Origin of the sequence: Collinsella aerofaciens (genome assembly GCF_015561195.1) — a bacterium.
GTDB lineage: Bacteria > Actinomycetota > Coriobacteriia > Coriobacteriales > Coriobacteriaceae > Collinsella > Collinsella aerofaciens_AC.
In genome coordinates this window covers 115,343-173,013 of record NZ_JADMSU010000006.1, presented here as the reverse complement: position 1 = coordinate 173,013, position 57,671 = coordinate 115,343, and the positions used below count along the sequence as shown (strand labels likewise).

Below are 57,671 nucleotides of genomic sequence, written 5' to 3'. Positions count from 1 at the left end.
GACGTGGAGAACATCCTGCTTAAGCTCATCAATGCTGCCGATGGCGACATTGAGCGCGCGCAGGTCGGCATTATCTACGTGGACGAGATCGACAAGATTGCCCGCAAGGCCGAGAACCTCTCCATTACCCGCGATGTCTCGGGCGAGGGCGTTCAGCAGGCGCTGCTTAAGATTCTTGAGGGCACGGTGGCAAGCGTTCCGCCCACCGGCGGCCGCAAGCATCCCCAGCAGGAGCTGCTGCAGATCGACACGACGAACATCCTGTTCATCTGCGGCGGTGCCTTTGTGGGCTTGGACAAGATCATCGCTGACCGCGTGGGCAACAAGGGCGTGGGCTTTAACTCCGAGATCGCCGGCCCCACCTCGGTGGACGAGAACGACCTGCTGCGTCAGGTGCTCCCGCAGGACCTCAACGCCTTTGGCATGATTCCCGAGTTCGTGGGCCGTACGCCCGTCGTCACCCAGACGCAGGCGCTCGACGAGGACGACCTGGTGTCGATTCTGACCGAGCCCAAGAACGCCGTGGTGCGCCAGTATCGCAAGATGTTCCAGCTCGAGGACGTTGAGCTTGTGTTTGAGGACGCTGCTCTGCACGAGATCGCCCGTATGGCGCTTGCCCGCAAGACCGGCGCCCGCGGCCTGCGCTCCATCTGCGAGGACGTGCTGCAGCAGACGATGTTCGACCTCCCCAGCGAGGAGGGCGTTTCCAAGGTCGTTGTGACCGAAGCCTCCGTAAAGGGCGAAGAGCAGCCCCAACGCATCTACGGGTAAAACCTGTCAAAACGTCTTTGTCGATAGCCTCCGACCATCCGCGGTCGGAGGCTATTTTATATATACGCAATAACCCCAACTACCTGTGTTATTCTGTGTGTTTGTTTAAGCCTCAGCGAAGTCATATCAGACTGAAGTAATCGATACCTAAGGCGTGTCCGCCTGCTTGGTTTTCGTAGATTCCGCACGAGCCGAAGAGCACTAAATGTGCTCTTCGTGCGAGCCAGGACCTGACCGAGCGAAAACCAAGCAGGCGGACACGCCGACGGGCAAGGGAGAGATATATGGAAGAAATGCCCAAGAACTATGATCCGTCGACCAATGAGCCGGCGATCCTGCAGAAGTGGCTTGACGGCGGCTACTACAAGCGCCGCGAGGGCGTGGGCGATTGCACCGTCACCATTCCGCCTCCCAACGTGACCGGCAAGCTCCACATGGGCCACGCCACCGACGACTCCATCCAGGACGCCATCGTCCGTATGGCCCGCATGCGCGGCAAGTCCACGCGCTGGGTGCTGGGCACCGACCACGCCGGTATCGCCACGCAGACCAAGGTCGACAAGAAGCTCAAGAGCGAGGGCATTAGCCGCCTGGAGATTGGTCGCGACAAGTTTGTCGACGCCTGCTGGGACTGGACCCACGAGTACGGCGGCATCATCGTCGAGCAGATTAAGCGTATGGGCTGCTCCGTCGACTTCGACAACGAGCGCTTCACCATGGACGAGGACTACGCCCAGGCCGTGCGCAAGGTCTTCTGCGACTGGTACCACGACGGCCTGATCTATCGCGGCAAGCGCATCGTCAACTGGTGCCCCAACTGCACTACCGCTATCTCGGACGACGAGGCCGAGTACAAGGACGAGAAGGGCCACCTGTGGCACCTGCGCTATCCGCTGACCGAGCCGGTCAACGGCCAGGACTACATCGTCGTCGCCACCACGCGCCCCGAGACCATGCTCGGCGACACGGGCGTTGCCGTCTCCCCGAAGGACCCCGAGAAGGCCGCCTTCGTGGGCAAGACCGTCAAGCTCCCCATTGTCGACCGCGAGATTCCCATCTTTGAGGATTGGCATGTCGACGCCAACTTTGGCTCCGGCTTCGTTAAGGTCACCCCGGCCCACGACCCCAACGACTACGCCATGGGTCAGGCCCACGACCTGCCGCAGATCAACATCTTCGACGAGCACGCGGTGGTCGTCGAGGGCTATGGCGAGTTTACCGGCATGAACCGCGACGAGTGCCGCGAGGCCGTCATCAAGTGGTTCGACGAGCACGGCCTGCTCGACCACGTCGAGGAGCATGATCACTCCGTCATGCACTGCTACCGTTGCGACTCCGCCCTGGAGCCGTGGCTGTCCGAGCAGTGGTTTGTGGCCGTCGACAAGCTCAAGGGGCCGGCGCTCGACGCCGTCAACTCCGGCAAGGTCACCTTCCACCCCGCGCGCTGGACGCAGACCTACACCACCTGGATGGAGAACCTCAAGGACTGGTGCATCTCGCGCCAGCTGTGGTGGGGCCACCGCATCCCCGTGTTCTACTGCGAGGACTGCGGCTGGGAGGACGCCCTTACCGAGGACACCGACGTGTGCCCCAAGTGCGGCGGTCATCACGTGCATCAGGACGAGAACGTGCTAGACACCTGGTTCAGCTCGCAGCTGTGGACCTTCGCCACGCAGGGCTGGCCGCAAAAGCCGGAGCTGCTCGAGGGCCATCATCCCACGACGGCGCTTGTCACCGCGCGCGACATCATCGCGCTGTGGGTCGCCCGCATGGTCATGAGCTCGCTGTACTTCCTGGACGAGGTGCCGTTTAAGGACGTCGTTATCTATCCGACGATCCTTGCCAAGGACGGCAGCCGCATGTCCAAGTCCAAGGGAAACGGTGTTGACCCCATGGACCTCATTGGCATGTACGGTGCCGATGCCATGCGTTATAACCTGCTCACGCTGTGCACCAACAACCAGGACGTCAAGTTCGATGCGAACATCGACAAGAAGACCAAGAAGCTCATCGACAGCCCGCGTACCGACCAGGCCAAGTCGTTTGTGACCAAGATCTGGAACGCCAGCCGCTTCCTGCTTATGAATATGGAGGGCTACACGCCCGGCGAGCCCGTCGTTGAGACGCCGGCCGACGCCTGGATGTTTAGCCGCCTGGCCAAGGCCGTCAAGATGGTCACCGAGGGTATCGAGAACTACACCTTTGGCGACATGGCCCGCGGCGTGCAGCAGTTCTTCTGGAACGAGGTCTGCGACTGGTACGTCGAGGTCACCAAGGCCCGCCTGAAGGGCGAGGGCCGTCTGCAGGCCCAGCGCAACCTGATCTTTGTGCTTGACACCTCCATTCGCCTGATGCACCCGCTTATGCCGTTTGTCACTGAGGAGATCTGGGACAACATGCCGGCGAGCGTGCTCGACCTGGACGCCGAGGGCAACGTTGACCGCGCCGAGGCGCTCATGATCGCCAAGTGGCCCGAGCCCGCCGACTACGCCAAGTACGTCGACGAGGATGCCGAGCGCGCGTTTGAGCTGTGCCGTACCGTGGTGTCTGCTGCCCGAGCCACCCGTTCGCGTTATCGCTTGAGCCCCAAGGCCGAGCTCGACGTGGTCGTGCGCGCCGGTGCCGAGGATATTGAGAAGCTCGAGAGTCTGCGCTCGACCATCGAGCCGCTGGCCAACACCGCTTCGCTGATTATGGGTACCGACGTTGAGAAGCCGGCTGCGAGCATTGCCGTGGTCGATAGCGGCGTCGAGGTCTTTGTGGTGCTCGAGGGCAAGGTTGATCTTTCGGCCGAGAAGGCGCGCCTGGAGAAGGAGATCGCCGCGGCGCAGAAGGAGCTCGCCGGCTGCGAGAAGACGCTTGCCAACGAGGGCTTTGTGGCCAAGGCCGCGCCCGCGGTGGTCCAGAAGAAGAGGGACCGTGCAGCTGAGCTCAAGGAGATCCTGGCGGCGCTGACTGCTCAGGTTGCTGACTTCTCGTAAGGTTTACTCGGGGGCGCGTCCCGACGCTTTGCTCGCTACTGCGGACACCTATTCCGCCGTTCTAACGAACGGCGGCTGGCTCGACGCTGCAAACGCCTCTGATGGCCAATCTGCCGTTCAACTTCGGGCGCATGGGCATAAGCCCTATGCGCCCTTGTTTCACGGCACCTTGGCTCATCAGAGGCGTTTTCGCTGACTATCCTCAACCTATACTGTTTTATTTTTCTATGAATGGCGGTTCTAAAAATGCCTAAGCGTTCCGGCTTGTATACCGTTCCTTTTGAGTTTGAGTTGCTTTCGTTTGATGAGGCTGTTGGGCTGGCTGCTGATACGGGGCGGATTTCTGGGGATGCTGGGCCTCTGCTTGAGACGGTTGTCGATATGCTCGATGAGCTCGGGCGTCCGGATGAGTATTTCGATTGCATCCAGGTTGCCGGTACCAATGGCAAGACTTCGACTACGCGTTTTTCGGCTGCCATCCTTCGTGGTGAGGGGTTAAAGACCGCGCTGTATACGTCGCCGCAGCTGGTGCGCTATCCCGAGCGCATGGAGATTGACGGGCGTATTGTGAGCGACGAGGCCTTTACCCGTGGTGTTTCGGCGGCTGTCGAGGCAGGGCGTCGCGTGAATGCGCACCGTGTGGCGGCGGGGGAGCGCGCCTATTCCATCACGCCGTTTGACCTGCTGACGGCTGCCGCACTTGTCGTGTTTGCCGAGGCCGCGGTGGATGTTGCCGTGCTCGAGGTTGGCATGGGCGGGCGTTGGGACGCCACGAGCGCGACCGATCCCGTCGCCGTTGCCATTACGGGCATTGGGCTCGACCACACACGCATTTTGGGCGATACGCTCGAGGCCATTGCGGGGGAGAAGGCTGCGGTTATTAAGCCTGGGCGCCTGGTTGTTTTGGGCGAGGGTACGCACGAGGCGAGCGTTCAGCGCGTGATGGATGCCCGCTGCCGCGAGTGCGGCATTGTGCCGCTGGTGGTTAGCCACGCTACGACCAAGGTGCCGGCGCATGTGGGCGACACGGTTGAGTTTAGCTGCACCACGCCGCGTGCGATCTATACGTCGAGCATGGTCAAGCCGGCGTACCAGCCGCAGAATGCCGCGTGCGCGATTATGCTGTGCGAGGGGTATCTGGGTCGCGAGCTCGATCATGACAAGCTCGATGCGTCGCTTATGGGCTGCCCCACGCCGGGTCGCTTTGATGTGCTGGGAACCGATCCGCTCAAGCTGATCGACGCCTGCCATAACCCTCAGAGCTGCGAGAACTTTGTAAGCGCGCTGGACGAGATCGATCCGTGCGTGGAGAATCGCCCCACGCTGCTGTGTGCCGCGCTGGCCGATAAGGACGTGGCGGGTATCGTTGACGTTTTGGTTCCGGCGTTCCCCCGCGTGGTCGTGACCCAGACCGATTCCGATCGCGCTCTGCCGGCAGAGGAGCTCGCCGGCCTCGTTGATGCCGATAAGCTCGCGGGTGTATACCCGAGCGTGCCCGAGGCCCTCGCTGCCTTCGATGCCGCGGGCGAGTCCTTCGTAGCAGCCGGCACCATCACCCTAGCCGGCGAAGTGGCCGGTCTGCTGCGCTAACCCATCCCCTCATCAGTTGCGGTGAAATACGGACTGTTTTATAAGCCAGAAGCCTCAAACAGTCCGTATATCACCGCAACTCAAAAGCAGTCAATTTGGGACAGGGCTATTTTGGCTGCCCTGCGCCCCGAGTTGACTCGCTTGCCACGAAATGGGCCTATCTACTACGTTTTAGCGAATACCCCCGACCACACCGAGAATCGCAAAATGAAAACCGCAGGTAGATGGCTTGCGGGTTTTGCGAAAACCCAGTTATGGTCGACCTATGCGGGTTAAACGTAGTAGATGGCCCGTTTTCGTGGCGCGGCGTTAGCGGAAGGTGTCAAAGGGACTGTCCCTTTGACGAATTGCCTAGTCTAGACGGACCGGATCGTGGGGGTAGGCGTTGAGGATCTCGACGCCGTTCTCGGTCACCAGGGCCAGGTCCTCGATGCGGACGCCGGTGTGGCCGGGGAGGTAGATACCCGGCTCGATGGAGAACGTCATGCCCGGCTCTACGACCTGCTCGTTGACGAGCGAGACGTCGCCCGGCTCGTGGTCCTGCAGGCCGATCGAGTGACCCAGGCGATGCGTAAAGTATTCGCCGTAGCCCGCGTCCTCAATCACGTCGCGCGCGGCACGGTCCAGGTCGCACATGCGCACGCCCGGTGCGATGAGCGCCTCGGCGGCCTCGTTGGCGCGGCGCACGATATCGTAGATGCGCGCCGTCTCCTCGTCCGGCTCGCCCCAAAAGAACGTGCGCGTCATGTCCGAGCAGTAGTTGCGATGGCGTCCGCCAATGTCGAACAGCACCACGTTGCCACGCTTGAGTACGGTATCGTCGGGCTCGTGGTGCGGGTCGCCGGCGTTGGTGCCAAAGCTCACGATGGGCGGAAAGCTAAAGCCCTCGCAGCCGTGCTTGCGATACAGACTGAGCATCTGGTCGGCAATTTCGCGCTCCGTCACGCCCTCGTGGACGAGCGTGATGGCGTCGGCCATCACAGCGTCGTTAGCGGCCGAGGACGCGCGCATGAGCTCTTGCTCGACTTCGTCCTTGTGGGCGCGTGCTGCGGTGACGGCAAAGTCACCCAGGAAGAACTCGCTCGCGGCGTGGCGCTCCATGAGCGGCATCAAAAAGCCGGAGCGCATGACGGTATCGATGCCAAGCGGCTTGATCGGATCAACCTCGCGCGCGATGGCATCGGTCACGATATCGGTATCGGTGTGGTAGGCAACGCGGGCATTGTCGTATTCCGGCAGCTGGTGCAGGGCGTTGACTAGGATTACCGGCTCGGCATTGCGTGCGAGCAGCACGCCGCAAAAACGTTCGAACATATCGGCATAAAAGCCGGTCAGGTAATAGATCGACCACGGGTCGTTTACGAGCAGCTGTACGCCGGGGTGCTGAGCCTCGAGCGCATCGAGCACGCGCGCCACACGCTGGTCATCGACATGTGCCATACATCGTCCTTTCGCTAGGTTGCCACCATGGTATCCCATGCCCGGCACATAGGGACGTTCCTTTTATGCTGGCACCTTGGGACACTCCTCGGCCTTGACATGGTTTATCTGGGATGATTGGGCAAGTAAGGTAGCCAAAAGAGCCCCGTCCTAAATTAGCTGCTTAGGCGGGGTCGATGTCCATGCTGGCGATGAGGTCGATGTTGGTGTCTAGGAGGTTCTCCAGCACGACGTCGCCCATGCGTATGGGGGCCTCGACGACCACGCCGCGGATGACGTCCATGGCTTGGGCGTGGAGTGCCAGCGGGATGGCTTCGTCCGTGCGCACGGGCAGCAGCGCCTCGTCGCCGCCGGATACGGCCACGGTGGTGGTAAGCACGCGCATGGGGCAGGTGAGCTCCTGATGCGCGAACTTATCGCCACGCGGACAGCTGTTGCCGGTTACGGAGCGCACCTCTACCACGGCGCCGTCTGCGCCGCGCTCCACCTCCACGGTTAGGAGGCACTCGGATGGGCAGGTGGTGCAGTTGAACTGCAGCGTCTCAGTCACATTCGTGCTCATGGCCTTATGCCTCCTCAACGGGGTCGACGGACAGGACAATCTCGCTGACACCCAGGTCGAGTGCGCGTTGAATCACCTTTGCCGGTAGCGGGAAGCTTTCCATCACGCTCGGTTTAAACGGGCGGATCTTGCCTGCAAACAGCTCCTCGTCGCCTGCTAGAATGCGTACGCGGGCGGCGTCGACAGGTCGGCGTACGCGGAAGTTGAGTTTGGTGAGTGCCACCGCCGTAATGCGTCCCGGCAGCGCGTATCCCGCGATACCGGCAGGGAAGACCGTGAGCTCGCAGCCCGTGCCCGCAGCGCTCGCCCCGGCGTCGCCGTCCAACGCCCACGCCGCCGCAGCCGCACCGGCGCGCTCGGACTCGGTCGTCACGTTGTCGGCCAGGTCGTGTACGTGCAGCACGTTGCCGCAGGCAAAGATGCCCGGCACGCCCGTCTGCAGGCCCTGGTCCACCACGGCGCCGCGCGTGCGCGGGTCAAGTTCCACGCCTGCGGCTACCGAAAGCTCGTTCTCGGGAATCAATCCCACCGAAAGCAGCAGTGTGTCGCACGGAACAATGCGCTCGGTCCCCGGAATGGGCGTCAGGTGCTCGTCGACCTGACTCACCTCGACAGCCTCCACGCGGTCGTGGCCGATCACGCGCGTGACGGTGGTGGACAGGTGCAGCGGAATTCCAAAGTCGTCCAGGCAGTTCTTAACGTTGCGGCGCAGGCCGTTGGCGTACGGCATGAGCTCGTACACGCCCTCGACCGAAATCCCCTCGAGCGTGCAACGGCGTGCCATGATGAGCCCGATGTCGCCAGAGCCCAAAATGACGGCGCGCGAGCCGGGTTTGAGGTTTTCGATATTGATGTATCGCTGCGCCAGGCCGGCCGTAAACACGCCGGCGGGACGACTGCCGGGGATCTTGATCTCGTTGCGGGTGCGCTCACGGCAGCCCATGGCAAGGACGACCGCGCGCCCGGTGAGCTGCAGCATGCCGGCAGGGCTCATGAGTGTGACGGCATGGACCGCGGTGTCTTCCGTAGGCTCGCCTGAATCAATCCCAATCACCATGCTGTTCAGGAACAGCGCAATGTCGGTTGCGCGCACCTGGTCGATAAAGCGCTGCGCATACTCGGGGCCGGTGAGCTCCTTCCTAAAGTGTGACAGCCCAAAGCCGGGGTGGATGCACTGGCGCAGGATGCCGCCCAGGTGCTGCTCGCGCTCCACGATGGCCACGCGCGTTCCGGCCTTATGCGCGGCCAACGCGGCAGCCATGCCGGCAGGTCCGCCGCCGATAACGACCACGTCGAAGGCTTGCGTTTGTACGGCTTCCACGACGCCGCAATCAATCGCGCTCGATTTGAATTCCGCCATCCTAGCGCACCCCCTTCAAAGGTCCCTCGACCAGCCAGGAGCCGGTGTCCTCCAGCAGCACCTCGCTGAGGTCGCAGCCCAGCTCGCGGGCAAGAATCGTCACCACACGGCTCTGGCAAAACCCGCTCTGGCACCGACCCATGCCGGCGCGGCAGCGGCGCTTGACGCCCTCGACCGAAACCGCACCCGGGCGGCGTCGAATCGCGGCCACAATCTCGGCCTCGGGCACCGTCTCGCAGCGGCAGACAATCTGTCCCCACGCAGGATCGGACCCGATCAGCTCCTCCTTGCGCGCCAGCGGTGCGCGGTCAAAGTCGTTCGGTGCGTGGCGAATTGGGTTCCAGTCCGCCCGCTCGTGCAGCTCCACGCCCGCCTCACGCATCACGTGCTCCATGCGCTCGGCAATGGCCGGCGCGCTCGCCACGCCCGGCGACTGAATGCCCGCCGCCTGGAAAAGCCCTGGCACCACGGCCGACTGTCCAATAAAGAAGTCGTTCGTACCCTGAATAACCGGACGCCCGCCGGCAAATGCGCGCACCACGCGGCGCGTATCCAGATCGGGCACCAGCTTGCGCGCGCCGCTCAGCAGCGCGTTCACATCGCTCGCATAGGTCTGCGTGTCGCCCGGCTCGCGCACGGCGGCCGTCGCGGTGATCACGGTGTTGCCGTGCACGGTGCCCGTCACGATAACGCCCTTCGACACCGGCGTCGGCACGGGGTAGAGCGGCATGAGCGTGCGCGGTTCCTTGTCCAGCACTACGATGTTGCCCTGACGCCAGACCATCTGAAACTCCTCGGCGCCCGCCATATGCGAGATGTCGGCGGCGCCGTTGCCCGCGGCGTTGATCAGGTAGCGGCAGCGCACGTCTCCGGCGGGCGTCGCCAGCGTAAAGCGTGCGCGGTCCTTGCCATCGGCAGCAACGCCCTCGTCAGCGCCGCCGGCAACCTCAATCGCTTCCACCGGCGCGGATCGCATAAATGTCACGCCGTTGGCCACGGCGTTCTCCAGTGCGGCGATGGCAACCTCAAACGGGTCGACAAACCCAGTCGAGGGGCACCACAATGCGCACGTTGCATCGGCACTGGCACGCGGCTCTAATTCGTGGATGCGGTCGGGTCCGATGATCGACAGCTCGGGCACACCGTTGGCCAGGCCGTTGCACCGCAGCTGCTCAAGATGCGCGCGGTCCTCGTCGTTAAAGCCCAACACCATCGACCCGGTGCGGCGGAACAGAAAGCCCAGCTCCTGCGCCCACGTACCGTACAACTCGCAGCCACGGGCGTTGACCTGCGCCTTTACGGTGCCCGGCGCCGGATCGTAGCCAGCGTGCACCAGGCCGCCGTTGGCCTTCGACGCGCCCAGCGCAATATCGTTAGCCGCCTCGACCACGCAAATGGACAGGTCATAGCGCGCGAGCTGCCGCGCGATGGCGCATCCGGTGATGCCCGCGCCGACAATCGCGATATCAAACGTTTCTGTCACAGTGCCTCCCAGACGAGTTGACAGGCTGTCAATAAGACTATCCTACGGTCTGCACGCCCCCAGCGCGGCGGCAATGCGGCGAACAGCCCCGCAACACCCGCCAACGGCAGGCGAGGGGAGACTCAGTAACGTCGACAATCTTGCCTGCCAGCTCTGGTCTCGGAGATTTGTCTCGATCAGTAACATCTGGGACCGTTTTTGCCGAGTGGTTGTTACAGATTGAGACATTCGGTTTGGACGTTTTCCTTTGTCTCGATCTGTAACAGCTAGCTGATGATTTGGGTTCCAGATGTTACAGATCAAGACAAACCTTCAGGCGGATTTTGAATGTCTCGATCTGTAACAGTAAGAGGGGTTTTGGGGCCCAAGATGTTACAGATCGAGATTGAAGTCGGGGAGGGACCCCTGTGTCTCGATCTGTAACATCTGGACCCGGATTCCGCCTCCACCTGTTACAGATTGAGATGTTTGTGTCCGCGCCAGCCCCGCCCCTAGCCGTGGTCCCATATAAACAAACCCCGTGGTAAACTTGACCGGACTGTTAATATTCCGAAAGGTACCCGTAATGTCCAAGTACATCTCCGAGCTCATGTCGCCGCAGCTTATGGGCGTCGTCTATGCCTTCGTTGGCTTTATCATCGCCCTGTACGTGCTGTCGGTCGTCTATGTGTTCATCGACGCTCGCCGCCGCGGCGCCAGCGCCTACGTGGCATGGGGCATCATCGCCCTCATCCCGTTTGTTGGCCTCATTGCCTACCTGGTCCTGCGCCCGCACTCCTACGCGTCCGACCGCGAGGAGCAGGAGCTGGACATGGCCCTGCGCGAGCGCCAGCTTGCCCAGTACGGCACCTGCCCGCAGTGCGGCGCGCCCATCGAGAAGGACTTCGTCGTCTGCCCCGTGTGCGACACCCAGGTTCGCAACGTGTGCCCCAGCTGCCATCGCCCGCTCGATGCGCACTGGAAGGTCTGCCCCTACTGCCGAACTCGCATCCAGTAACGCATCCATCGCCGGGCCGGCCGCAAGCCACGGGCACGCCGCAAGCCACGCGCGCCCCACACCCCGCCCCACACGATGAAGCATGCGTAGAAAATCGCCCGCCGTGCCATTAAGGTGCGGCGGGCGCTTGTATACCAAGGCAACCTGCCTATAATGATGCAAGTTAAAACGCCGAGCGCATCGCACGCACTTGCATTAGGCATCCGAGAGGAGAAAACATACCCATGAAGGCACTCTACAATGACGGTTCGGTGGCCGAGCTCCCGCAGGACGAGGTCACGCACGTCATCCGCCACTCTGCCGCGCACATCATGGCGCAGGCCATCAAGCGCCTGTACCCCGAGGCCGACTTTGCCTACGGCCCCGCGACCGACAACGGCTTCTACTACGACGTCGACCTGCCCGAGGGCGTCAAGATCAGCGAGGACGACTTCCCCGCGATCGAGGCCGAGATGAAAAAGATCGTCAAGGAGAACCTCAAGTTTTCCGTGTACGAGAAGCCCCGCGCCGAGGCCATCGCCCTTATGGAGGAGCGCGGCGAGAAGTACAAGGTCGAGCACATCGGTGACCTGGAAGACGACGCCCGCATCACCTTCTACCAGCAGGGCGACTACATCGACATGTGCGTCGGCCCCCACATCTGCTACACCAAGGCGCTCAAGGCCTTTAAGCTCACCGGCGTCTCGGGCGCCTACTGGAAGGGCGACAAGGACAACAAGATGCTTACCCGCATCAACGGCGTCGCCTTTGCCACCAAGGAAGAGCTCGACGAGCACATGCACATGCTGGAGGAGGCCAAGAAGCGCGACCACCGCAAGATCGGCCGCGAGATGGACCTCTTTATGATGCGCGACGAGGCTCCCGGTTTTCCGTTCTTCCTGCCCAACGGCATGATCCTTAAGAACACGCTGCTGGACTACTGGCGCGAGATTCACCACAAGGCCGGCTACGTGGAGATCTCCACGCCGCTCATCATGAACAAGCAGCTGTGGAAGACCTCGGGCCACTGGGACCACTACAAGGACAACATGTACTCCACCGTCATCGACGACGAAGAGTACTGCATTAAGCCCATGAACTGCCCGGGCGGCGTGCTGGTGTACGCCTCCAAGCCGCACTCCTACCGCGAGCTGCCCATTCGCGCCGGCGAGATTGGCCTGGTGCACCGCCACGAGCTGCGCGGCGCCCTGCACGGCTTGTTCCGCGTGCGCTGCTTTAACCAGGACGACGCCCACCTGTTTGTGCGTCCCGACCAGCTGACCGACGAGATCGTGGGTGTGGTCAACCTCATCGATTCCGTGTACCAGAAGTTTGGCTTTAAGTATCACGTTGAGCTTTCCACCCGCCCCGAGGACTCCATGGGTTCGGACGAGGACTGGGCGCGCGCCGAGGAGGGCCTGCGCACCGCTCTGGAGCAGCTGGGCATGGACTACGAGGTCAACGAGGGCGACGGCGCCTTCTACGGCCCCAAGATCGACTTCCACCTGGAGGACTCGCTCGGCCGTACCTGGCAGTGCGGTACCGTGCAGCTCGACTTCCAGATGCCGCTCAACTTTGATCTGGAGTACGTGGACGCCGACGGCACCAAGAAGCGCCCCATCATGCTGCACCGCGTGTGCTTTGGCTCCATCGAGCGCTTCATCGGTATTCTGATTGAGCACTTTGCGGGCAAGTTCCCCACCTGGCTGGCCCCCGTGCAGGTCAAGGCCCTTCCGGTTTCCGAGAAGAGCCGCGACTACGCTCACGAGGTGTGCGCCAAGCTGGAGGAGGCCGGCATTCGCGTGGTCTGCGACGATCGCGACGAGAAGATCGGCTACAAGATCCGCGAGGCCCGCAGCATCGACCGCGTGCCCTACATGCTCATCCTGGGCGAGAAGGAGGTCGAGGCCGGCAACATCTCCGTCCGCGATCGCTCTAACGAGACCGTTCAGATGAGCGTCGACGAGTTTGTTGCCAAGGTTCTCGAGGAGATCAAGACCCGCGCCTAAGGCAAGCTGTATAACAATTTACAAAGGCGATCGTCCATAAAGGGCGGTCGCCTTTTTTCATGCCCAAATAAGAAAAGCCGCTGGTTGAGCGGCTTTTTTTGTTGCACAAAAAGGTACAGGTTTTTGTAGAGGGGTAAGGAGATGTACCTACTAGCAGTACATTTTGCGTAATCTGGGCAAACGCTGATTAATTGCTTGTATAATGTCATCTGTCGAAAGATACAAAAACCTGTACTTTTGCGACTGCGCCTTGCTGCGAGCGAGAAGCCTGTTCTAAACGCCCCTGCATTTGCGTGCACCGCAAAGCCAAAAGAGGGGGCGAGAACATAGAACGGGCGGCACGGCGCCAAGAGCAGCTGCCGGGCGCATTTAACGGCGCCATCACCAACAGCCAGCACGGCCGCGTCCGCTGGTATCTGGTCCACACCCCCAACGGTAAAGAGCGCGAGACCTGCGAAAAGGTTCGCCGCATTATCCCACACGAGCTGATGCAGGACGCTTTTGTGATGCAAAAGGAGTTCTGGTTTAAGCGGGACGGCGCCTGGTCGCTCCAAACCAAACCCATGTACAAGGAATATTTCTTCGTCGCCACGCACGATGCTGCCGCACTCGACAGGGCTTTAGCCCAGCTGAGCTTTGGCTGCCGCATCGCCGGTAGTAGGGAGCGGGCGTACATGCCCATGCCGGACGATGCGCAGGACTGGTATTGCAGCGTGCTCGACGACGACGGCGTGGTGCGCAACAGCGTCGCCCGCATAGAAGACGGCGTGTTGCACATAGAGCAGGGTCCCTTGGTGGGGCAAGAGGCCCGCGTTAAAAAGATCGACCGCCATAAACGCTGGTGTCTGGTAGACGTGGGCGAGGGCAACTCCGCATTTAGAGAGCTGCTACCGCTCGACGTTCCCAGCAAAACGTAAGGGAGACGTTGTACTAGCTGTTCGTTCGCGTTTTTGAATTTACCGATTGGGGGATCCCTGGGGAACGGGGATGTATTTTTGACTGTGGCTGCTAAAGAAGTAACAAAGAGCTGTGCGCCCGCGGGGGCGGCGCTGATTGCTCAGGCCATGGACCGGCGTGAGGGCGCCGGTCGCTACAGGGCCATGCAATCCATCATGGACTGGGACCGCACGCGTCTAGCCTACCGGGCCGTCAAGCGTACGTTCGACATTGTGTTTAGCGGTGTCGCGCTCGTCCTTATCGCTATCCCCAGCTTGGTGCTGGCCGCCGCCATCCGCCTAGAGAGCGAGGGCAATCCATTCTACAGCCAGATCCGTGTGGGCCAGACCCGCCTCGACGGCAGCCTGTCCACCTTCCGCATGTGGAAGTTCCGCTCCATGTACAAGGACGCCGACGAGCGTCTCGCCGAGCTCAAGGGGCAAAACGAGATCGCCGGCGCCATGTTCAAGATGAGGGACGACCCCCGCGTCACCAGGATCGGTAGGTTCATCCGTAAGCACTCCATCGACGAGTTCCCGCAGTTCCTCAACGTGTTTTTGGGGCAGATGTCCGTCGTCGGCCCGCGCCCGCCGCTGCCCAACGAGGTCGCGGAGTATACCGAGTACGACCTGCAGCGCTTGGCTGTGAAGCCGGGCATTACCGGCTGGTGGCAGGTGACTGACCGCAACGATACCGACTTCGACGGCATGGTCCGCCGTGATTTGGAGTACATCGCCAAGCGCGGCCCCATCACGGACTTGAAGATTGTTCTCCTCACGGTCGTTGAGGTCTTTACCGGTGGAGGTGCTTGCTAAATGACTGAACCGGTTAGGGTGGCTCAGGTTGTTGGCAAGATGGTTGGTGGCGGCGTCGAAGCTGTCGTTATGAATTACTATCGTCACATCGATCGCGGTAAAGTGCAGTTTGACTTTCTTGTTGATTCCGATTCGACGCTTGTTCCCCGTGACGAGATCGAATCGCTCGGTGGCAGGGTCTTTGAGATACCGCCCTATCAGCATGTAGCTGAATACCAGCGAGAGCTTCAGCGTCTCTTTAAGCAAGAGGGCTGGAAGATTGTCCATAGTCACATCAACGCGCTTTCGGTCTTTCCTCTTCGTGCTGCGAAGAAGGCGGGTGTCCCCGTGCGTATCGCCCATAGCCACTCTACGAGTGGTAGGGGTGAGTATGCCAAGAATGCCCTGAAGGCCGTGCTGAAAACGCAATCAAACCGGTATCCGACTCACCGTTTTGCATGTAGTAAATTCGCTGGTGAATGGTTATTTGGATCGAGTTCTCAATTTGTAGTCATGCGTAATGCTGTCGACTTGTCTGTTTTCGCGCCAGATGATGAGGATCGCCTAAGGACGCGGCGATCGCTTGGTGTTGCTGATGGACAGCTTCTAATTGGGCACATTGGTCGTTTTACAGAGCAGAAGAATCACTCATATTTGCTTAATATATTCGATCAGGTTTTAAAGATTCGTAATGATGCAGTTTTAGTTTTGGTTGGTTCTGGTCCGTTGGTTGAACAGATAAAGGACCAAGCTGATTGTCTGGGGATTAGCCATTCTGTTCGGTTTTTGGGCACTAGAAGCGACGCAGCATCTTTATATCGAGCATTTGATGTTTTCTGCCTGCCGAGCCTGTATGAAGGCCTCCCAATGGTCGGAGTTGAATGCCAGGCATCGCATACACCCATTCTTGCGTCTGATACCGTTACCTCTGAGACCGCTGTTACATCCATGATGCAATTTGAATCACTTTCTAGCTCCTGTATAAAGTGGGCCGAAAGACTTATTGAGTTGAGCACAGAGGTCTTCGCGCCTGGCGACGATGCCGGTTTGCAGGTATTTGAAATTAATGCTGCGGCCAGAGTGTTATTGGATTGTTATATGACCTATTTAGGTTCTGTTGATTAAGGGGATAGCTTGACTATTACATGTTCTAAGCGAGTCGCAGTCGCGTCGTGTCATGACAAAATCAACTTTGGCAGCGTTCTTCAGGCGTACGCGACCCAGCGTGCCCTTGAGGAGCTGGGAGTTGAAGTCAATACTATTGATAAACGTGGCCTGGGTCATGCTATTTCTGAAGGACGCAATGATTACTATCTTGAGCATCTATTTGATGTAGATCTTTATCGTGCAAAGCTGGGTTTTGTAAAGCATCGCATCAAGCAGAAGCTTGATGCTGACTTTGGAAAGAAAATGGCAAAGAGGAAAAGTGCATTTTCATCTTTCGAGTCAACACATTTTAGTTTTACTCCTCAAGCCGCTTCGTTTGAAGAACTTGGGGCGCTTGTGGCTGATTATGACAGCGTTGTTGTTGGCAGCGATCAGCTTTGGCTGCCTGTTAACATTGCTGGTAGGTACTTTACACTATCTTTCGTGCAGCCTCCTGTCCGCAAGGTGTCTTATTCCACTAGTTTTGGAGTATCTTCCCTTTCTGAAAAATATCTTCGTAAAACAAAAGATTTTCTTTCCGATTTTTCGGCCATTTCTGTTCGCGAGGATACGGGAGCGGATTTGGTAGAGAAAGCTACGGGCGTCCGATGCTCTGTTGTATGCGACCCTACGATGCTGCTGGCTAGAGATCAGTGGGCAAGCCTTGCTTGTTCCTCTTCGATTGACGTTCCTGACGAGCCCTATGTTTTCTGCTATTTCATGGGTAAGAATGCATGGAATCGTGAATGTGCCCAAGAGCTTGCCAAGCAGCATAATTTGAAGATCGTCGCCATTGCTCATCCCGATGAGTATGTTAAGGCTGATGATGATTACGCGGATTATTATCCTTGGGAAGCCGGTCCGGCTGAGTGGGTCAACTTGATTGCCCATGCTTCGTATGTCTGTACTGACTCTTTCCACGGAAGCGTTTTCTCAAATATTTTTGAGGTGCCCTTCTTCTCGTTCCGTCGCCACGAGAATATGGGTGCTCAGTCTACGAACTCACGTATTGATACATTGTTGCGTGTCCTTGGAAACTCCGATCGTATTTGCGAATCGAAGGATGCTTTCCGTGCCGCAATGGCAAATGAAATCGACTTTGTGTCAGTACGTCAACGACTTAATGTGTATAGGAATGAATCGGCCAATTGGCTTAAATCAGCTCTTGAGTTGTAGGGAACAGTATGATCTCCATCACGGACAAAAGTAAATGCTGCGGTTGCGCTGCCTGTGCTCAAAAATGTCCCAAGCAGTGCATATCAATGGAATATGACGCCGAGGGCTGCGAGTACCCCGTAGTCAATGCTGACCAGTGTATTGATTGCGGATTATGCGAAAAGGCTTGCCCAGTGCTTAATGTTGATAAGGACGAGCCTAAGTCCCAACGAGCCTTTCTAGTCCAGCATAATGATCAAAAGGTGCTTGCTGAAAGCACTTCTGGTGGAGCCTTCACTGCCCTTGCTCAGGCCGTGATTGCCAACGGCGGTATTGTGTTTGGTGCAGGTTATTTGCGCGGTGAACAGCTTGTGCGAGCCGAAGGAGCCCCTGGGCGACTTAAGGTCGGACATTTTTCTGTGGAAAGCGTTGATGAACTTTGGCGCTTCCGCAACAGTAAATATGTTCAGAGCGTTGTTGGCCCTGCGTATCCCGAGGTCAAACAACAACTAAAAACTGGACGTGAAGTTCTCTTTATTGGTACCCCTTGTCAATGCGAAGGCCTGCTTCGATTTTTGGGCGGCAAGCCGGCAAATTTACGCGTGGCAGACTTCGTCTGCCGCGCGAACCCCGCTCGCGCTGTGTTCGCGCGGCAGGTCGAATGGCTTGACGCAAAGGTTGGCATAAAAGGTGAGACCGTTCTTTTTAGAGATAAATCACGGTTTGGCTATCGCTATTCAAATATGTGCGAGCTCGAAGGCGAGACTCTGTATGGTGAACGGCTGTACAGTGAAGGTGTCGAAACAGATCCTTACCTAAGGGCCTTTTTTGCTGATCTTTCAGATCGACCCATTTGTTACGAATGCCCGTTTAAAAAGCGTTATCGCGTTACTGATTTGACTTGCTGGGATTTCTTCGATGTTTATCGACTCTCGAAAGAGTTCGACGACAATCGGGGCGTCACTCGAGTTCTCATCCAAAGCGATGAGGGACAAGAATTGCTTGATCGAGCCTCAAGCTATGCCCGTATGAAGGAGATTGATGTTGAGGCTGCAGTAGAAGGTGTTCGTGAACTTACTAAGTCCGTGAAGCTGAATCCGCGTCGCGATGAATTCATGGCTGATGTGGCGAATCTGGATGGTGAGGAGCTTATGAATAAGTGGTTCCCCGATTCCGGAAAAGTAAAAGCCGAGCGCTTTGCTAGGCATACATGCGAAAAGCTTGGAATTTATGACCCGATGAAGCATCTGGTTAAAAAAATCATCAAGAAGTAGCCTATTGTTCGAAAGGGAATTGATGATTCCTAAAGTTCTGCACTACATCTGGTTCGGTGGAAGTGAGCTTCCTGAACTTGAAAGAAAATGCATTGAGTCTTGGTCGAAGATCATGCCTGATTGGGAAATTCGTAGATGGGACGAAAGCAATTTCGATATAAATCAATGTGAATTTTGTCGTGAGGCATATGCCTCAAAAAAATGGGCGTTTGTCAGCGATTATGCGCGCTACAGAATACTGTATTCAGAGGGTGGAATCCTTCTCGATACAGATGTCGAAGTCCTGAAGCCTCTGGACGAGCTTTTAGATAATGAGGCTTTTGCGGGATTCATGAAGAATAATTTCTTCTTGAATCCCGGCCTCATCATGGGTTCTGAGGCCGGAAGCTATGTCATGAGCGATGTCGCAAAATTATATGAATCTATGAGATTTGAGATGCGAAAAGGCCGCAACTCTATGGATACCTCTCCGAGGGTGCTAACTGATTACCTGGAAGTGAGTTGTGCTCTTAAGAGAGATGGTTCATTTCAGCAGTTAAATGGTTTCACTGCATACCCTGCTACTTATTTTGATCCCCTAGACAGTCATAGTGGCAAGTTTGAAATTACTGATGATACATATTCTATTCACCATTATTCAGGCACCTGGTTGTCACCCGCTAAGAAGTTCCGTGTTGAAATGCGGAAAAAGCTTGCGCCAGTAATTGGACCCAAGCTGTCTTGGTTCATCTCCTCTGTTCTATCGGTACTTAGATTTGGAAGGAAGGCTTTTTAATGGTTTCGTCTGCCTTAGACCACAATAAGCCTAGGGTTTTAGTATCTGGCCTTTCAAATGGGCTGGGTGGAACCGAAATCGTTGTTGGTAGGTATATAAAGGCCCTCAGCTCATATGCTACGTTTGAATTTCTTGCAACGTCTGATTTATCAGATGTTGCATTCGTTCATGAGATGAACTCCGAAATCCACATTTGCCCGGATATTGATAGGCCTATTAAGCGCTTTGAGTATCTAGACCATCTATTTCAAGATGAACCAAATTGTTACCAGGCGGTTTGGTGTAACTTTAATCATCTTTTATATGCGGATGTCTTGCGAGCAGCTCAACGGGCGAATGTCTCTGTCCGCATTGCTCATTCTCACAATTCTCGTTTTTTGGGCGGTTTGCCGACTCAAGTTATAAGCCGTTTTAATCGCCGTGCGGCGTTACGTAATTCTAATGTTAGGCTTGCGTGTTCAAAAGAAGCGGGTTCATTCTTCTGGGGCGATAATTTTCAGGTGCTTCCAAATGCCTTAAATTTTAATGACATGGAGTACGATCCTGTCAGCAGGGTAGTAATTAGGGAAGAGTTCGGCCTTTCGTCAAAAGATTTTCTTATTGGTACTGTTGGACGTTTGACTAGTCAAAAGAATCATATTTTTCTTTTAAAGATAATGAAGGAACTGCTAACAGTTAAATCCAACTGTAAATTAATGATTGTTGGCGATGGCCCCCTACACAAGAGTCTTCAGGAATCTGCGGCTAAGCTGGGTATCTCATCTAGTGTCTTGTTTGCAGGCGAAAGAAAAGATATTAAAGACATTCTGTCTTCATTTGACTGTTTTGTATTTCCATCTACGTTTGAGGGCCTTGGTGTTGCCGCAATTGAAGCCCAGCTTAACGGATTACCTTGTGTCTGTTCATTTGGCGTTCCAGATGCGGCTGATATTTCTGATAAATTTTTAAAGTGTTCCTTTAATGTTGCCGAATGGATTGACGCAATTATTTCTATGGGTCGTCCAAATAAGCTTGCGGGGGGGGGCGTCTGTTTATGACGTCAACAAGCAAGCAAGTAAATTGCTGTCAATCTTCCTTGGTCGACAATCCTCTCGTGAGCGTGATTGTGCCGATGTATAACGCTGAAAAAACGATTCAAAAGACATTAAATAGTCTTCAGCGTCAGAGTGTGAGCAACATTGAAATAATTATTGTTGATGATGGGTCGACAGATCGTGGCGCTGAGCTAGTTATGGCTATTGCAGAGGGCGACAACCGGATTAAGCTGATTAGTCAAAACAATAGTGGTGTATGCGTGGCGCGTAATAGGGGTATCGATGAGGCCTCCGGTGATTGGGTGGCATTTGTTGATGCTGACGATATGCTGCCTATAAATGCAGTTAGGCTGTTGCTTGAATCCTCAGATGGCTGTAGCTTGGTTATCGGGGCTCTACTGAATGAGCATGGCGATTATTCGGGCAAGGCTATAAGCATCGACTGGAAAACAGCATGCTCTCTTAGCCTTGCATTTTGGGATAATGTTAATAAAGTTCCGTTTTCGAGCTTTACTAAAGGTGTTGTATTCCGAAGCGTTTGTGGAAAGATATTTAAGAAATCATTATTCCGGAATGGTTTTCTTAAATTTGAAGATGGCATTCGTTTCGGTGAAGACGCGTTGTTTATGGTAGATGCTTATCGTCTGGCTGAAAGTGTAAAAGTAGTGGACTCGGCGGTCTATTGCTATGTCAACAATAGTGATTCAGTAACGAGAAATACTGATATCTCGGCTATCGAGAGTGTTGATAATTTACTGGTAAAACTATATGAGCTATGTCACGTGAATCCGGATTTAAGCGAACTATATAAGCAATCTGCAGTCAGGGAAGTCTTATCTTTGATTCGTAATTGTGCACGTTTGGAATCGAATCAGCTTTTTAAGCCTGTCTCTAATATGGTCTGCCAGTCGTATTTCAGCTATTTAATGGAAGGCTTTGCTTCTCACCGCTATTCACGTCGATTTATCTCTGAAGTGAAAAATCGCATTACGATCCGTCTTCTTCTTGCGAGGCGTGTTATGGCTGCAATTGGCTTTACTAAGTTTGTTTATGGGGTACGTTAATTGAATTTGACTAATGTGGAAAGATCATGGACTGAGATTATACGAGCAAATGCCGGGGCTGTACTGTTCAGCTTTGCTTTGGCTTTATTTTCAGTTTCCTATTATATTGGATCAGTAAATGCTACCAATGTGTTTGGGATTTCTCTTGCGGTGCTTTCGCTGGTCCTTGAGTTGTTTGCCTTAGCGTTTCTACTGCTGAAGCTTTTACTACAAAAGACTTCTCATGTGAAAGTGCTAGTTGGCTTGCTGCTGATTTTAATTTGCGTCGGGTCGCTGAAATCAAATAAAGCCCCTCAGATTATTTGGTTGGCGCTGTTTTGCCTTTGCGCTGAAGACGTCCCTGAATACTACATCTCAAGGTCTATTCTTGTATCGTCCGTCTTTATGCTATTGATGGTTGTTGGTCTCAATAGTGTCGGTGCCATTCCTTCTGTATTAATGTCGCGCGGTAGCAATTTTGTACGAAATTCGATGGGTTTTGCCCATCCTAATAATTTTGGACAGCTTTTGTTTATTGCTTATTCTGCTTCTATTTTTGAGCTGAAAGGCAGAAGCGGTCTTGCGGGCATCTTCTGTTTCGCAATTGCTTTTTTCGTAGCTGATTCAAAAACTTCTGCAGCAGGCATTTTCGTAATGGCCTTGTATTCGGTTATTTCATTCAGAAGCCCCCGTTCAAAACCATATGGGTCCCTATTTACTTTTTTACCGCTTTTTCTGGCGATTGTTAGTATAGCCCTGCCCTTTATGTGGTCCCATGGTGCCAATAAATGTCTTGTTCAGCTTGATAATTTAATGACCAACCGGATTTTTTATTCCGCCTATTATTTTGAAAACTACCCTCTGACTGTTTTTGGTAATGACTTAACGGCCATAGTTTCGCTGCCGTCTGCAACGGGTGGTTATTTAATACAAACAAGAGTCATGCTTGACAATGCATATTGTCGACTACTTATTCAATACGGTTTGATCCCATTTACCGCGTTTGTTGCTTTCTATTGCGTAGCGATAAATAAAGCGCGTATTTCGGCCCACGTGACATTCATGGGCTTGGTCTTGTATTCCCTAATGGGGTTTGTTGAATGCGGAATGTTATATCCAGCATGTAATTTCTTTATGCTTATGGCGCTGCCCGCCTTTTCAGATAAGGGGCCCTGTCAATCCAGGGTGCCATCAAAGGATGTTGTGGAGATGGCTAAATAATGGCTAAAATTAATACTACCAAGTCAGACATTATATGGAACTATGTAAGCACTGTTCTTTCAATGGGGAGCAGCTTCCTTCTTCTTCCGTTTCTGCTTGCTTACTTATCTAACGCCGAACTTGGTCTCTGGTACACTTTTGTTGCCATTGGGAATTTAACGCTGTTATTTGAATTTGGCTTTACACCAACCTTTGCGAGAAATATTGTCTATTGTCTTAGCGGTGCGCGTAGCATTAGCAAGAGCGGCTACGATTCATCTCAAGTTGGTGATTCTGTAGACTATGAGCTGCTTGGCAAATTGATTAAAACATCCCGGATTGTTTACGCGTTAATTTCTTGCGTTGTCCTGATGCTTACCGCTACAGTTGGAACTGCCTACATTTCTTCAATTTCAAGTGCTATTGATCCCTTTTCTTGTTGGACCGCATGGTTAATTTTTTGTTTTGATGTGTTTTTTAATCTATTCTTTTTTCATTATACGACCTGCCTGAGAGGGTTCGGGGATATTTCCGCTGAAAGCAGGGCAAAGTCTTATGGTCGCATTGGGCAGCTTGTGGTTTCTGCGTTTTTGCTGTTTATGGGTTTTGGCATCATTGGCGCTGCCATCGGTTATCTGTTTAATGACATTGTGCTGAGATTTTTTTGCGGTCGCTTTCTGGAGGTTCACTCAGAGGCGATAAAAAAAGCAAACGATGCTTGTACGGGTGTTTCTATTTCTGAAATAAAAGAAACGTTTATTTCAGTGGCTTATTTGGCGTGGAGGGACGGCGTTGTTCAACTTTGCTGCTATGCTTCCACTCAGTTGAGTTCGCTGCTCTGCTCCTATTTTCTTGGTGTGGAGGTTAACTCTCAGTATTCATTAATTATTCAAGTTGGCGGTGCAATTTACGGGTTTGCCAGCGCCTACGTTCGATCTTTTATTCCAATGTTTCAATCTGCTTATGCTGGTGGCGAAGTTCAGACTGCACGAAAAATTATTGAAAAAAGTCTGTCTCTATATTGGATTTTAATTGTTGTATGCACGATCGGTGTCTGGTTTGTCGGCTTCCCAGTCTTGTTCCTAGTTAAGAAAGGTTTTTCCCCCGACGGGCTTCTTTATTTCGCCTTGGTTGTTTATCTTGCGGTTTGGAACCATCATTCATTGTGTTGTAATTACATTATCAGTACGAATGAAATCCCCTATCTCCCGGCTTATATAGTTTCGGCTATTGCAGGTTTTGTATTGTCGTATGTCTTAATTTCCTTTACTGGCATGGGCGTCTGGGCGCTTGTGGTTGGTAATGGGGCCGCTCAGCTTGCATATAATAATTGGAAATGGCCTATATACCTTGCGCGTAAATTCTCTTCCCATTATTTTGCGTTGATTAGAGCTGGTCTCATGCAGTGGTCCTGCGCATTGAAGAAATAAGTGTTAATCACTGCTTTAATGTGACTTATGATTTCGATCGCGCCGATAGTGCCGAGAAAGTGGTGTAGAGTCCGATCCGAAGTAAGTTGCATGGCGTTGGGGAGCAGAGCCTGCTCGGCAGATCACCATTTAGATGCAAGGCCTATAACCCGATCGCAAACCTCCAACGCAGCAGATCGATGTGTGACGATGATGACGGTATGACCGAGATTTCGCATGCGGTCCAGCATTTCTCGCTCGGTCTTGGGGTCGAGGGCCGATGTGCATACATCGAGCAGAAGCACGGGGGAGTCGGAGCAGACCGCACGCGCAACGGCAAGGCGCTGGTCCAGGTCCCCATACCAGTTGTCGTTGGTGTCGTCCCAGGTTAGGTCCATCTGGCACCATTTGCCGTCGATCTTTACGGCGTTCCAGGTGTGGCCGTTGCCGGTGATGCGGCCGTTGGCGATGCCCGCGGCGTCAAGGAGCTTGGAGTAGATGCGCTGATAGCTCTCGCAGGTGCCCTGGTGGCGCGTGAGGCCGCTTTCGGCCGAGCACCAGTTGAGGCTGTGATCGTACTCCAGCTGGTCGAGCGTCTAGTCGTGGAGCCACAGCGCCATGTCGTATTCTGAGCCGTTTGTCTCTTGCCTGCACAGGGCCACGGCGTCGTTGACGATCTGCGTGACGCTCGGGCGGGCGGCGTCGTTTACGGTCACCTCCGCCGTGGTGCGCAGGTAGTAGATCCCCTTGTCGTTTTGGGGGTCGTTTCTGTCGTTGTCCATAAAGTAGAAGTAGATGCGGTACGTGCCCGATGCCGTGAAGTCAAAGGTAAAGTCGTGGCCCGCCGTGCCCAGGCTGTAGTAGCTGGACCATGCCGGGCGCGACGGGTCGCAGACGCTTTCCTGGCTGCCGCCGTCCCAATAGGTGGGCACGTCCATGCGCGCCTTGGCCTGGGACGAGCCGTTGGTCTGGGTTACGTGGAAGGTCGTCGCGGTGCCCGCGGGGGCGTCGTTCCACGAGACGGTGAAGGTGCGCCGTTTTGGGTTGCCGTGGCGGAGTGGGCGTAGGTGGTTTGTGACGTGGCGGAGATTGCGGTGGGCGTGGGGGTGGTTTGGGCGCTAAGGGATGGGGCGGGGGCTGTGGTTGCGGTGGGGGAGCCGGGGGCGCCGTCAGCGCTTTCCGTGTTGACGGCGCTGGTGCCGGTGGATGTTGCGGCGCCGTCCTCTGCGGAATCTGCTGCCGTATTTGTGTTGTTGCCGTCTTCGGCCTTGTCTGTGTCGCTGCTCGTGGCGTCGGCTTGCGCTTGCTGCTCGGCGGTTTCTTGAGGCTGAATCGCCTCCGCAATGGCTGCCATGGGCATCGTCGCGCCGACCATGGACGTGCACGCGATCGCGCAGAGCAGGTAGTAAAGGGATCGTTTCATAGCGGAGCCTCTCGGTGAGCGGCCAATAGGGTCCGAAGGCAGCTTCAGGCCAGCACTCCGCACATATTATGTTGGGTTTATTTTACGGGAACCCCAGTCAACATCAGCGAACTTTCTGGGGAAGGTTGGGGAGGGGGCGCCATAGAGGATGGAGCCGTGTGGGGAAATGCCGTCCCCAGAATCGTTATCCCAATTTAGCAGCCGCTCAAAGCGGTCGTACCGCACGATGCCGATCCAGTCGTCGGCGCACCTGAACTCATCGTTCATTCGCCTGGTAACTACGACGGCGTTGTCAACGATGTCGCCCTCTCGCACCGTGAACGTGCAGCAGGTCGGCAAGAGCCAGTTGGCGTAGATGCCCATCATGTATGCTAAAGACGCTTCTAGCGGATCGCCCTGCTCTCCGGGCAGACCGTGGCAGTAATCGGCTGCGTTCATATTGAGGCGCCCGTCCATCAGTCCGTTGATATACGCCTCTTTGGGTGCGAACTTCAGCAGGCTGGCGATGTCGCCGTTAGGCATGGTGAGTCTTCTCGTTAGTGGGCGTGTCCTGAGCCGCCGCGTGGGCCCAGGGCTTTGTTCCAAAATGAGAGAGGCTCCTTAAACCATCGTCCCAGATTGACGTGCACTTGGTACAGCTCAGAGTGGCGGTGCCCTTTGGTATGGGAGCCCGCGCCCACGACGGGTGTTGCTGGGCGGTGATTATTGGCTTTCTCCATCGCCAGCAAAGCGATCGGGTAAAAGGGCACGTTCGCGCTGCCTGGGGCTCTTTTGTGCCGTGAGAGTAATTTGTTCAGTTTTAATTGAATGCGGTGAAGCGCTTAATCAGGGTTTCTCCCTTCTGCATTCAGTGGAGACATTGCATTCGGTCGGCCTATTCACGGGTATAAGGTGGCTGTCTGGTTCGATCGTGACGGGTGATGTTTATGACTAAGCAAAAGATGTCGGTTTACCTCATTAAAGAGGGTTTTAATATTGGTGATGTCGTTGACTCCAATGACCCCTATATCCATAGGCACCTTCTAGAGGATGGTTCAGTGGTTTATACAAAGCCATCAGACCCTCATCCGCCAAAATGGATTGATTATTTTGACGGTCAACTGGAGTCCGATACTTTGCTATCTTCTTCTGCAAGCGCTCTCCATCTGGTCCAAGTCGCCGTGGCGGAGGACGCCGAGCGTCTATTTGCCATTTCTTTTGGCTATGGTTTTACTTTGCTGGATAAAGAGGCGGTCGAGGAACGCTTTGGGCTTAAAGTGGCGCTCAATCAGGCGATGGATGGTGGACTTCGCAAACTAAAACGAACTGCAGTTTCAGGCAATGCTCGAAAGACCGACGAGCAAATGCCCCTTCCGTCTTCAGTTGATGCTTTTGAAATCGACGTCGAGCGCGATTTGCTAGAGGGAGTGACTGTGAGCGGAGGCGATGGGCTGCTTGCAACTGGATCTATTACTGGATCGGATTCTCTCGCATTGAGCGTTGGCGAGTCGGTAGAATCGATCAGAGACTATCTTAAGTCTGTCTATGCTGTTTATGTGCTTGATTCTTATAAGGCTAAATACGATTGGGTCGACAGAATCGTTCCGGTGCGCAAGCGGTCACTCGAAGATGCGTTGAATTCTAAAGTCATCAGCCTCATTAATGCTCACGATCAGAATATATGGCTTGCAGTGCCGGAAATCCTTGAATGGGAGGCGGTTGCCGGCTTTCGTGTTGGATCAAAGGGTTCTTTGCTTGACGATGTTTGTCTCGACATGGTCTATCCGGAACCGGAAAAGTTGCCTCAGAGCTACGAAGACCTTTGCAAAACCCGTATTTCTGTTATTGGACAGGCAGAGGGCTCGGTGATAAATAAATGGCGCGCATCTGAGTGTCTATATGGCGAGGTCGAATATCAAGGGGCCAGTTACTGTGCAAATAATGGAAAATGGTATCGAATTGATGGTGACTACAAATCATCGATTGAATCTCGCTTCTCTAAGATTCCGCTTTACCCAACGGAATTCCCAGAATATTTTAAGGGTGAATATGAGGGCCCGTATAACCAACGTGTCGTGGAGATGAATTCCTCGACCGAGTTGTTGCTAGACAAGAAGACCATTTACTACGGCGGTCGAGGCAGCCAGGTCGAGCTTTGTGACATATTATGCAAAGACGGTACGTTCATTCACGTTAAGCATTATCAAGGGTCTTCGACTTTAAGCCATCTGTTCAATCAGGGCTTGGTCTCGGCTCGTTTGGTAAAGGCAGACCCTAGTTTTAGGGAGTGCGCACAGGTTGTTCTAGACAAGATCGAACCTAATTGTTTTAAATTGGAAAGGGATTCGGTCAAACAGGTTTTTTTGCGATTATCTCTAAAAATGATGCGGTAAGGCCTGAGATTCCATTCTTTAGCAAAGTGGCGCTAGATGCCGTGTGCTCTCAGCTGGCCGCGATGGACATCGATGTCGCATTGGCGAGAATCAAGGAGGTCCGAGCCGATTGCGGTTGATTCATTGCTGCTAGATCGGTCGCCGGCTGGGAACTCTTGCTCTTGATTGATTTGTTAATTGGAGAGGGGCGTACTCGTGCCTGGGGTTAAGAATCAGCACTATGTGCCGCGTTTTTATCTTAGATCGTTTACCGATGACTCGGGCTATCTCAGCGTTGTAAGGCGCGATGCTGGTGGGTTGAAACCCGTCTTTCGAACGAAGCCCGAAAACGTTTGTGCAGAAAACTACCTCTATGAGGTCAGGCGACGTGAATCCCAGGGCGATGACGGATTCATCGAGAAGGGCGTCATCGAAGATGCTCTTGGGAAAATCGAGAACAATCTTGCACCTTCCTACCGATCGTTGCTCAGTTTTCTTGATTCCGGAAAACTGCCAAAAGGTGAAGAGTGCGTCGCGTTGATTTCTCGACTGGCATTTTTGCTCGCATCGCTCATTGCGAGACATCCTAAATGGTTGAGCAAGGTGAGGGGTAACGCTGGCGCTCACTCCGTCGAATTGTTGTCGAGCGCTTTTTTCTCTGACAAAGACATTTCTCAAATGGATTTGGCGGGCTACAGGAATGAATTTGAAGCCATTGTCGAGCTTGCTTGTCTGGATACAGCGCTGTTCAGGTTCGATAAGGGCGCGCCAATGTACGATTTACTTGTCTTATTGCTCGACATGGATTGTCTGTTTTATATAGCGCCAGAAGGCTCTGAGTTTATAACCTCGTCACTTCCCGTGCATGCAGAGTGGAAGGACGAGAGTGATGAAAACCCTTGTGGCATCTATTTCCCGTTGAACCCTCGTCACGCCGTTGTTTTTAGACAAAGATTGGAAGAGGATCGTTGCGTCTCCATCACTCGCTTGGCGGCCGTTGAAGTCGATTCGTTTAATCGCACTCTAATGAACGGTGACGGTTTGTGGGAGTTTCTGATTGCAAGAGCTCGGTCTAAATTGGAGCGTCTTATTGAGGAATAATTTGACAGGGTTTAGGCCGAGTGATTATTTGCTCGCCTGAGTACTACTGAATATCGTGAATGGCACAGCCTCACGGTGCCTTTGCCATGTCGACCTAGGTCGCGTTATTCGTACCCCTACTACTGCACACTGGACAACCTGACTTCGACCATAAGGCCCTCGCCAAGTCACCTCCATGTTATACTTGCCGTAAAAAGTTTACGGCAAGTATAACATGGAGGTTTCGATGCTAACGCGTTTTGAGGTCGAGGGATTCCGAAACTTCTCCCATAAATTTACCTTTAATTTGACCGATGTCAGGGACTACAGATTCAATACGTCAGCCATCGATGAGGGCATCGTTTCTTGTGGTCTCATCTACGGTAAAAACGCTGTCGGCAAAACAAATTTCTCCAATGCTCTTCTCGATATTTCAGCAAATGTGGGGCGTCGGATCTTCTATTCCAATAAAACTAATTACCTCAGCGCAGTTGATGGGGTCACGTCGGCGTGCTTTGCCTACACGTTTCGCTTTGGGAATGACGAAGTTGCTTATCGTTACGAAAAGACTGGGATAACAGACTATCTTCGTGAGACAGTGGCTGTTAACGGCAAGATTGCATTTGATTACGACCACCGTGCAGGTAAAGTGCTCGATGGCGATTTGGCTTCTATTGGTGCCGATCGATTGAACTGGGAGTTCAAATCTCCCGGCATTTCTGTTTTGGCGTATGTGTGCAATAACATTCCTTTTGAGAGGGCAATGCCTCTTTTTAAGCTTTATACGTTTGCGCGGTCAATGGATGCCATTGGCGACGCACATATGAACGACCGTAACCTTGTCTCTACCATCGCCGAAAACGTTATTTCGAATGGCTTGGTTTCTGAGCTTCAGGCTTTTTTGAATGACTTTGGAATTCGAGAACGCCTTACTGCGCGTGAAACGCCATCGGGTGATATCGCTTTGTACTTTGAAAAAAGTCGACTTATTCCGTTTGTAGAAAACTGTTCAAGCGGCACTGTTGCGCTGCTGCGACTGTTTAATTATTTTCATGCTACAAGTGTGCCGTCCTTGCTTTTTGTCGACGAGTTCGATGCGTTCTATCATCACGATCTCGCCGAGAAGGTCGTTGACTATTTTAAGTCCCAGACTGGACGCCAGGTGCTTTGCGCATCGCATAATACAGATTTGTTCAGCAATAAAATCCTTAGGCCAGACTGCTTATTCATTCTTTCGGATCACAATATTATTTCAGCTGCCAATGCAACAGATAGGGAACTAAGGGAAGGGCACAACCTCGAAAAGCTCTATAAGGCTGGCGAATTCGATGTCTAGGAAGCAAGTTCTGCTTATCGTTGAGGGTATAAAGCAAGAGATTAAACTCTTCCAGGCTCTCTTTAGGTGCTATGGCCTCGACATTGGCTATGAGATCGTTTCCTATAACACAAATATCTACGAGCTTTATGAAAGGATGTTTTCGGACGGCTTTCAGGACGACTTATCGCTTCTCGGCGTCCTTAAGGAACGTGCGTCCGAAGAGGATAAGTGGTTATTTGACCAGGATTATTCTGATGTTTTGCTGGTCTTTGACTATGAGCCCCAAGATAATAGGTTCTCACCTGCACGGTTAGAGGAAATGCAACGTTACTTTAACGAGAGCACAGACAATGGCAAGCTCTACGTTAACTATCCAATGGTCGAGGCATGTAAGCACTTTCTGAAAATGCCCGACGTAGAATATCTAAACAGAACTGTTTCCCGTAAAGATGTTTTGAAATACAAGTCAATCGTTGGCAATGCTTCTAGATACCAGAGTTTTGAGCGGCATTTTATTAGGCCTGACGTTGATGAAATGATTGTGCTTACCGCCATCAAGGCGCTTCGGTTGTGCGGCTATAACGGCGAGGCCGGTTATGAGTCTGAGTATAGAGACCTTGACCATGAGACGATCGTGAAGGCGCAAAACGATACTTTGCGTTTGGCTGATGAGGTATGGGTTCTTGGTACCTGTCTGCTATTTATTTTAGATTACTCAACGGGACTTATTGATTTCGCGGGAATCGAGTCGAAGCTACTTGGCTAGACTTCTGGACGCTGCTAGTTCTGATTAATGTTGTCGATGCGGGGCTGTCATTTCGGAAGTGCGGTGAAAAAATCGGAAACCTCCGAGCACAAACTGATTTTCGGCAACAAAACCGCAGGTCTCGGATGTCTAAAACAGGGGTCTGGTCGACAGGTCTCGGTTTTTCACCCCACTTCCGAATTGGTCGCTCATTTAGCACTCTCGATGTCCCCACATCCTCTAAAAAAGTTCTTAAAACAGCCTTAAAGGCGCTCTAGCTCGCGTTGACAGCGTAAAATACGCATGTTTGACTATGACAGAAGTGGATTTTAGAGGAAGGGTGCGCTATGGAGGTGCTGGTTGTTGGCAACACCGCATATGTTGACGATGACTTTTGCGCCAAGGCGTTCCCCGGGGACCACGTTAAGGTCGTCGCTGCCGCGGAAGCGCGCCGCGACGAGTCGTCGCCCCATGCCTCGTGGAAAGAGCTCCTCCAGCACCTGGATCAGGCCTACGAGTTCGACCGCGTGGTCTACATGTCTAATTTCCTTACCCCGCATACCGATACCGTGGGCGATATCGAGCTGCTGCGCTCGGTCTTTCGTACGTGCGCGGGTCGCCGGGTCCAACTACTGTATGTAGCGGGGCCCGCGGGTGCCGAGGGTGCCGCCGATGCCGCGGGGCGAACGGGCAAGGGCATTATCGCGCACGCAGCCAACGACCTGTGCCGCTACTACGCTGCTCGCGAGGGCGTTCAGACCAAGATCCTGCGCGTGCCGTTCCTGTATACCGCGTCTGCCGCGCTGGAGGACCCGTTTTTGGTGCCGATGTTCGACGCATGCTCAACCGGATCGGCCGCTTTGCAGGGCGCGCAGGATGCGGCGTTTCCGCTGCTGTGTGCCGAGGAACTTTCGGTGCTGGTACGCCGTATCTTCGACAGCTGGGATGGCAACTTTGAGACGCTCGATGTAGCCGATACCTTCCATCACACGGTGGGTGAGGTGGGCGAGGCCCTTCAGGCGCTGTTCCCAGGGCTCTCAGTTGCCTATGGCGAATCTGCCGGCTACGCCCTGCACGCCAGCGACGTCGCTCGCGTGCGCTATGGCTGGTTTCAGCGCTACGACTTGCTGCGCGACCTCTCGACCATTCAGGCTCGCTGGGATGCTGGTCGCGCAAAGAAGGTCAACCCCTTGCGCGCGGCCATCGACCGCATTCAAATGCGCACGCTGCCTGTCAAATGCCTGGAGACGGCAGCCGCCTGGGTGCTCTTTGAAGTGCTGGAGCGCTTGTTCTCCCAATCGACCCAGCTCAACGTGCTCGATTATCGCCTGCTCTACGTGGTGCTCATCGGCACGCTGTATGGCTTGGACTTTGGCCTGGTTGCGGCGCTGCTGGCGTCGGTGGGTTTGGCCGCGAGCTACTTTACTCAGTACGGCTATACCTTCCAGGGCCTTTTCTACGAGCCGTCCAACTGGCTGCCGTTTATTGCGTACTTTGTTGTGGGTGCCGTGTGCGGCTATGTGCAGCTGCGCAACAGCGAAGCCATTAGGGCGGAGCGCGATCAAAACAAGCTCGTGCGCAACCGCAATACGTTTCTTACGCAGCTCTACCACGACGCGATCGAGGACAAGCGTGCGTACAGGCGCCAGATCGTGGGTCGCCACGACAGCTTTGGCAAGATCTTTGCCGTGACGCAGGAGCTTGACGTGTTCAACCCACGCGACATCTATCGCAAGTGCTGCGAGCTTCTGGGCGAGATCCTCGAGAACGATTCGGTGGCGATCTACCATGTTTCGGGCGGAGCATTTGCACGCCTGGTGGCAGCAAGTCCCGCGATTGCCGAAGATGCCGCACGCTCGCTCACGCTTGAGCAGCTTGCACCTCTTTTGGGCGACGGGGGTCGTTCGAATCTGTGGGTGAACCGCGAGCTGACGCCGGGGCTTCCCATGTTTGGATACACGATCGAGCGCGACGGGGCACCCGCCGTGTTGATCTTTGTACGTCGCGCGGCCGAAAACCAAATGACCCTCTATTATCAAAACTTGTTCCGCATCTTGTGCGGCCTGGTCGAAAGCGCGCTGGGCCGTGCCTTTGACTACGAGGCGGTGGCACAGGATAAACGCTGCTTTGACGGCACTTGCGTGCTCAAGCAGGCTGCCTTTGGCCAAGAGCTCGCGGCCGAGCAGGCGCTGGCAGATGGCAAGATGGGCAGCTTTTTGCTCCTGCGCGTGGTACCGGGCATGGAGCCTGTCGGCGAGCTGGTGGGCGCAATTGGGTCGGCAATCCGCGAGAGCGATGCGGCGGGCTTGGTCGACGGCGACGTGCTTTACTTGCTTATGCGCCAGGCAAAGGCGTGCAATCTGCCCATTATCCGCGAGCGCCTGAGCGCAAAGCAGATTGCGGTGGAGCCCGTCGACGGCGAGGACATCGTGGCGCTGCTGCAACACATTGCTGACACCGGTGACGGTGAGGGGGATGCCGCTTGATCTCGCTTGTCGTTGCTGCCGTCTTGCTGTTGATTCATTCGCTGGTTTGCCTGGTGCTGTGGACGCTTATGAAGTTGGGCCTGCTGTCGGTGCGCGGGCACATGCTGGCTGTGATAGTGCTGGTGCCGCTGTGGGGCCCGTTGCTGGTGGTTCTGCTATCGGTCCGCGGCGCGGTGTTTGGCGAGGGGCTGAAAGAGTCTGCGCTGGAGTCGCTGCGCTTCAACGACGACCTGCATCGCAGCATCCTAGTGCACGAACGTGATGCCGATGCAGGCGTAGTGCCGCTCGAGGAGGCGCTCATCGTCAACGACCCGGCAGAACGGCGCCGACTAATGCTCTCCATGCTCACCGAGGAGCCCGACGCGTACCTGGCGCAGCTGCAGGCGGCTAAGCTTAACGACGACGTTGAGGTGGCTCACTATGCCGCGACGGCGGTGGCGCAGATCTCCAAGGAGTCCGACCTTAAACTGCAGCAGCTGGAGCGTGCCTTTAAGACGGACCCGAGCGCGCAAAGCCTCAACGAATACTGCGATTTTCTTGGTGAATACTTGGGCTCGGGCTTGGCTGAGGGGCGCGTGGCTCAGATTCAGCGCCAACAGTACGCGCGCTTGCTTGCGCGTCGCTGCGAGCGCGAGGACACCCTTGAGCTTCGCATTCGATACGCGACGGCGCTGGCCGATGTCGGACAGATCGACGAGGCGCAGGCCGTGACCGACCAGCTGGTGCTCGACGTGCCCGAGGAGCAGGAGGTTTGGATGCTTTGCCTGCGCCTGGCGGTGATGCGCCGCGACGGTGACGAGGTCCACCGTGTGATCGATGCGATTGGCAAACAGCATGTATACTTGAGCGCCGCCAACCGTGAGGAACTGGCGTTTTGGCGCAACGGAGAGGAGGCCCGATGAGCGTGGTGCAGCATATCCGCGACCGTGCGGGCCATTTTCGTTGGATGGGACTTCTCGTGGTGTGGGCGGTCTTTATTGCCATGGCGGCCGTGCTGCTGGTGGAGCGCGCCGGCGTGCAGTACAGCGCTGGACAGCACAAGCTGGGCATGCTCGCCGCCAACGATGCGGTGCCGGCCTCCTCGGCAATATTTGGCCAAAAGCCCACGTGCCTGGTCATTACCGATTCCGATCAAGCTGGCGTCGAGGACGTAAAGGAGCAGTTCGACCAGATTCTGCTCGACATGAAGATCGCGCACCGCGACGTGGACCTTGCCCTGGACGGCGCGGATGCCATTCCCTCGTTGACCTCCTACGATCGCGTGATTTTGCTCATGCCGACGCTCGATGGGCTCGGTACGCACCTGAGCGACATTATGAGTTGGGTGAGTGCCGGCGGTTCGCTTATGCTCGCCATGCCTCCGGATAACTCGGGCTATCTGCAAGTGATTGCTCCCAAGCTTGGCATTGAATCTGCCGGATATGACTATGTAAAAGCCGAAAGCATTGTGCCGAGCGAGGACTTTATGCTGGGCGGGGGAGAGCGCTACGAGCTCTCGGACCCCTTTGATTCGTCGCTTTCGGTTTCGCTGCGCGAGACGGCTCGTGTGTGGGCTAAGACCGGCGATGCGGGCGCCCCGCTCATTTGGTCGAATGACTGCGGTAGCGGTCGCACCGTGGTGTGCAATATCGGTATCTATGACAAGGTCATGCGCGGTTTTTACGCCGCGGCGATCAGCCTGCTGGGCGATGCCACGGCCTACCCCGTCATCAACAGCGCCGTCTTCTATCTGGACGACTTTCCCAGCCCCGTGCCCTCGGGCGACGGCACCTACATCAAGCGCGACTACGGGCTTTCCATCGCCGACTTTTATGCCAAGGTCTGGTGGCCCGATCTGCAAAAGCTCGCGCAAAAATATGGCGTTCGCTTTACTGGCGTGATGATCGAAAATTACGAGGACGCGGTCAACCAGACCGAGCCCGCGCGCCAGGCCGATACCACGCAGTTCCGCTACTTTGGCGGCATGCTGCTGCAGATGGGCGGAGAGCTGGGCTTTCACGGCTACAACCATCAGCCGCTGGCGCTCTGGGACACCGACTATGGCACGCTGTACGGCTACAAGACGTGGAAGAACAAGGAGACGCTTGTCGCATCGCTCAACGAGCTTATCGCTTTCCAGGACGAGGTGCTGCCCAACGCGCACGGCTCGGTCTATGTGCCACCGTCGAATATCCTTTCGGCACGTGCACGCAAGCTTATCGGCACCGACGTTCCGCGCATTAAGACTATTGCCAGTACGTATTTTGAGGACGGCACCGATCTGCCGTACGTACAGGAGTTTGGCGTGGCGAGCGACGGCATTGTGGAGCAGCCGCGTATCGTCTCGGGCGGCATGGTCGACGATTCCTACATGCGCCTGGCTGCCGTGTCCGAACTCAATATGCACTACGTGAGCACGCACTTTATGCATCCGGACGACCTGCTCGATCCCGATCGCGGCGCCAGGGAGGGCTGGGAGGTCTACAAGGGCGGCCTGACTGACTACCTGGACTGGCTTACCAAGTCTGCGCCCGACCTGCGGCGCCAGACCGGTTCGGAATGCTCGGGCGCCATCCAGCGCTTTTCGTCCGTGACGGTGAGCGTGGACACAGGCGCGGATGCCTGGACGATCAGCCTGGGCAATTTCCACGACGAGGCGTGGCTCATGTTCCGCGCCAACAACGGCGAGCCTGGTGCAGTCACGGGTGGCGAGATTACGCATCTGACGGGCGACCTGTACCTGGTCAAAGCCACGGACAAGACGGTGACCATTGCACGCAAGGAGGGTGGCGACAAATGAGAATCTGCTTGGTACTCGAGGGTTGCTACCCCTATGTGCACGGCGGCGTGTCTACTTGGATGCACGGCTACATCCAGGCCATGCCCGAGCACGAGTTTGTGCTGTGGGTGATTGGCGCGCATGCTGCCGACCGCGGCAAGTTTGTCTACGAGCTACCCAAAAACGTGGTCGAGGTACACGAGGTGTTTCTGGACGACGCCCTGCGGCTTTCGGGCGAGCAAGAAGAGGCCGACTTTAACGCCCGCGAGCGCGAGGCGCTGCGCCGCCTGGTGTCGCTCTCCAATCCGGACTGGGACGTGTTGTTCGATATCTTCCAGCGCCGTCGCGTGCATCCGCTCTCGTTTTTGCAGAGCCGCACGTTTATGGATATCTTTCGCGACGTGTGCCTGGCCGAGTACCCATACACGCCCTTTGCCGATGCATTCCACACCATGCGCTCGATGCTGCTGCCCGTGCTCTACCTTCTGGGCAGCGAGGTGCCGGTGGCTGATGTGTATCACGCCATCTCGACCGGCTACGGCGGCCTGCTCGCCTGCCTGGGCTCAAGCGTTCACCATGCGCCGGTGCTGCTCACCGAGCACGGCATCTATACCCGCGAACGCGAGGAAGAGATCATTCGCGCTGACTGGGTGGTGCCGTCGTTTAAGGACCGCTGGATCCGCTTTTTCTACCTGCTTTCGGAGGAGATCTACCGCCGCGCCTTCCGCGTGACGAGCTTGTTCCATAACGCTCGCATGACGCAGATCGATATGGGCTGCGATGCGGACAAATGCATGGTTATTCCCAACGGCATCCAGTTTGACCGCTTTAAGGACATTCCCTTAAAGCCCGATGACGGCTGGGTGGACATTGGCGCGGTGGTGCGCCTGGCGCCCATCAAGGACGTCAAGACCATGATCTATGCCTTCTTTGAGCTGCACGAGCGCCTGCCCAAGGTGCGTCTGCACATCATGGGTGGCGTGGACGATGAAGAGTACGGCGCCGAGTGCCATGCGCTCGTCGACACCCTGGGCGTGCGCAACCTGATCTTTACCGGCCGCGTCAACGTGGTCGAGTACATGGAAAAGCTCGACTTTACCATTTTGACGAGCATCTCCGAGGGCCAGCCGCTCAGCGTGCTGGAGTCGCTTGCAGCGCGCCGTCCCTGCGTGACGACCGAGGTGGGCTGCTGCCGCGAGCTGCTCGAAGGTGCCCCGGGCGATGACTTTGGCGTGGCGGGTTTTGTGACGCCGCCCATGTATCGCAAGGGCTTGGCCGATGCCATGGAGCGCATGTGCACAAGCCGCGCCCGCCGCATTGAGATGGGGGAGCGCGGCCAGCGTCGCGTCGCCACGTACTTTTTGCACGAGCAGATGCTCGCCAACTATCGCGCACTGTACGACGAGACGGCGCGTGCGTTTGACCTGCCCAGAGAGGGGGAGTAGCCGGTGGCCGGAATCGGTTTTGAGCTCAAACGCCTGTTTAGGCGCAAGGGTCTGTTTGCCACGATGCGCGCCTATGGCTACGCCGGCATTGTGTGCACGGGCCCCATGCTGCTTGGCGTGCTGCTCCAGGTGGGTATCTTGGTGCTGTGCGGTCTGTGGGGTGTGGGCCGCGCCAACCAGGATCTGCTGGTGTGCATGGTGACCTATACGCTGCTGGCATCGCTCACGCTCACAAGCTTTTTCTCCATGCCGGTCACGCGCTTTTTGGCCGACATGCTCTTTGCCGAGCGCGAGGATGAGATCCTGCCTTCGTTTTGGGGATCTAATGCCATCATGCTCGTTGCGGGCACGGTGCTCTACGGCGTCTTTTTGCTGTTCTCGGGCGCCACGCTGCTGCAGGGGCTGCTGTGCCTGTGGCTCTTCAACATCATGATCGTCAACTGGAACGGCATGAGCTATCTCACGGCCATCAAAGATTATCGCGGTATCCTGTGCAGCTTTGCGGCCGCCATTGGCGTGGCGTGCCTGTGCGCCCTGGCAGCGCTGACGTTGGGACTGCCGCCGGTCGAGGGCCTGTTGGCGTCAATCGCCCTAGGCTACGGCGTCATGCTTGCCTGGGATGTGGTACTGCTGTACCGGTATTTTCCACAGAGTGATCGGAGTCCCTGGCGTTTTTTGCGCTGGCTCGACCAATTTATGCCGCTTGCGCTTACGGGGCTGTTTACCAACTTGGGGCTTTTCGTACACCTGGTTATTATCTGGGCGGGCCCTATTGGCGTGCAGATCAAAGGCCTGTTTTACGGGGCTCCTTACCATGACGTTCCGGCACTCATTGCGTTTTTGACCACACTCGTCACGACCGTCAACTTTGTGGTGTCGGTCGAGGTCAATTTCTATCCGCGCTACCGTGACTACTACAGCCTGTTCAACGACGGCGGCGTGGTGGGCGATATTGTGGTGGCCGAGGAGGAGATGCTCTCCACGCTCAACAGCGAACTGCGCTTTTGCGCGCTCAAGCAGCTGTTTGTGACCGCGGCGGTCATCTCGCTCGAGACTACAGTGCTCTCGGCCCTGCCGCTGGGCTTTAACAATCTTATGCACGGGTATTTTCGCACGTTATGCGTAGGCTACGGCCTGTATGCCGTGGGCAACACGATCCTGCTTATCTTGCTGTACTTTACCGACTACAAGGGAGCCGTTCTGGCCTCGGGCCTGTTTGCCGGTGTGGCAGGGCTGGCGACCGCCGTGTCGTTGCTTTTGCCGCAGCAGTTTTACGGCTTTGGCTTTTTGTTGGGTGCGGTGGTGTTTTTTATCGTGGCGCTGCTGCGGCTCGATACCTATACCGCCAACTTACCGTATCGTATCCTGAGTCAGCAGCCCATTGTGGCGACCGACAAAACGGGTCGTTTTACACAGCTGGGCCGCTTGCTCGACCGTGCCGAGCAACGCTATGAGGAGTGCCGCCGCAAGGGCGTGCCGCACAGCGCGTTTGAGCGCGCAGTAGTTCACGTGTACCGTAACCATTGGGGAGGTTCTGATGATCGATAAGTTGATGTCTCGCCGCTGTCTGATCGAGGCGGCTGCCGGCGCGCTGCTGCTTTCGGGCTGCTCATCTCAGGACGAATCCTCGACAAATAAGGTAAAAAAGCAGGACAAGATTAAAAAGGCCGAGGCCTCCGACCAGTCCAAGCATTTGCGCGATAAAGATGAGCTGTACGAGGTCTACGACGACTCGGACATTGTGACCATGTACCTGACGGTCTCGCGCGGCAACAGCTCCGAGAACACGGACCATAGCTGGGCCGAGATCAACACGTACTCGGTGTATGACTATGCCGACATGGGCGTGACGCGCTATCAGGTTATGGGCCTGCTGCAGGCGGGCGACGAAGACGGCCCGGTGGCCGGCGAGGTTGGCTATGGCGAGGAAGCGCCCAATGCCACCGTGCAGGTGCGCGGCCAGACATCGAGCTCCTACACGCAAAAGAATTACAAGGTGGAGCTCAAAAAGGGCAAGGGTACCTGGCGCCAACAGCGCGCGATTGCGCTCAACAAGCACATGGGCGAGGGTATGCGTTTTCGCAACAAGATGGCCTACGACCTTATCCGTGGGATTCCCCAGATGATGGGCCTGCGCACGCAGTTCGTGCATCTGTGGGTGTGTGACCAGACCGAAAAGTCCAACGATACCTTTGAGGACTACGGCCTGTTTACGCAGGTGGAGCAGCTCAACAAGACGGCGCTTAAGGCACATGGCCTGGATAAGAGCGGGCGCCTGTACAAGGTGAACAGCTTTGATTTCCATCGCTACGAGGACACCATTAAGCTTGCCGACGATCCCGACTACAACCAGGCGAGCTTTGAGGGCATGCTCGAGATTAAGGGCGATTCGGACCACACCAAGCTCATCGAGATGCTCGATTCGCTCAACGACGAATCGCAAAAGATCGATGACGTGCTCGACACCTACTTTGATACCGAGAACCTGGTCTATTGGCTGGGGTTTCAGATTCTGACGGGCAACTGCGATACGCAGAACCGTAACTGCTATCTGTATAGCCCGCTCAACTCCAATACGTGGTACATCCTCGATTGGGACAACGACGGTATGCTGCGCAAGCTGGAGCTTTCTCTTGCCGGGTTCTCGGACTATGCGAGCTGGGAGCGCGGCGTAAGCAACTACTGGGGCAACGTGCTATTCAATCGTGCGCTGCGCAGTAAATCGTTCCGCAGTGAGCTCGACCGCGCCGTAAAGGACCTGCGCTCGTATATGACCGAGGCACGCCTGGCCAAGATGATTAAACATTATCGTGAGGTTACCGAATCGCTGGTCTTTGCTTTGCCCGATATCGACAACCTGCCTGTCACCAAGGACGAATACGAGCAGATTGCCGCGGCGATTCCCTCCGAGATCGAGGAGAACTATAAGAGCTTTCGCGAGAGCTATAAAAAGCCCATGCCGTTCTACATTGGCGTGCCGCAGATCGATAACGGTAAGCTGCGCATTAACTGGGATGCGTCCTACGACTTTGAGGCGCGCGACATTCGCTATACCGTGGAGCTGGCGCGCGACTATGCCATCAAGGACGTGTTTTTTAAGGCCGAGGACGTGCTACTGCCCGAGGTGACCTGCGATGCGCCCGAAACCGGCCAGTATTTTGTGCGCGTGCGCGCCACCAACTCAGACGGCTATATACAAGATGCGTTTGACTACTATGTGACCGACGACGGCAAGCACTACGGCATGAAGTGTTTTTACGTGCAAGACGGCGGTAAGGTCGTGGAGGACACGTATGAGGAGGGCTAGCGCGCTGCTTGAGCGCTTAGCGGCTCCGCCTGTGCGCGCCACGCAGGAGCGCTATCGCCACGAGCTCAAATATCTCATTAACGAGGGCGAGCACGCCGCGCTTGCCTGCCGCATGGCGCCGGTGTTTAAGCTGGACAAGCATGCGCGGGCGGGTGGCTACACCATTCGCAGCCTGTACTTTGACGACTACTGCAACTCGGCCTACGAGGAAAAAGACGCCGGTATTCTCATGCGCAAAAAGTATCGCGTGCGCATTTATAACGGCAGCGACAAGGTGATTAAGCTCGAGCGCAAGAAGAAGTACGGCAGCTGGATCTACAAGGAGGACGCGTCGCTCACGCGTGGCGAGTTTGAGCAGATTCTGGCTGGCGACTACGACTTTTTGCTGAGGAGCCCCTATCCGGTCTGTCGCGAGTTCTACATCGAGTGCATCTGTAATATGATGCGCCCGCGGACCATCGTGGACTACGAGCGCGAGCCGTGGGTGATGGACGAGGGCACCGTGCGCATTACCTTTGATAGCGACGTGCGTGCGGCGGTGGGGAGCTTTGACATCTTTGACGCGACGTTGCCCGCGTTGTCCGTGTTGGAGCCCGGCAAGCTGGTGATGGAGGTCAAGTTTACCGAGTTTTGCCCGCAGCTGGTGCGCGATATGGTGCCGCCAGGTGCGGCCGAGCTTACGGCGGTCTCCAAGTACTGCCTGTGTTACGAAAAGACCGCCTACCTGCGCGGATTTAATTACTGGGAATCGGATTTTGAGAACCGAGGGGATATTTAGACCATGAGCACCAGGGACTTTTTTAAGAACTCCGTCTTGGAGGCGTTTGGTCAGGTCGACCCTGCCAAGATCGGCCTGTCGCTGCTCGTGGCGCTCGCCATGGGCATCCTGATCTATTACGTGTACAAGCGCTTTTTTACCGGCGTGGTGTATTCGCGCAGTTTTGCCGTAACGCTCGTGGGCATGTGCGTGCTCACCTGCATGGTCACGCTCGCGATCTCGACAAACGTGGTCATCTCGCTTGGTATGGTCGGTGCTCTGTCTATCGTCCGCTACCGTACGGCGGTCAAGGACCCGCTCGACCTGCTGTATCTGTTTTGGTCCATTACCACGGGCATTACAGCGGGAGCCGGTATGTATGCGCTCGTGGGGCTCACGGCGGTGGTGATCGTGGTGATGATTGCCGGCTTTGCGAGCCACCAGGACAAGGCGCGCGTGTACATGATGGTCATCCACTACACGGGGCAGACCACCGGCGATGATATCGTGCGTGCATTTGGGCGCACCAAGTTTTCCGTCAAGTCCAAGACGATGCGCGGTGACAAGGTCGAGATGGCCGTCGAGGTGTTCTCGGACGGTGTGGATATGCCCTACGCCGATGCGATTCGCGCGCTCGACGGCGTTGAGGACCTGACGCTCATCCAGTACAACGGCGAATACCACGGTTAGTTTGGTTCAATTTTTTTAAGGGGTGGTGTCGCGTGGACGTGCAACAGCTAGAAGAGGCCTGGGCTATAAGGGCTGGTGCGCGTGAGGCGCGTCTTGTTGCGGCCTCGCATGTGCCGGCGGCACTGTCGCTGCTGGGGATCGTGCGGCCCGGCGATCGCCTGGTGGCCTTTGCGGACGACTTTGCCGATGCGTTTGCTCGCGGCTTTGATGCCTGCGACGTTGTGCTCGTGGGGGAGCCGTCGGTTGCGGCGTTTGCTGCTGCATCCGAGGGCTTTGATGTTTCGTTTGAGGTCGAGGGGCCTCACCTGTGGTGGTTCGTCAACTCTATTGGCGGGTTTGGTCTGCGTGTGCCCGATCTGCGTACGCTGGGTCGGGCGGCGCGTGAGGCCCATGCGCTGCTGGTTGTGGACAACACCGTGGCATGCGTCTTTGGCTGCGATCCGTTGCGGCTGGGCGCTGCGCTGTCGCTCGAGGCGCTCGATCGCGTATGCGCCGGTAAGGCTCCGCGCAAGCTGGTTGCCGCTTCGTTGGCGCGCTCGCAGCTCAAGCGCCATCGCGTGGATGCCGCGGCTGAATGCGCGCACGCGTTGTTTGCGGGCTGCGGTGCGTCGGCGCTCGACCTTTCTACCGAGGAGGCCGACGTGCTGGAGTGTGGGCTTTCCTCGCTCGACGCTCGCATGCAGGCGCACTTTGACCGCGCACGTGCACTGGCCGAGTATTTGGCTGCCAATGAGGTGGTGCGCAACGTGTGCTATCCCGGACTGAGCTCGCATCCCGACCATGCGGTTGCAACGGGAATCCTCGAGCACGGCTTTGGCCCCGCAGTTGAGTTTGACCTTATCGAGCGTAGCGCGGGTGATCTCTTCGATGCTTTGCCGGGGGAGTTTCGCACATCGCCCGCCGGCGGCGCAACGACGCGCCTTTCGGCTCCACGCGGCAAGCAGGGGAGCACCGTCCGCCTCTTCGCCGGTACCGACGATCCCCTGCAGGTGGCTGCCACTCTCGATAACGCCCTTCGCAAGTAGCTAATCGGGGTCTGTGTCACGAAAACGGCCTATTTACTACGTTTAAGCAATAGGGTTCGACCACACTCGCCTATTTTGAAAATTACCAAGCTGTTTACCAGCGGTTTTATTTTCATAATGTCCGGTATGGTCGTGGGTATTCAACTAAACGTAGTAGATGGGCCCGTTTTGTGACGCGAGTCTCAACCCGAGGGCGCTGTGGGCTAAAAACCGCCTAAAAGGACTACCCTGCATTGATGCTGGCGATGAGGACGTCGGCTTTGGCGGCTATGGCCTGGTTGATGTCGGCCTGCAGCTCCTCGTAGACCGCTATGGCGCGCTCGCCGGCGGGGGTGAGCGATGATCCGCGGGCTCCGTCGCGCTCGATGAGCTTGCAGCCCAGCTGGCCTTCGGCCTCGTTCACGATGCGCCAGGCCTTGGAATACGCCATGCCCATGCTCTTGGCGGCACGGTTGAGCGAATGCTCTCGGGCAATACCTTGCAGCAGCAAGACACAGCCGTGGCCAAACACGCCCGGCAGGTCTTTGTCGCACGCTTGAATGACCAACTTTGCCGTCGTCTTGTACTCCATGTGCTCCACGTCTCTCCGCTAAAGTGTTTGCTGGGCAAACGCAAAGCCTGCGTCAAACCCTCGTGTGCTCTTCTTAAATCATGCATTGTAGCAGTCAAAGTGCGTTAAGATACTTGCCCAGTATTGGGCGCCCAAGGTTGGGCTGGGTCCTACGAGGCCTGCAGCCGACCGGTCGCATGGAAAAAGGAGAAACATGGCTACGTTCTTTCCCGGTGAGTCCCACACGTTTTCGGAGTATCTGCTGGTCCCTGGCTACTCGTCCTCGCAGTGCATCCCCAACAACGTCTCTCTTAAGACGCCGCTAACCCGCTTTAAGCGCGGTGAGAAGCCGGCAATCACCCTGAACATCCCCATGGTTTCCGCCATCATGCAGTCCGTCTCGGGCGTCGACATGGGTGTCGCGCTCGCTACCGAGGGTGGCCTGTCCTTCATCTACGGTTCTCAGACCCCCGAGTCCGAGGCCGCCATGGTCAAGGCCGTCAAGGATCACAAGGCCGGCTTTGTTCAGTCCGATTCCACGCTGACCCCCGACATGACCATGGAACAGGTCATCGAGCTCAAGGAGAAGACCGGTCACTCCACCATGCCGGTCACCGACGATGGCACCCCCAAGGGCAAGCTCCTGGGCATCGTCACCAGCCGTGACTATCGCCCCAGCCGCGATGATCACCAGAAGAAGGTCTCCGAGTTCATGACCCCGCGTGAGCAGCTTATCGTGGGCGACAAGAACATCAGCCTCAAGGTTGCCAACGACGTCATCTGGGACAACAAGCTCAACGCTCTGCCCATCGTTGACGACAACGATCACCTCATGGGCATCGTCTTCCGCAAGGACTACGACAGCCACAAGACCAACCCAAACGAGCTGCTCGATAACGACAAGCGCTATATGGTCGGCGCCGGTATCAATACCCGCGACTATGCCGAGCGCGTGCCGCTGCTCATCGAGGCTGGCGCCGATGTCCTGTGTATCGACTCTTCCGAGGGCTTCAGCGAGTGGCAGAAGCGCACCATCGAGTGGATCCGCGCCAACTACGGCGAGGACGTCAAGGTCGGTGCCGGTAACGTTGTCGACGCCGAGGGCTTCCGCTTCTTGGCCGACTGCGGTGCCGACTTCATCAAGGTCGGTATCGGCGGCGGTTCCATCTGCATCACTCGCGAGACCAAGGGTATCGGTCGTGGCCAGGCCACCGCGCTGATCGACGTCTGCCGCGCCCGTGACGAGTACTACGAGGAGACCGGCGTCTACGTGCCCGTGTGCTCCGACGGCGGTATCGTATACGACTACCACATGACGCTCGCCCTTGCTATGGGTGCCGACTTTATGATGCTGGGCCGTTATTTCGCCCGCTTCGATGAGAGCCCGACCGAGCGCGTCAACGTCAACGGCCAGTACATGAAGGAGTACTGGGGCGAGGGTTCTGCGCGTGCCCGCAACTGGCAGCGCTACGACCTGGGCGGCGCCGCGAAGCTCAGCTTCGTCGAGGGCGTCGACTCCTACGTTCCCTACGCCGGCTCCCTCAAGGACGGCGTGGGCGGCACGCTCTACAAGGTCAAGTCCACGATGTGCAACTGCGGTGCCCTCTCGATCCCCGAGCTCCAGGAAAAGGCACGCCTGACTCTGGTCAGCTCGACATCGATCGTCGAAGGCGGAGCCCACGACGTAGTCGTCAAGGATTCCCAGCAGAGCGTCAGCTACCGCTAAGCGGTTTTCCCAAGCACCGCACCTTGCCGTTCAAACCGTCGCTCGCGTACCAAAGTACGCGTCGCTCCTCTTTCACGGCAATCTGCGGCACTTGGAAAAGCCGACCATGCTTGGGCGGGTAACAATTAGTGGTTGATTCACAACCACGTTATTTAGATAAAGCGAGATGCCTGCAAGTCGCAGGCATCTCGCTTGTCGTATTTGCTATCATCATGCGAGTTAACGATGTGGCGGGGCGTTCTTACCTTTGCTCACTGCAAGTTCCGCACGAGCCGAAGAGCACTTAATGTGCTCTTCGTGCGAGCAGGACTGTCCGCAGCAGCGAGTAAAGGTAAGAACGCCCCGCCCCAACCCAGCTAACAAAGGAGCTGATATGTGCGATTGCACAGATCATAAGGACGAGATCCCTGCCTACGACGCACAGGCCATTGAGTCCAAGTGGATGAAGGCCTGGGCGGACTCCAACCTCTTTGCCGTCGACACCGACGCCAGCAAGCCCAAGAAGTACGTGCTCGAGATGTTCCCGTATCCGTCGGGCGACCTGCACATGGGTCACGCGCGCAACTACACCATCGGCGATGCCATGGCCCGTCAGGCCCGTATGCGCGGCTACGACGTGCTTCACCCCATCGGCTTCGATGCCTTTGGCCTGCCGGCCGAGAATGCCGCCATCAAGCACAACACGCAGGCTGCCGCCTGGACGTATAAGAACATGGACCAGGCGCTCGCCACGATGAAGCGCATGGGCTTCTCCTACGATCTGGATCGCATGGTCAAGACCTGTAGCCCCGATTATTACCGTTGGGGTCAGTGGATCTTTGAGAAGTTGTGGGAAAAGGGCCTGGTCTACCGCAAGAAGAACCCGGTCAACTGGTGCCCCACCTGCAAGACCGTTCTGGCCAACGAGCAGGTCACCGAGGGCAAGTGCTGGCGCTGCGGCACCGAGCCCGAGAAGCGCGACCTGGAGCAGTGGTACTTCAAGATTACCGAGTACTCTCAGGAGCTGCTCGATGACCTGGAGAAGCTCCCCGGCTGGCCCGAGCGCGTCAAGCAGATGCAGGCCAACTGGATCGGTCGTTCCGAGGGCGCCGAGGTCGACTTTACCCTGTGCGACAAGGATGGCGAGCCCATCGAGGGCGACGAGGGTAAGATCACCGTCTTCACCACGCGAGCCGACACGCTCTTCGGTGTCTCCTTCTTTGTCCTGGCTCCCGAGTACGCTCGTCTGCACGAGCTCGTCGAGGGCACGGAGTACGAGGAGGCCGTGACCAAGATTGTCGAGGACTCCAAGCATATCTCCGCCGTCGAGCGTGCTCAGGGCACCCTCGAGAAGCACGGTGCCTTTACCGGCCGCTACGTGGTGAACCCGGTCAACGGCGAGAAGGTCCCCGTGTGGGTTGCCGACTACGTTGTTGCCGACTACGGCACCGGCGCCGTCATGGCCGTTCCCTGCGGCGACCAGCGCGACTTTGAGTTCGCCCGCAAGTACGACCTGCCGATCGTGCCGATCATCCTGGACGATGACGACCGCGCAGCCGTCGAGGCTAACGGCGAGACCATCGATACCTTCCATGCCGAGACCGTCGACTGGGATTGCGCCCACGCTGCCGAGGGCACGCTCGTCCAGTCCGGCAAGTACACCGGTATGCGCGGCGGCAAGCACTCCGAGGGCGAGGCTGCAATCGTGGCCGACCTCGAGGCCATGGGCTGCGGTCGTCGTAAGGTCGAGTTCCGTCTGCGCGACTGGCTCATTTCCCGCCAGCGTTATTGGGGCAACCCCATCCCGGCCATCCACTGCGAGCACTGCGGCATCGTGCCCGTGCCCGAGGACCAGCTGCCGGTCACGCTGCCCGAGAATCTTGACCTGGGCGCCGGCGAGACCCTCGCCGAGTGCAAGGAGTTCTACGAGACCACCTGCCCGGTCTGTGGTCGCCCGGCCAAGCGCGAGACCGATACCATGGACACCTTCACCTGCTCCAGCTGGTATTACCTGCGCTATACCGACCCGCACAACACCGAGCTGCCCTTCTCCCGCGAGGCCGCCGACCGTTGGATGCCCGTCGATAACTACATCGGCGGCATCGAGCATGCCATTCTGCACCTGCTCTACAGCCGCTTCTTTACCAAGGCGCTGCGCGACCTGGGTCTGTTGAGCGTGGACGAGCCCTTCACCAACCTGCTGTGCCAGGGCATGGTCAAGGACGAGAATGGCGACACCATGTCCAAGTCCAAGGGCAACGTCGTGCCCCCGAGCTCGGTCATCGAGCCCTACGGCGCCGACACCATGCGTCTGGCGATCCTGTTTATCGCCCCGCCCGAGAAGGACTTCGACTGGGATCCCAAGGCCGTTGAGGGCGCCAACCGCTTCATCAAGCGCGCCTGGCGTATCGTGTGGCAGCTCGTCCAGTCCGGCGACGCCAACGTGGCCTTCGACAAGTCCGCGCTCGACGAGGTTGCGATGAAGCTCTATCGCGAGCGTCACCGCACCATCGCCAAGTGCACCGAGGACTTCGATCGCGGCCAGTTCAACACCGCCATCTCGGCCGTCATGGAACTCGTCAATGCCGCGAGTGCCTACCTCAATGCTACTGAGGGCGCTTCCCGTGACAAGGCGATGTGCTACGGCGTGGCTAAGGATATCGTGAGCGTCCTTGCCCCCATCTGCCCGTTCTGGGCCGACGAGCTGTGGCACGAGGCGCTCGGCTGCGAGGGCAACGCCTACACCGCCGCCTGGCCCGAGTTCGACCTGGCCGAGTCCGTTGAGGACACGGTGCAGATCGTGGTCCAGGTGCTCGGTAAGGTCCGCGGCCGCGTCGAGGTGGCCCGCAATGCCTCCAATGAGGATATGCAGGCTGCCGCCGAGGCCGCCGTCGCCAAGTGGCTCGAGGGCAAGACGGTCGTCAAGGCCATCTGCGTGCCCGGCAAGCTGGTCAACCTGGTGGTCAAGTAAGCACTGCGCGCTTAACTGACGCATAAAAGACGAGGGGCGATCCGGTTGGGTCGTCCCTCTTTTTGTGTTGTATGACCTGCTTAGTCAGTGCGTCGCACCGTCTTCTACGGGATGTGTACCAGGTCCCTAAAGTAAACGTTGCCCGTTTGCTCCTCGAACATCCAGATGTTGAGGTAGATGTCGTTGAGGTCGTTGTTCACATCAAAGTCCGGGTCGTCGAAGGTGCCCACAAAGGTGAGCATGGCGCGCGTTTCCTCGCCTGCTGCGACCTGCTGGCGCATGCGCACATCGCGGACCATGCCGTTGACGTAGGCATAGGAGTCCACATCGCCAAACATCATGTCGACACCGGTGTTGTTGGTCACCGTAAAGATGAGCGCAGCGTCGCCGTAGCCGTCGGTGTCCTTGCCCACGCAGGTAACATGGACGTTCTCGTCTGCTTCAAGGTCGATGGGGAACTGTTCTTGGGGGTCGGGGTCCAAACCTTGGGGATCGATGATGTCCTCGTCTATTTTGTCGAAGCTCTCCGATGGCGTCGTTTTCTCGATGGCTTTGGTACTGCCAGGGTTCGGTTCGCATGTTCCGGTTTTGCCATTCGCGTTGCCGCAGCCCAAGAGGGCCAACGAGCACGCTGCGATGGCGAGTGCAGTCATGCAGGGGGTGCCTAGACGTTTCATGGGTGCCTCCTTGCCGTAGAGGATTTGGAAAGGTTCGTCGTTGCGCGACTTGCTGGCCGGCTTGTTACAGAATGTCCCTTAGCGTAAGTCTGATCGATAGGGGCTCGGGGAGGAATGCCCTTGGGGTCCGAACTGGCCTTTGGATTGGGACGCATGGCCCGTTTTGGGGCTGTTGAGGGTGCGCCGCATGGGGTTCCTCGGCCAATTGTCCTATTCTTGTGGAGAAGCTGTGCGCACGCTGACCTGCAGATTCGTACGGTGCTTGCACGTTTCCGCAGCTATTGGTATAGTTTGCTTGCAAATGAAGTTGTAATTGAAAGAAGTGGGGTTTCGGCCCCGCTTCTTTTTTGTATGGATGGAGGTGCCGCAATGGTCAAGACCAAGACCGAGCAGGCGATCATTGACGCGCTCGAGGCCGTCGCCCCCCAGCACGATGTCGACATCGTCGACGTCGAGCTCGTGGGCGCCACCAAGGCCCCCTGCGTGCGCGTGCGTATCGAGGGTGCCGAGGGTCAGAGCCTGTCTCTCAACGACGTCACGGCCAACACCAAGTGGGTCGGCGATGTGATTGAGGAACTCGATCCTATCTCTTCGAGCTATACGCTTGAGGTGTCGAGCCCGGGCATGGCGCGCCCGCTGCGCCGCCCGTGCGACTTTGCCCGTTTTGTTGGCGAGAACTGTGAGCTCACCTCCACCGCTACCGAGGGCCGTCGCAAGTACGCCGGCAAGATTGCCGCTGCGACCGAGACCGACGTGACCCTCGAGCTCGAGGACGGCGAGTCCGTCACCCTCGATTTCTCTGATGTTAAAAAGTGCAAGTTGAAGCCCACCTACGACTTCAAGCCCGCGAAGGAAGGAAAGTAAGATGGCAGCATCCGACATGATGTCAGCCCTGATGGAGCTTTGCCAGGAGAAGCACATCGACCAGCTCTACCTGATCGACCGCCTGGAGCAGTCGCTCGCCAAGAGTTATGCCGAGATTCTGCATCTTGAGTGGGGCGCTAAGGTGACCATCGACCGCACCACCGGCAAGATCTACGTCTACCGCTTGGAGCCGATCGACGATTCCATGGACGAGGAGGGCAACTTCACCGAGTTCGAGGAGATCGACGTCACCCCCAAGAACACGAGCCGCATCGCCGCCCAGCACGCCAAGGCCGAGATCAACGCCATCGTGCGCAACTCCGCCCGCGAGCAGATCTACGAGGAGTTCTCCGGCCGCATCGGTGACCTCATCAGCGGCACCGTGCTGCAGTCCACGCCCGACTTCACGATCGTCAAGATTCGTGAGGGCGTCGAGGCCGAGCTGCCGCACTTCGATCAGCGCCGTTACGAGAACGAGCGCAACGAGCGCCCGATGGGTGAGCGCTACCTGCACAACCAGCATATCAAGGCTGTAATCATCGACGTTCGCGACCCCAACTCCAACCTGCAGCCGGTTCGTGGCGAGCACAGCCGTCCGCCGATTGTCATCTCCCGTACCCACCCCGAGCTCATGCGTCGTCTGTTTGAGCAGGAGGTGCCCGAGATCTATGAGGGCACCGTCCAGATCAAGTCGATCGCCCGCGAGCCCGGCCAGCGTTCCAAGGTTGCCGTCCACTCGCTCGACGACCGCCTGGATCCCGTGGGCGCCTGCGTCGGCCCCAAGGGCAGCCGTGTTCGCGCTGTCGTGGGCGAGCTCCGTGGCGAGCGCGTCGACGTCATCCTGTGGGATGCCGATCCTGCCGTCTACGTCGCCAACGCCCTGTCGCCCGCTAAGGTCACCCGCGTCCTCATTGACGAGGAGAAGGCCTACGCCGGCGTCATCGTCCCCGACGACCAGCTGTCCCTCGCCATCGGCAAGGAGGGCCAGAACGCCCGCCTCGCCGCGCGCCTGACCGGCTGGCACATCGACATCAAGTCCGAGACGCTTGCCGCCGACATCCTCAAGAACGTTCCCGTTCACGAGGAGCCCGCCGCCGACCTGATCGGTGATGAGGAGGACGAGGACGTCCGCCGCTGCGAGTACGTGTCCGAGGACGGCATCCAGTGCCGCAACCAGGCCCGTCCCGGCTCCCGTTTCTGCGGTGTCCACGACACCGACGCCTTCGATGATGCGGAGGACCTGATCTAGCGCGCGGTCGCGCCGGGTGGGTCCCGGCGCGTCTCCCACGCTCGTTCAGTCTCTAGGCACCCAAGGTGCCAGAAAGGGTAGGTGAAGTCATATGGCAAAAGTCCGTGTGTCCACCCTGGCCAAAGAGTTCGGCATGACCTCCAAGGAACTGATGGGTCATCTCGCCGATATGAAGATTCCCGCTAAGTCCGCTTCCTCCACCTTGGAGGACGCCTATGTCGCCATGGTCCGCAAGCAGCTCGCCTCGGTGATCGAGGCCCGCGCTCAGGAAGTCGAGGCCGCCAAGCAGGCCGAGGAGCAGGCAGCTGCCGCCGAGGAAGCCGCTCGCGCCGCCGAGGCCGAGCGCGAGCGCATCGCCGCCGAGAAGGCACGCGAGGAGGAGCGCCGCCAGTTTGCCGCAGCCCAGGCTGCCGAGGAGGCTGCCCGCGCCGAGGCCGAGGCCAAGAAGAAGGCCGAGCAGGAGCGCCTTGCTCGCGAGAAGGAGGAGGCTGCCCGCGAGGCCCAGCGCCGCGCCGTTCCCGCTTCCGATTCCGGTTCGCGCTTCCGTTCGCTGCTCGACCAGATTGCCGCACAGGAGACCGTGCTCAAGGAGAAGAAGGACGCCGAGGACAAGGCCAAGGCCGAGCGCGCCGCCGAGCGCGGTAACCGTCGTGGCGGCAACAACGACCGCCGCGGTGGCCGTCGTAACGATCGCAATGCCTCCGACAACAACTCCGAGCGTAACGCCTCCGAGAGCCGTCCGCACAGCCATCGCACCAACGCCAGCAACAACGTCGCTGCCGGCATGGACTTCCCCAACCCCGATAAGCAGGGCAAGGGCAAGAAGCGCAAGGGCGGTCACAACAACGAAGAGGACCACTATAGCCGCATGGCTCGCGAGGCCGAGGAGTATAGCCGCGAGAAGGTGCTCGAGGAGGCTCGTGCTGCCGTCGAGGAGGCCTCTCGCGAGTCCACCGGTCGCCGCAAGAAGCGCAAGGAGAAGCGCGAGCGCGAGGCTGCCAAGGCTCAGGAGGAGCGCAAGATAGAGGAGGCGCTGGCCCAGGGCGTGAACCCCGAGGAGCTCGATGCCATCAAGGTCTCCCAGGGCGTTACCGTCCAGGAGCTTGCCGAGGCGCTCGACGTTCCGGCCAACGACATCATCAAGCGCCTGTTCCTGCTGGGTACGCCGCTCACCATGACGCAGTCCATGTCCGACGACCTCGTCGAGCTCGTTGCCGACGACCTGGGCCGTCAGATCAAGATCATCACCCCCGAGGAGGAGAACACCTTCTCGTTCTACGACGATCCCGCCGACCTTAAACCGCGCGCCCCGGTCGTCACCGTCATGGGCCACGTCGACCACGGCAAGACGTCGCTGCTCGACGCCATCCGTCACACCGGTGTCGCTGCCGGCGAGGCGGGCGGCATCACCCAGGCAATCGGCGCTTCGCAGGTTATGATCAACGACCGCAAGATCACCTTCATCGATACCCCGGGCCATGCCACCTTTACGGCCATGCGTGCCCGTGGTGCCAAGGTGACCGACATCGTCATTCTGATCGTGGCTGCCGACGACGGCGTCATGCCCCAGACCGTCGAGTCGATCAACCACGCCAAGGCCGCCGGCGTACCCATCGTCGTCGCCGTCAACAAGATCGATAAGCCGGGTGCCAACCCCGACCGCGTGCGCCAGGAGCTCACCGAGTACGGTGTCATCCCCGAGGAGTGGGGCGGACAGAACATGTTCGTCAACATCTCGGCGAAGCAGAAGATCGGTATCGACGATCTGCTCGAGACCGTGCTGCTCCAGGCAGATGTGCTCGAGCTCAAGGCCAACCCGGACACCTTTGCCTCCGGCAACGTCCTCGAGGCCAAGCTCGACAAGGGCCGCGGCTCGGTCGCTACCGTGCTCGTGACCCGCGGTACCCTGCACGTGGGCGATACGCTGGTCGCCGGCCTCACCTACGGCCGCGTCCGCGCCATGCTCGACCCCAAGGGCCGCGCCGTCACCGAGGCCGGTCCCTCTGACGCCGTCGAGATCCTGGGCCTGCAGTCCGTGCCCAACGCCGGTGACGAGTTCCGCGTGTTCGAGGACGAGCGCGAGGCTCGCGCGCTTGCTGACGAACGTTCGCTCAAGGCCCGTATCGAGGAGCAGAGCCGCGTCAAGCACGTCACGCTCGAGAACCTCTTCGAGACCATTGCCGACGCCGAGGTCAAGGAGCTTAACCTGATCATCAAGGCCGACGTCCAGGGTTCCATCGAGGCCCTTCAGGACTCGCTCGACAAGATGGATCAGTCCGAGGTTCGCATCAACACGATCCACTCCGCCGTTGGTGCCATCAACGAGACCGACGTCGTCCTGGCCGACGCCTCCAACGCCATCATCATCGGCTTTGGCGTCCGCCCCGACGGTAAGGCCCGTTCCGCCGCCGAGCGCGAGGGCGTCGAGATCCGTTGCTACGACGTTATCTACAAGTGCCTCGAGGAACTTGACGCTGCCCGTATCGGCATGCTCAAGCCCACCGAGGTCGAGGTCTCCACGGGTACCGCGACCGTCCTGGACACCTTCAAGGTGCCCAAAGTCGGTATCGCCGCCGGTGTCCGCGTCGAAGAGGGCGAGATCGCCGCGACCGATTCCGTGCGTCTGGTGCGCGACGGCATCGTGGTCTTCAACGGCAAGATCGCATCGATGCGTCACTATAAGGACGAGGCCAAGAGCCTCAAGAGCGGTTCCGAGGGCGGCATTGGCCTGGAGAACTTCCAGGACATCAAGCCCGGCGACCAGATCGAGGGTTACCGCATCGACCAGGTTGCCCGTACCGAGTAGGGGGTAGCGCTATGAAGCAAACGCAGGCAACCCGCCGTCTGGGCGAGCAGCTTCGCGAGAAGCTTGGTTATATCCTGCTCTTTGAGGTTTCCGATCCGCGTCTCGACCTGGTTACTTTGACCGCGGTTGAGGTCGCGGTGGACCGTTCGTTCGCGCGTGTGTTCGTGTCGTGCGATGCGAGCCGCTACGACGAGGTCATGGAGGCGCTCGCAAGCGCTAAGGGCCGTATTCGCAGCCTGTTGGCTCGCTCGCTCGATTGGCGTGTTACGCCCGAGCTCGATTTTCGCATCGATCGCTCGACCGATGAGGCCGAGCGCATCACGCGTGCGCTGGAAAACGTTCCCGCCACGCTTGCGATCGAAAAGGACGAGGACGGCTATCCGATAGCGGATGCCGCCCAGGAGGCAGCTTTAGATGACTAATTCCGCCGACCTCGCCTCGTGCGAGTCTGCAGATATTCAACGACGCATCCTCGAGCTTATCGAGGGTGCGTCCTCCATTGCGATTTCGGGACACACTTCTCCCGATGGCGACGCCCTGGGCTCCGTGCTGGGTTTGGGCCTCTCGCTTATGAAGTTTTTCCCTAATAAGGACATTGCCCTGCTGCTGGCAGATGATGACCCGGTTCCGCGCATCTACCGCTTTATGGAAGGCTCCGATCGCCTGGTAGCGGCATCTGCGTATACCGGCAATCCGGACCTGTTCATCTCGGTGGACGTACCGGTCGTCGAGCGTCTCAATAATTCCGCCGAGGTGCTTCGTCGCTCCAAGCATGTGGTGTGCTTCGATCACCATCCGGCGCGCGAGGAGTTTGCCGAGCTCAGCCTGAGGCGCGTCGAAGCTGCAGCCTGCGCCATGATCATCGACCGCTTCTTGGACAATTGCGGCATTGTCGCACGTGATGGCGTTGCGACCTGCCTGCTGTGTGGCTTGGTTACCGATACCGGCCGTTTTCAGTACCAAAATGCCGATGCCGCCGCGTTCCATGCAGCCTCGCGTCTGGTTGCCCACGGTGCCGATCCGGCGCGTGTGGCACTCGAGGTCTACCAGAGCATGCGCGTTGAGTTTTTGCACCTCAAGTCTATCGTTATGGGCCGCATCAAGACGGTGGCCCACGGGCGCGTTGCGTATAGTTACGCGTACCAGAGTGACCTTGAGGCTTGCGGTGTCACCTCGGATGAGTGCGACGGCCTGGTTGACGTGGTGCGCTCGGTGATGGGCGTGGAGGTCTGCCTGTTCCTGAAGGGCATTGAGGGCGATACCAAGGTGCGCGGCAACCTGCGCTCCAAGGGCGACCTCAACGTGTCCGAGATCGCTGCTGCATTTGGCGGAGGCGGACATCCCGCTGCCGCCGGTTTCTCCAACAACGGAACGATTCTCGAGACGCTTACCGTGGCACTTCCCATGCTGGCCGAGCTGGTGGGGGAGGATCCCGCTTCGGTGACCGTCGAGCTTTAACTTTTTGGATGGTACATGGCTCGTCGTACACCTTCTCAACTGAATATGCTGCTCGCCGTCGATAAGCCGGTGGGCTGCACGTCCCACGATGTGGTTTCGAAATGCCGGCGCGCCCTCCATGAGCGGCGCGTCGGCCATGCCGGCACGCTCGACCCCATGGCATCGGGTGTCATGGTGGTGGGTGTGGGCCAGGCCACCCGTCTGCTGGGCATGCTAACCCTCGATACCAAAAGCTATGTCGCCGACATTTCGTTTGGCGCCGAGACAAATACCGATGATGCGGAGGGCGAGGCGGTCCGCACGGTGGCTGTTGCCAACGAGCTCCGCGATCCTTCCTATGCACGTGAGCGCTTGGCCGCTATGCTGGGTCCGCAGATGCAGGTGCCGCCGGCGTTTTCGGCTATCTCGGTCAATGGCGTTCGCGCCTACAAGTCTGCTCGCGAGGGCAATGCGGTGGACCTACCTCCGCGCCCCGTCGAGGTCTATGCCGCCGACCTGATCGCCGTGGGAGGCGAAGGTGATACGTGTGTGTGGACCGTGGCGTTCTCAGTGAGCAAGGGTACCTATATCCGTGCGCTCGCTCGCGACTTGGGCCGCGCCTGCGAGAGCGCCGCGCATATTTCCGCGCTGCGCCGCACGGCCTCCGGTGTTGTTTCCATTGGCGCCTGCCATGCGGTCGAGGAGCTTTCTCCCGAGTCCGCGGCTGGCTTTGCCCTGGATCCCATTGCGGCCCTGGGCGCCACGCGTGTTGACTTGCCGGGCAATCTTGCCGACGACCTGCTCTGCGGCCGACGCATTCCCGTTGAGCGTGCGCTTGCCGATTTCGATACCGCGAAGGCGCCTTTTGCGTTGGTGCTCGATGGGGGACTCAAGGCGCTCGCCCGCATTGAGAGTGGCCGCTTTGTCATGGAGCACGTGTTTCCGCAGGCAATCGGCGGTGTTCGATGATGTTGTCCGCTCGCGAGCTCGCGCGTATCTTTTTCGAGGGCGAGTCGGACGAGGCCCGCATCGTTACTGCCGATGCGTTTGATGAGTGCGAGCACTTGTGTGCCGCATCGATTGCCATCGGCGTGTTCGACGGCGTTCACCGTGGACACCAGGAGCTCATTGCGGCGCTTGTTAGCGATGCGCGCGCCCATGACTGCAAGGCGGTCGTGGTCACTTTCGATCCCGATCCGGACGTTGTGGTGAGTCCTTCGCCCGCTCATAAATTGATGACGACGGCCGACCGTCTACATGCCTTGGCTCAGACCGGGGTCGATGCAGTGGTGGCCGTTCCCTTTACGCCTGAGGTTGCGGCACTCGACCATGTCGGTTTTCTCACACTGTTGTCACGCGTGGTCGACATTCGTTCGATTCGCGTTGGCAGCGATTTTAGGCTGGGTCGTGGCGGTGCTTCTGGTGTTGCCGAGATGCGCGTCTGGGGTTCCGAGCACGGCGTTGACGTGTATGGTCACGATCTGCTTTGCGAGGGCGGTGAGGCCATTTGCGCCACCCGCATCCGTCATGAGCTGGGACAGGGCCATGTGGAGCTGGCTGCTGAGTTGCTCGGCCGCCCGTATATGCTGCGCGGCGGTGTTATTCGCGGCCGTCACGAGGGCTCTGGCATGGGCTTTCCCACGGCAAACCTGCAGGTTCCCGATGGCATTCAGGTGCCTGCCGATGGCGTGTATGAGGGCCTGGTGCTCGTCGATGACACCGTATGGCCTGCTGCCGTTAACGTCGGCCTGCCGCCGACGTATGCCGACGATGCCGCTTCATCGCATCTCGAGGCTAACTTAATTGGTTATACGGGCGACCTGTACGGCGCTTCCGTTTCGCTGGCGTTTACGCGCTGGCTGCGTCCCTCGCGTGTGTTCGAATCGCTGGATGAGTTGATCTCGACCGTCGAGGGTAATATCGAGGATATTCGTCACAACTTGGGCGAGCAGGGGGTGAGTATCCGTGATTAGCGATGAGGAAAAAGACCAGGTACGCGCTGCGTCCGACTTAGTTGCTATCGTGCAGGAAACGGTTGAGCTCAAGCCCCGCGGCCATGAGTTTTGGGGTTGCTGCCCCTTCCATGGCG

48 protein-coding genes (2 of these 48 running past the window's edge) are annotated in these 57,671 nt (G+C 57.4%); 39 read left to right on the top strand and 9 right to left on the bottom strand.

Going from position 1 to position 57,671, the window contains the following annotated elements; translation table 11 throughout:
- From clpX to I2H81_RS07405, 3 genes are all read left to right on the top strand, one after another.
- Positions 1–771 carry the 3' portion of an ATP-dependent Clp protease ATP-binding subunit ClpX gene (gene clpX, locus I2H81_RS07415; protein WP_195645093.1) on the top strand. 636 nt of this gene lie to the left of the window's left edge, so only the last 771 of its 1,407 coding nucleotides appear in the window; its start codon lies off the left edge, out of view; it ends in the stop codon at positions 769–771.
- Between the two features lie 284 nt (positions 772–1,055).
- A complete protein-coding gene (locus tag I2H81_RS07410; RefSeq protein WP_195645092.1) occupies positions 1,056–3,752 on the top strand; it encodes a valine--tRNA ligase in 2,697 nt (898 codons plus the stop codon).
- Positions 3,753–3,998: 246 nt separating this feature from the next.
- Positions 3,999–5,342: a bifunctional folylpolyglutamate synthase/dihydrofolate synthase gene (locus I2H81_RS07405; protein ID WP_195645091.1), complete on the top strand. Its 1,344-nt coding sequence runs from the start codon at positions 3,999–4,001 to the stop codon at positions 5,340–5,342.
- A 351-nt stretch (positions 5,343–5,693) separates the two neighbouring features.
- Here the strand turns inward: I2H81_RS07405 and I2H81_RS07400 are convergent, their stop codons facing one another.
- From I2H81_RS07400 to I2H81_RS07385, 4 genes are all read right to left on the bottom strand, one after another.
- Positions 5,694–6,782, bottom strand: a complete 1,089-nt coding sequence (locus I2H81_RS07400; protein WP_195645090.1) for a M24 family metallopeptidase — start codon at positions 6,780–6,782, stop codon at positions 5,694–5,696.
- A 163-nt stretch (positions 6,783–6,945) separates the two neighbouring features.
- Complete coding sequence (locus I2H81_RS07395) at positions 6,946–7,344, bottom strand: DUF1667 domain-containing protein (RefSeq protein WP_195645089.1); 399 nt, start codon at positions 7,342–7,344, stop codon at positions 6,946–6,948.
- Positions 7,345–7,348: 4 nt separating this feature from the next.
- Positions 7,349–8,704: an NAD(P)/FAD-dependent oxidoreductase gene (locus I2H81_RS07390; RefSeq protein ID WP_195645088.1), complete on the bottom strand. Its 1,356-nt coding sequence runs from the start codon at positions 8,702–8,704 to the stop codon at positions 7,349–7,351.
- Position 8,705: 1 nt separating this feature from the next.
- Positions 8,706–10,187, bottom strand: a complete 1,482-nt coding sequence (locus I2H81_RS07385; protein ID WP_195645087.1) for an NAD(P)/FAD-dependent oxidoreductase — start codon at positions 10,185–10,187, stop codon at positions 8,706–8,708.
- A gap of 565 nt (positions 10,188–10,752) precedes the next feature.
- Between I2H81_RS07385 and I2H81_RS07380 the strand changes: the two genes are divergently transcribed.
- The 12 genes from I2H81_RS07380 (at position 10,753) to wzx (ending at position 23,959) form a co-directional block, all read left to right on the top strand.
- A complete protein-coding gene (locus I2H81_RS07380) occupies positions 10,753–11,184 on the top strand; it encodes a double zinc ribbon domain-containing protein (protein ID WP_055251579.1) in 432 nt (143 codons plus the stop codon).
- Positions 11,185–11,408: 224 nt separating this feature from the next.
- Complete coding sequence (gene thrS, locus I2H81_RS07375; RefSeq protein WP_195645086.1) at positions 11,409–13,172, top strand: threonine--tRNA ligase; 1,764 nt, start codon at positions 11,409–11,411, stop codon at positions 13,170–13,172.
- Between the two features lie 293 nt (positions 13,173–13,465).
- On the top strand, positions 13,466–14,089 hold the full coding sequence (locus tag I2H81_RS07370) for a hypothetical protein (RefSeq protein WP_195645085.1): 624 nt from the start codon (positions 13,466–13,468) through the stop codon (positions 14,087–14,089).
- 84 nt (positions 14,090–14,173) lie between these two features.
- On the top strand, positions 14,174–14,923 hold the full coding sequence (locus tag I2H81_RS07365) for a sugar transferase (RefSeq protein WP_271817493.1): 750 nt from the start codon (positions 14,174–14,176) through the stop codon (positions 14,921–14,923).
- On the top strand, positions 14,924–16,027 hold the full coding sequence (locus tag I2H81_RS07360) for a glycosyltransferase family 1 protein (protein WP_195645084.1): 1,104 nt from the start codon (positions 14,924–14,926) through the stop codon (positions 16,025–16,027). It abuts the gene before it with no gap.
- Positions 16,028–16,036: 9 nt separating this feature from the next.
- On the top strand, positions 16,037–17,224 hold the full coding sequence (locus I2H81_RS07355; protein ID WP_195645083.1) for a polysaccharide pyruvyl transferase family protein: 1,188 nt from the start codon (positions 16,037–16,039) through the stop codon (positions 17,222–17,224).
- A gap of 8 nt (positions 17,225–17,232) precedes the next feature.
- Complete coding sequence (locus I2H81_RS07350; RefSeq protein ID WP_195645082.1) at positions 17,233–18,477, top strand: Coenzyme F420 hydrogenase/dehydrogenase, beta subunit C-terminal domain; 1,245 nt, start codon at positions 17,233–17,235, stop codon at positions 18,475–18,477.
- Positions 18,478–18,499: 22 nt separating this feature from the next.
- On the top strand, positions 18,500–19,252 hold the full coding sequence (locus I2H81_RS07345) for a glycosyltransferase family 32 protein (protein WP_195645081.1): 753 nt from the start codon (positions 18,500–18,502) through the stop codon (positions 19,250–19,252).
- Complete coding sequence (locus I2H81_RS07340; protein ID WP_195645080.1) at positions 19,252–20,289, top strand: glycosyltransferase; 1,038 nt, start codon at positions 19,252–19,254, stop codon at positions 20,287–20,289. The genes I2H81_RS07345 and I2H81_RS07340 overlap by 1 nt, the downstream gene beginning before the upstream one ends.
- Complete coding sequence (locus I2H81_RS07335) at positions 20,286–21,350, top strand: glycosyltransferase family 2 protein (protein ID WP_195645079.1); 1,065 nt, start codon at positions 20,286–20,288, stop codon at positions 21,348–21,350. Before I2H81_RS07340 ends, I2H81_RS07335 begins: the two co-directional genes overlap by 4 nt.
- Positions 21,351–22,550: a hypothetical protein gene (locus tag I2H81_RS07330; protein ID WP_195645078.1), complete on the top strand. Its 1,200-nt coding sequence runs from the start codon at positions 21,351–21,353 to the stop codon at positions 22,548–22,550.
- Positions 22,550–23,959, top strand: a complete 1,410-nt coding sequence (wzx, locus tag I2H81_RS07325) for an O-unit flippase-like protein (protein ID WP_161145256.1) — start codon at positions 22,550–22,552, stop codon at positions 23,957–23,959. The genes I2H81_RS07330 and wzx overlap by 1 nt, the downstream gene beginning before the upstream one ends.
- A gap of 122 nt (positions 23,960–24,081) precedes the next feature.
- Here wzx and I2H81_RS07320 read toward each other — a convergent pair whose 3' ends face one another.
- From I2H81_RS07320 to I2H81_RS07310, 3 genes are all read right to left on the bottom strand, one after another.
- On the bottom strand, positions 24,082–24,336 hold the full coding sequence (locus I2H81_RS07320) for a P-loop NTPase family protein (protein ID WP_195645077.1): 255 nt from the start codon (positions 24,334–24,336) through the stop codon (positions 24,082–24,084).
- A 198-nt stretch (positions 24,337–24,534) separates the two neighbouring features.
- On the bottom strand, positions 24,535–24,876 hold the full coding sequence (locus I2H81_RS07315; protein ID WP_195645076.1) for a hypothetical protein: 342 nt from the start codon (positions 24,874–24,876) through the stop codon (positions 24,535–24,537).
- A 551-nt stretch (positions 24,877–25,427) separates the two neighbouring features.
- Entirely contained in the window at positions 25,428–25,883 is a 456-nt protein-coding gene (locus tag I2H81_RS07310) for a hypothetical protein (RefSeq protein ID WP_195645075.1), read from the bottom strand.
- A 404-nt stretch (positions 25,884–26,287) separates the two neighbouring features.
- On the opposite strand from I2H81_RS07310, the gene I2H81_RS07305 reads away from it, so the two are divergent.
- From I2H81_RS07305 to I2H81_RS07245, 14 genes are all read left to right on the top strand, one after another.
- Positions 26,288–27,733 carry a DUF6119 family protein gene (locus I2H81_RS07305; RefSeq protein ID WP_195645074.1) on the top strand — a complete coding sequence of 482 codons (1,446 nt, stop codon included), beginning with the start codon at positions 26,288–26,290 and terminating at the stop codon, positions 27,731–27,733.
- 26 nt (positions 27,734–27,759) lie between these two features.
- The gene (locus I2H81_RS10620; protein ID WP_411266931.1) at positions 27,760–27,852 is read left to right on the top strand and encodes a hypothetical protein; all 93 of its coding nucleotides are present in this window, start codon (positions 27,760–27,762) and stop codon (positions 27,850–27,852) included.
- 76 nt (positions 27,853–27,928) lie between these two features.
- On the top strand, positions 27,929–28,813 hold the full coding sequence (locus tag I2H81_RS07300) for a DUF4238 domain-containing protein (RefSeq protein WP_195645073.1): 885 nt from the start codon (positions 27,929–27,931) through the stop codon (positions 28,811–28,813).
- A 226-nt stretch (positions 28,814–29,039) separates the two neighbouring features.
- Positions 29,040–30,128, top strand: coding sequence for an AAA family ATPase (locus I2H81_RS07295; protein WP_195645072.1), 1,089 nt, complete (start codon positions 29,040–29,042; stop codon positions 30,126–30,128).
- Positions 30,121–30,876, top strand: coding sequence for a hypothetical protein (locus I2H81_RS07290; protein ID WP_195645071.1), 756 nt, complete (start codon positions 30,121–30,123; stop codon positions 30,874–30,876). Before I2H81_RS07295 ends, I2H81_RS07290 begins: the two co-directional genes overlap by 8 nt.
- Before the next feature lie 326 nt (positions 30,877–31,202).
- A complete protein-coding gene (locus tag I2H81_RS07285; RefSeq protein ID WP_195645070.1) occupies positions 31,203–33,341 on the top strand; it encodes a DUF4118 domain-containing protein in 2,139 nt (712 codons plus the stop codon).
- Positions 33,338–34,243, top strand: a complete 906-nt coding sequence (locus tag I2H81_RS07280; RefSeq protein WP_195645069.1) for a hypothetical protein — start codon at positions 33,338–33,340, stop codon at positions 34,241–34,243. Before I2H81_RS07285 ends, I2H81_RS07280 begins: the two co-directional genes overlap by 4 nt.
- Positions 34,240–36,120, top strand: coding sequence for a DUF2194 domain-containing protein (locus tag I2H81_RS07275; protein ID WP_195645068.1), 1,881 nt, complete (start codon positions 34,240–34,242; stop codon positions 36,118–36,120). Before I2H81_RS07280 ends, I2H81_RS07275 begins: the two co-directional genes overlap by 4 nt.
- Positions 36,117–37,544 carry a GT4 family glycosyltransferase PelF gene (gene pelF / locus I2H81_RS07270; RefSeq protein WP_195645067.1) on the top strand — a complete coding sequence of 476 codons (1,428 nt, stop codon included), beginning with the start codon at positions 36,117–36,119 and terminating at the stop codon, positions 37,542–37,544. Before I2H81_RS07275 ends, pelF begins: the two co-directional genes overlap by 4 nt.
- A gap of 3 nt (positions 37,545–37,547) precedes the next feature.
- Positions 37,548–39,092, top strand: a complete 1,545-nt coding sequence (gene pelG, locus I2H81_RS07265; RefSeq protein WP_195645066.1) for an exopolysaccharide Pel transporter PelG — start codon at positions 37,548–37,550, stop codon at positions 39,090–39,092.
- A complete protein-coding gene (locus tag I2H81_RS07260; protein WP_195645065.1) occupies positions 39,082–40,851 on the top strand; it encodes a CotH kinase family protein in 1,770 nt (589 codons plus the stop codon). The genes pelG and I2H81_RS07260 overlap by 11 nt, the downstream gene beginning before the upstream one ends.
- Entirely contained in the window at positions 40,838–41,629 is a 792-nt protein-coding gene (locus I2H81_RS07255) for a polyphosphate polymerase domain-containing protein (protein ID WP_195645064.1), read from the top strand. Before I2H81_RS07260 ends, I2H81_RS07255 begins: the two co-directional genes overlap by 14 nt.
- A gap of 3 nt (positions 41,630–41,632) precedes the next feature.
- Positions 41,633–42,298 (top strand): DUF4956 domain-containing protein, encoded by a 666-nt coding sequence (locus I2H81_RS07250; RefSeq protein ID WP_128620598.1) that lies wholly within the window; start codon positions 41,633–41,635, stop codon positions 42,296–42,298.
- A gap of 32 nt (positions 42,299–42,330) precedes the next feature.
- Positions 42,331–43,323 (top strand): PLP-dependent transferase, encoded by a 993-nt coding sequence (locus I2H81_RS07245; RefSeq protein WP_195645063.1) that lies wholly within the window; start codon positions 42,331–42,333, stop codon positions 43,321–43,323.
- 223 nt (positions 43,324–43,546) lie between these two features.
- Here I2H81_RS07245 and I2H81_RS07240 read toward each other — a convergent pair whose 3' ends face one another.
- On the bottom strand, positions 43,547–43,894 hold the full coding sequence (locus I2H81_RS07240; protein ID WP_195645062.1) for a winged helix-turn-helix domain-containing protein: 348 nt from the start codon (positions 43,892–43,894) through the stop codon (positions 43,547–43,549).
- 193 nt (positions 43,895–44,087) lie between these two features.
- Between I2H81_RS07240 and I2H81_RS07235 the strand changes: the two genes are divergently transcribed.
- Together I2H81_RS07235 and leuS are read left to right on the top strand one after the other, a co-directional pair.
- On the top strand, positions 44,088–45,599 hold the full coding sequence (locus I2H81_RS07235) for an IMP dehydrogenase (RefSeq protein WP_089571691.1): 1,512 nt from the start codon (positions 44,088–44,090) through the stop codon (positions 45,597–45,599).
- Between the two features lie 373 nt (positions 45,600–45,972).
- A complete protein-coding gene (gene leuS, locus I2H81_RS07230; RefSeq protein WP_195645061.1) occupies positions 45,973–48,549 on the top strand; it encodes a leucine--tRNA ligase in 2,577 nt (858 codons plus the stop codon).
- A gap of 104 nt (positions 48,550–48,653) precedes the next feature.
- On the opposite strand, the gene I2H81_RS07225 is transcribed toward leuS, so the two are convergent.
- A complete protein-coding gene (locus I2H81_RS07225; RefSeq protein ID WP_195645060.1) occupies positions 48,654–49,226 on the bottom strand; it encodes a hypothetical protein in 573 nt (190 codons plus the stop codon).
- 369 nt (positions 49,227–49,595) lie between these two features.
- Between I2H81_RS07225 and I2H81_RS07220 the strand changes: the two genes are divergently transcribed.
- The 8 genes from I2H81_RS07220 to dnaG all read left to right on the top strand — a co-directional run.
- Complete coding sequence (locus tag I2H81_RS07220) at positions 49,596–50,090, top strand: ribosome maturation factor RimP (RefSeq protein WP_117629483.1); 495 nt, start codon at positions 49,596–49,598, stop codon at positions 50,088–50,090.
- Between the two features lies 1 nt (position 50,091).
- Positions 50,092–51,339 (top strand): transcription termination factor NusA, encoded by a 1,248-nt coding sequence (nusA, locus tag I2H81_RS07215; protein WP_006234042.1) that lies wholly within the window; start codon positions 50,092–50,094, stop codon positions 51,337–51,339.
- 91 nt (positions 51,340–51,430) lie between these two features.
- Positions 51,431–54,145 (top strand): translation initiation factor IF-2, encoded by a 2,715-nt coding sequence (gene infB, locus I2H81_RS07210; RefSeq protein WP_089571695.1) that lies wholly within the window; start codon positions 51,431–51,433, stop codon positions 54,143–54,145.
- An 11-nt stretch (positions 54,146–54,156) separates the two neighbouring features.
- Positions 54,157–54,567, top strand: coding sequence for a 30S ribosome-binding factor RbfA (gene rbfA / locus I2H81_RS07205; protein ID WP_117629486.1), 411 nt, complete (start codon positions 54,157–54,159; stop codon positions 54,565–54,567).
- Entirely contained in the window at positions 54,560–55,603 is a 1,044-nt protein-coding gene (locus tag I2H81_RS07200; protein WP_195645059.1) for a DHH family phosphoesterase, read from the top strand. Before rbfA ends, I2H81_RS07200 begins: the two co-directional genes overlap by 8 nt.
- Before the next feature lie 15 nt (positions 55,604–55,618).
- Positions 55,619–56,551: a tRNA pseudouridine(55) synthase TruB gene (gene truB, locus I2H81_RS07195; RefSeq protein ID WP_195645058.1), complete on the top strand. Its 933-nt coding sequence runs from the start codon at positions 55,619–55,621 to the stop codon at positions 56,549–56,551.
- Positions 56,548–57,555, top strand: a complete 1,008-nt coding sequence (gene ribF, locus I2H81_RS07190) for a riboflavin biosynthesis protein RibF (protein WP_229108114.1) — start codon at positions 56,548–56,550, stop codon at positions 57,553–57,555. Before truB ends, ribF begins: the two co-directional genes overlap by 4 nt.
- A protein-coding gene (gene dnaG / locus I2H81_RS07185; RefSeq protein WP_195645057.1) for a DNA primase crosses the window boundary here: on the top strand, positions 57,548–57,671 show its 5' end (the start). 1,976 nt of this gene lie beyond the right edge of the window; 124 of the gene's 2,100 nt are visible here — the first part of the coding sequence; its start codon is at positions 57,548–57,550; its stop codon lies off the right edge, out of view. Before ribF ends, dnaG begins: the two co-directional genes overlap by 8 nt.

What these genes read in the sequence shown, in the direction of transcription:
- I2H81_RS07410 (WP_195645092.1), top strand. Translation starts at nt 1,056, where the DNA reads ATGGAAGAAATGCCCAAGAACTATGATCCGTCGACCAATGAGCCGGCG.
- I2H81_RS07405 (WP_195645091.1), top strand. Translation starts at nt 3,999, where the DNA reads ATGCCTAAGCGTTCCGGCTTGTATACCGTTCCTTTTGAGTTTGAGTTG.
- I2H81_RS07400 (WP_195645090.1), bottom strand. Translation starts at nt 6,782, where the DNA reads ATGGCACATGTCGATGACCAGCGTGTGGCGCGCGTGCTCGATGCGCTC.
- I2H81_RS07395 (WP_195645089.1), bottom strand. Translation starts at nt 7,344, where the DNA reads ATGAGCACGAATGTGACTGAGACGCTGCAGTTCAACTGCACCACCTGC.
- I2H81_RS07390 (WP_195645088.1), bottom strand. Translation starts at nt 8,704, where the DNA reads ATGGCGGAATTCAAATCGAGCGCGATTGATTGCGGCGTCGTGGAAGCC.
- I2H81_RS07380 (WP_055251579.1), top strand. Translation starts at nt 10,753, where the DNA reads ATGTCCAAGTACATCTCCGAGCTCATGTCGCCGCAGCTTATGGGCGTC.
- thrS (WP_195645086.1), top strand. Translation starts at nt 11,409, where the DNA reads ATGAAGGCACTCTACAATGACGGTTCGGTGGCCGAGCTCCCGCAGGAC.
- I2H81_RS07360 (WP_195645084.1), top strand. Translation starts at nt 14,924, where the DNA reads ATGACTGAACCGGTTAGGGTGGCTCAGGTTGTTGGCAAGATGGTTGGT.
- I2H81_RS07350 (WP_195645082.1), top strand. Translation starts at nt 17,233, where the DNA reads ATGATCTCCATCACGGACAAAAGTAAATGCTGCGGTTGCGCTGCCTGT.
- I2H81_RS07345 (WP_195645081.1), top strand. Translation starts at nt 18,500, where the DNA reads ATGATTCCTAAAGTTCTGCACTACATCTGGTTCGGTGGAAGTGAGCTT.
- I2H81_RS07340 (WP_195645080.1), top strand. Translation starts at nt 19,252, where the DNA reads ATGGTTTCGTCTGCCTTAGACCACAATAAGCCTAGGGTTTTAGTATCT.
- I2H81_RS07335 (WP_195645079.1), top strand. Translation starts at nt 20,286, where the DNA reads ATGACGTCAACAAGCAAGCAAGTAAATTGCTGTCAATCTTCCTTGGTC.
- wzx (WP_161145256.1), top strand. Translation starts at nt 22,550, where the DNA reads ATGGCTAAAATTAATACTACCAAGTCAGACATTATATGGAACTATGTA.
- I2H81_RS07320 (WP_195645077.1), bottom strand. Translation starts at nt 24,336, where the DNA reads ATGGACCTAACCTGGGACGACACCAACGACAACTGGTATGGGGACCTG.
- I2H81_RS07315 (WP_195645076.1), bottom strand. Translation starts at nt 24,876, where the DNA reads ATGGACGTGCCCACCTATTGGGACGGCGGCAGCCAGGAAAGCGTCTGC.
- I2H81_RS07310 (WP_195645075.1), bottom strand. Translation starts at nt 25,883, where the DNA reads ATGCCTAACGGCGACATCGCCAGCCTGCTGAAGTTCGCACCCAAAGAG.
- I2H81_RS07305 (WP_195645074.1), top strand. Translation starts at nt 26,288, where the DNA reads ATGACTAAGCAAAAGATGTCGGTTTACCTCATTAAAGAGGGTTTTAAT.
- I2H81_RS07295 (WP_195645072.1), top strand. Translation starts at nt 29,040, where the DNA reads ATGCTAACGCGTTTTGAGGTCGAGGGATTCCGAAACTTCTCCCATAAA.
- I2H81_RS07290 (WP_195645071.1), top strand. Translation starts at nt 30,121, where the DNA reads ATGTCTAGGAAGCAAGTTCTGCTTATCGTTGAGGGTATAAAGCAAGAG.
- I2H81_RS07285 (WP_195645070.1), top strand. Translation starts at nt 31,203, where the DNA reads ATGGAGGTGCTGGTTGTTGGCAACACCGCATATGTTGACGATGACTTT.
- I2H81_RS07275 (WP_195645068.1), top strand. Translation starts at nt 34,240, where the DNA reads ATGAGCGTGGTGCAGCATATCCGCGACCGTGCGGGCCATTTTCGTTGG.
- pelF (WP_195645067.1), top strand. Translation starts at nt 36,117, where the DNA reads ATGAGAATCTGCTTGGTACTCGAGGGTTGCTACCCCTATGTGCACGGC.
- I2H81_RS07260 (WP_195645065.1), top strand. Translation starts at nt 39,082, where the DNA reads ATGATCGATAAGTTGATGTCTCGCCGCTGTCTGATCGAGGCGGCTGCC.
- I2H81_RS07255 (WP_195645064.1), top strand. Translation starts at nt 40,838, where the DNA reads ATGAGGAGGGCTAGCGCGCTGCTTGAGCGCTTAGCGGCTCCGCCTGTG.
- I2H81_RS07250 (WP_128620598.1), top strand. Translation starts at nt 41,633, where the DNA reads ATGAGCACCAGGGACTTTTTTAAGAACTCCGTCTTGGAGGCGTTTGGT.
- I2H81_RS07240 (WP_195645062.1), bottom strand. Translation starts at nt 43,894, where the DNA reads ATGGAGTACAAGACGACGGCAAAGTTGGTCATTCAAGCGTGCGACAAA.
- I2H81_RS07235 (WP_089571691.1), top strand. Translation starts at nt 44,088, where the DNA reads ATGGCTACGTTCTTTCCCGGTGAGTCCCACACGTTTTCGGAGTATCTG.
- leuS (WP_195645061.1), top strand. Translation starts at nt 45,973, where the DNA reads ATGTGCGATTGCACAGATCATAAGGACGAGATCCCTGCCTACGACGCA.
- I2H81_RS07225 (WP_195645060.1), bottom strand. Translation starts at nt 49,226, where the DNA reads ATGAAACGTCTAGGCACCCCCTGCATGACTGCACTCGCCATCGCAGCG.
- I2H81_RS07220 (WP_117629483.1), top strand. Translation starts at nt 49,596, where the DNA reads ATGGTCAAGACCAAGACCGAGCAGGCGATCATTGACGCGCTCGAGGCC.
- nusA (WP_006234042.1), top strand. Translation starts at nt 50,092, where the DNA reads ATGGCAGCATCCGACATGATGTCAGCCCTGATGGAGCTTTGCCAGGAG.
- infB (WP_089571695.1), top strand. Translation starts at nt 51,431, where the DNA reads ATGGCAAAAGTCCGTGTGTCCACCCTGGCCAAAGAGTTCGGCATGACC.
- rbfA (WP_117629486.1), top strand. Translation starts at nt 54,157, where the DNA reads ATGAAGCAAACGCAGGCAACCCGCCGTCTGGGCGAGCAGCTTCGCGAG.
- I2H81_RS07200 (WP_195645059.1), top strand. Translation starts at nt 54,560, where the DNA reads ATGACTAATTCCGCCGACCTCGCCTCGTGCGAGTCTGCAGATATTCAA.
- truB (WP_195645058.1), top strand. Translation starts at nt 55,619, where the DNA reads ATGGCTCGTCGTACACCTTCTCAACTGAATATGCTGCTCGCCGTCGAT.
- ribF (WP_229108114.1), top strand. Translation starts at nt 56,548, where the DNA reads ATGATGTTGTCCGCTCGCGAGCTCGCGCGTATCTTTTTCGAGGGCGAG.